Source organism: Myxococcales bacterium, assembly GCA_016703425.1.
Taxonomy (GTDB): domain Bacteria; phylum Myxococcota_A; class Polyangia; order Polyangiales; family Polyangiaceae; genus JADJCA01.
In genome coordinates, this window is the sequence record JADJCA010000027.1 from 113,941 (window position 1) to 164,716 (window position 50,776).

Annotated in this window: 44 protein-coding genes; 32 read left to right on the plus strand and 12 right to left on the minus strand. The window is 67.9% G+C overall.

Annotated features, from left to right (window positions below):
* Positions 1-357: 357 nt before the first annotated feature.
* A complete protein-coding gene (locus tag IPG50_33150) occupies positions 358-1,257 on the plus strand; it encodes an AraC family transcriptional regulator (GenBank protein ID MBK6696996.1) in 900 nt (299 codons plus the stop codon).
* Between the two features lie 34 nt (positions 1,258-1,291).
* Here the strand turns inward: IPG50_33150 and IPG50_33155 are convergent, their stop codons facing one another.
* Genes IPG50_33155 through IPG50_33165 form a run of 3 tightly spaced genes read right to left on the minus strand, consistent with a single transcriptional unit; the run spans position 1,292 to position 4,351 of the window.
* Positions 1,292-2,098, minus strand: coding sequence for a hypothetical protein (locus IPG50_33155; protein ID MBK6696997.1), 807 nt, complete (start codon positions 2,096-2,098; stop codon positions 1,292-1,294).
* Between the two features lie 42 nt (positions 2,099-2,140).
* A complete protein-coding gene (locus tag IPG50_33160; GenBank protein MBK6696998.1) occupies positions 2,141-2,617 on the minus strand; it encodes a hypothetical protein in 477 nt (158 codons plus the stop codon).
* 60 nt (positions 2,618-2,677) lie between these two features.
* Entirely contained in the window at positions 2,678-4,351 is a 1,674-nt protein-coding gene (locus IPG50_33165) for an amidase (protein ID MBK6696999.1), read from the minus strand.
* Positions 4,352-4,482: 131 nt separating this feature from the next.
* Here IPG50_33165 and apaG point away from each other — a divergent pair, with 131 nt between their 5' ends.
* Together apaG and cyaY are read left to right on the plus strand one after the other, a co-directional pair.
* Entirely contained in the window at positions 4,483-4,890 is a 408-nt protein-coding gene (gene apaG / locus IPG50_33170; GenBank protein ID MBK6697000.1) for a Co2+/Mg2+ efflux protein ApaG, read from the plus strand.
* Between the two features lie 17 nt (positions 4,891-4,907).
* Positions 4,908-5,234, plus strand: a complete 327-nt coding sequence (cyaY, locus tag IPG50_33175; protein ID MBK6697001.1) for an iron donor protein CyaY — start codon at positions 4,908-4,910, stop codon at positions 5,232-5,234.
* A 12-nt stretch (positions 5,235-5,246) separates the two neighbouring features.
* Here cyaY and IPG50_33180 read toward each other — a convergent pair whose 3' ends face one another.
* Positions 5,247-5,471 carry a hypothetical protein gene (locus IPG50_33180; protein MBK6697002.1) on the minus strand — a complete coding sequence of 75 codons (225 nt, stop codon included), beginning with the start codon at positions 5,469-5,471 and terminating at the stop codon, positions 5,247-5,249.
* Between the two features lie 506 nt (positions 5,472-5,977).
* Between IPG50_33180 and IPG50_33185 the strand changes: the two genes are divergently transcribed.
* The 7 genes from IPG50_33185 to IPG50_33215 all read left to right on the plus strand — a co-directional run bounded on the left by IPG50_33185 (position 5,978) and on the right by IPG50_33215 (position 11,547).
* The gene (locus IPG50_33185) at positions 5,978-6,430 is read left to right on the plus strand and encodes a MerR family transcriptional regulator (protein ID MBK6697003.1); all 453 of its coding nucleotides are present in this window, start codon (positions 5,978-5,980) and stop codon (positions 6,428-6,430) included.
* Between the two features lie 33 nt (positions 6,431-6,463).
* Positions 6,464-7,681 (plus strand): IscS subfamily cysteine desulfurase, encoded by a 1,218-nt coding sequence (locus tag IPG50_33190; protein ID MBK6697004.1) that lies wholly within the window; start codon positions 6,464-6,466, stop codon positions 7,679-7,681.
* Positions 7,682-7,761: 80 nt separating this feature from the next.
* Complete coding sequence (gene iscU, locus IPG50_33195) at positions 7,762-8,205, plus strand: Fe-S cluster assembly scaffold IscU (protein MBK6697005.1); 444 nt, start codon at positions 7,762-7,764, stop codon at positions 8,203-8,205.
* Complete coding sequence (locus tag IPG50_33200) at positions 8,205-8,657, plus strand: iron-sulfur cluster assembly accessory protein (protein ID MBK6697006.1); 453 nt, start codon at positions 8,205-8,207, stop codon at positions 8,655-8,657. Before iscU ends, IPG50_33200 begins: the two co-directional genes overlap by 1 nt.
* 19 nt (positions 8,658-8,676) lie before the next feature.
* Positions 8,677-9,222: a Fe-S protein assembly co-chaperone HscB gene (gene hscB, locus IPG50_33205; GenBank protein MBK6697007.1), complete on the plus strand. Its 546-nt coding sequence runs from the start codon at positions 8,677-8,679 to the stop codon at positions 9,220-9,222.
* A 4-nt stretch (positions 9,223-9,226) separates the two neighbouring features.
* Positions 9,227-11,137, plus strand: coding sequence for a Fe-S protein assembly chaperone HscA (gene hscA, locus IPG50_33210; protein MBK6697008.1), 1,911 nt, complete (start codon positions 9,227-9,229; stop codon positions 11,135-11,137).
* A gap of 44 nt (positions 11,138-11,181) precedes the next feature.
* Positions 11,182-11,547, plus strand: a complete 366-nt coding sequence (locus tag IPG50_33215; GenBank protein ID MBK6697009.1) for a 2Fe-2S iron-sulfur cluster binding domain-containing protein — start codon at positions 11,182-11,184, stop codon at positions 11,545-11,547.
* A gap of 25 nt (positions 11,548-11,572) precedes the next feature.
* On the opposite strand, the gene IPG50_33220 is transcribed toward IPG50_33215, so the two are convergent.
* Both IPG50_33220 and IPG50_33225 read right to left on the minus strand, forming a co-directional pair.
* A complete protein-coding gene (locus IPG50_33220) occupies positions 11,573-12,475 on the minus strand; it encodes a hypothetical protein (protein MBK6697010.1) in 903 nt (300 codons plus the stop codon).
* Between the two features lie 45 nt (positions 12,476-12,520).
* Positions 12,521-13,780 carry a serine hydroxymethyltransferase gene (locus IPG50_33225; protein MBK6697011.1) on the minus strand — a complete coding sequence of 420 codons (1,260 nt, stop codon included), beginning with the start codon at positions 13,778-13,780 and terminating at the stop codon, positions 12,521-12,523.
* 144 nt (positions 13,781-13,924) lie between these two features.
* Between IPG50_33225 and IPG50_33230 the strand changes: the two genes are divergently transcribed.
* The 6 genes from IPG50_33230 (at position 13,925) to IPG50_33255 (ending at position 22,035) form a co-directional block, all read left to right on the plus strand.
* A complete protein-coding gene (locus IPG50_33230) occupies positions 13,925-14,332 on the plus strand; it encodes a hypothetical protein (GenBank protein ID MBK6697012.1) in 408 nt (135 codons plus the stop codon).
* The gene (locus IPG50_33235; protein MBK6697013.1) at positions 14,329-14,673 is read left to right on the plus strand and encodes a hypothetical protein; all 345 of its coding nucleotides are present in this window, start codon (positions 14,329-14,331) and stop codon (positions 14,671-14,673) included. The genes IPG50_33230 and IPG50_33235 overlap by 4 nt, the downstream gene beginning before the upstream one ends.
* Positions 14,660-16,153 (plus strand): protein kinase, encoded by a 1,494-nt coding sequence (locus IPG50_33240; protein MBK6697014.1) that lies wholly within the window; start codon positions 14,660-14,662, stop codon positions 16,151-16,153. Before IPG50_33235 ends, IPG50_33240 begins: the two co-directional genes overlap by 14 nt.
* 54 nt (positions 16,154-16,207) lie before the next feature.
* Complete coding sequence (locus IPG50_33245; protein ID MBK6697015.1) at positions 16,208-18,847, plus strand: protein kinase; 2,640 nt, start codon at positions 16,208-16,210, stop codon at positions 18,845-18,847.
* A 169-nt stretch (positions 18,848-19,016) separates the two neighbouring features.
* Positions 19,017-20,294, plus strand: a complete 1,278-nt coding sequence (gene hemL / locus IPG50_33250) for a glutamate-1-semialdehyde 2,1-aminomutase (GenBank protein MBK6697016.1) — start codon at positions 19,017-19,019, stop codon at positions 20,292-20,294.
* Positions 20,295-20,310: 16 nt separating this feature from the next.
* A complete protein-coding gene (locus IPG50_33255) occupies positions 20,311-22,035 on the plus strand; it encodes a hypothetical protein (GenBank protein ID MBK6697017.1) in 1,725 nt (574 codons plus the stop codon).
* Between the two features lie 9 nt (positions 22,036-22,044).
* On the opposite strand, the gene IPG50_33260 is transcribed toward IPG50_33255, so the two are convergent.
* Entirely contained in the window at positions 22,045-24,813 is a 2,769-nt protein-coding gene (locus tag IPG50_33260; protein MBK6697018.1) for a pyruvate, phosphate dikinase, read from the minus strand.
* A gap of 179 nt (positions 24,814-24,992) precedes the next feature.
* On the opposite strand from IPG50_33260, the gene ruvB reads away from it, so the two are divergent.
* From ruvB to IPG50_33335, 15 genes are all read left to right on the plus strand, one after another.
* A complete protein-coding gene (gene ruvB / locus IPG50_33265) occupies positions 24,993-26,081 on the plus strand; it encodes a Holliday junction branch migration DNA helicase RuvB (protein ID MBK6697019.1) in 1,089 nt (362 codons plus the stop codon).
* A 99-nt stretch (positions 26,082-26,180) separates the two neighbouring features.
* Positions 26,181-28,193 (plus strand): PAS domain S-box protein, encoded by a 2,013-nt coding sequence (locus IPG50_33270; GenBank protein MBK6697020.1) that lies wholly within the window; start codon positions 26,181-26,183, stop codon positions 28,191-28,193.
* The gene (locus IPG50_33275; GenBank protein MBK6697021.1) at positions 28,193-29,485 is read left to right on the plus strand and encodes a two-component sensor histidine kinase; all 1,293 of its coding nucleotides are present in this window, start codon (positions 28,193-28,195) and stop codon (positions 29,483-29,485) included. Before IPG50_33270 ends, IPG50_33275 begins: the two co-directional genes overlap by 1 nt.
* A gap of 254 nt (positions 29,486-29,739) precedes the next feature.
* Positions 29,740-30,414: a hypothetical protein gene (locus tag IPG50_33280; GenBank protein MBK6697022.1), complete on the plus strand. Its 675-nt coding sequence runs from the start codon at positions 29,740-29,742 to the stop codon at positions 30,412-30,414.
* Positions 30,411-32,270 carry a hypothetical protein gene (locus IPG50_33285; protein ID MBK6697023.1) on the plus strand — a complete coding sequence of 620 codons (1,860 nt, stop codon included), beginning with the start codon at positions 30,411-30,413 and terminating at the stop codon, positions 32,268-32,270. Before IPG50_33280 ends, IPG50_33285 begins: the two co-directional genes overlap by 4 nt.
* Positions 32,271-32,364: 94 nt before the next feature.
* Entirely contained in the window at positions 32,365-33,987 is a 1,623-nt protein-coding gene (locus IPG50_33290; protein MBK6697024.1) for an outer membrane protein transport protein, read from the plus strand.
* Positions 33,988-34,112: 125 nt separating this feature from the next.
* A complete protein-coding gene (trxB, locus tag IPG50_33295) occupies positions 34,113-35,069 on the plus strand; it encodes a thioredoxin-disulfide reductase (GenBank protein MBK6697025.1) in 957 nt (318 codons plus the stop codon).
* A complete protein-coding gene (locus tag IPG50_33300) occupies positions 35,066-35,488 on the plus strand; it encodes a hypothetical protein (GenBank protein ID MBK6697026.1) in 423 nt (140 codons plus the stop codon). The genes trxB and IPG50_33300 overlap by 4 nt, the downstream gene beginning before the upstream one ends.
* A gap of 65 nt (positions 35,489-35,553) precedes the next feature.
* Positions 35,554-36,027, plus strand: a complete 474-nt coding sequence (locus IPG50_33305; protein MBK6697027.1) for a cyclic nucleotide-binding domain-containing protein — start codon at positions 35,554-35,556, stop codon at positions 36,025-36,027.
* A gap of 304 nt (positions 36,028-36,331) precedes the next feature.
* A complete protein-coding gene (gene lexA / locus IPG50_33310; protein MBK6697028.1) occupies positions 36,332-37,000 on the plus strand; it encodes a transcriptional repressor LexA in 669 nt (222 codons plus the stop codon).
* A gap of 102 nt (positions 37,001-37,102) precedes the next feature.
* On the plus strand, positions 37,103-37,402 hold the full coding sequence (locus IPG50_33315) for a DUF4398 domain-containing protein (protein MBK6697029.1): 300 nt from the start codon (positions 37,103-37,105) through the stop codon (positions 37,400-37,402).
* A 38-nt stretch (positions 37,403-37,440) separates the two neighbouring features.
* On the plus strand, positions 37,441-38,532 hold the full coding sequence (locus tag IPG50_33320; GenBank protein MBK6697030.1) for an OmpA family protein: 1,092 nt from the start codon (positions 37,441-37,443) through the stop codon (positions 38,530-38,532).
* Positions 38,533-38,687: 155 nt separating this feature from the next.
* A complete protein-coding gene (locus IPG50_33325; GenBank protein ID MBK6697031.1) occupies positions 38,688-40,376 on the plus strand; it encodes a hypothetical protein in 1,689 nt (562 codons plus the stop codon).
* A 102-nt stretch (positions 40,377-40,478) separates the two neighbouring features.
* Positions 40,479-41,693, plus strand: a complete 1,215-nt coding sequence (locus IPG50_33330) for an NAD(P)/FAD-dependent oxidoreductase (GenBank protein MBK6697032.1) — start codon at positions 40,479-40,481, stop codon at positions 41,691-41,693.
* A 146-nt stretch (positions 41,694-41,839) separates the two neighbouring features.
* The gene (locus tag IPG50_33335; protein MBK6697033.1) at positions 41,840-43,327 is read left to right on the plus strand and encodes a hypothetical protein; all 1,488 of its coding nucleotides are present in this window, start codon (positions 41,840-41,842) and stop codon (positions 43,325-43,327) included.
* An 18-nt stretch (positions 43,328-43,345) separates the two neighbouring features.
* On the opposite strand, the gene IPG50_33340 is transcribed toward IPG50_33335, so the two are convergent.
* The 5 genes from IPG50_33340 to IPG50_33360 all read right to left on the minus strand — a co-directional run bounded on the left by IPG50_33340 (position 43,346) and on the right by IPG50_33360 (position 48,968).
* Complete coding sequence (locus IPG50_33340; GenBank protein ID MBK6697034.1) at positions 43,346-45,712, minus strand: LysM peptidoglycan-binding domain-containing protein; 2,367 nt, start codon at positions 45,710-45,712, stop codon at positions 43,346-43,348.
* On the minus strand, positions 45,631-46,221 hold the full coding sequence (locus tag IPG50_33345; GenBank protein MBK6697035.1) for an RHS repeat protein: 591 nt from the start codon (positions 46,219-46,221) through the stop codon (positions 45,631-45,633). The genes IPG50_33340 and IPG50_33345 overlap by 82 nt, the downstream gene beginning before the upstream one ends.
* Before the next feature lie 51 nt (positions 46,222-46,272).
* Positions 46,273-46,752 (minus strand): hypothetical protein, encoded by a 480-nt coding sequence (locus IPG50_33350; protein ID MBK6697036.1) that lies wholly within the window; start codon positions 46,750-46,752, stop codon positions 46,273-46,275.
* 292 nt (positions 46,753-47,044) lie between these two features.
* Complete coding sequence (locus tag IPG50_33355) at positions 47,045-48,673, minus strand: VCBS repeat-containing protein (GenBank protein ID MBK6697037.1); 1,629 nt, start codon at positions 48,671-48,673, stop codon at positions 47,045-47,047.
* Positions 48,674-48,725: 52 nt separating this feature from the next.
* Positions 48,726-48,968 (minus strand): hypothetical protein, encoded by a 243-nt coding sequence (locus IPG50_33360; GenBank protein ID MBK6697038.1) that lies wholly within the window; start codon positions 48,966-48,968, stop codon positions 48,726-48,728.
* Between the two features lie 356 nt (positions 48,969-49,324).
* Between IPG50_33360 and IPG50_33365 the strand changes: the two genes are divergently transcribed.
* Positions 49,325-49,600, plus strand: coding sequence for a hypothetical protein (locus IPG50_33365; GenBank protein ID MBK6697039.1), 276 nt, complete (start codon positions 49,325-49,327; stop codon positions 49,598-49,600).
* Positions 49,601-50,776: the final 1,176 nt, after the last annotated feature.

The window sequence follows — 50,776 nt, forward strand, 5'->3', positions numbered from 1 at the left end:
CAGCGTGAGTGTAGCGCCGACCGTCGTCGCCGGCTCGCATTGGGATCGGCTTCATCAACCGGTGCAGTATCGCACACTCGGGCCGGCGGACGCCGAGCCGCCACGGCCGCCAGCCACCCCCGCCCGCCACCCCCCCCGCCCGCCACGAGGGCAGCGTTCGGGCGTGGATCGACGCGCGGGGCATTGTTGGCTGGACCCCGCCAGTCGCCCCCTGCGCAACTCGCGCACCGGCGATGCCGGGGCCAATTTTGCCACCTTTTTGGGGGAACGACTTGCGCACCCGCCCTTGGTGCGACCGTTGCTGAGTGTCCGGTGAACCCCGACGGCGGCCAAGGCCAGGCGGGCGAGGAGATTCCCATGCTTCCCTCATCTTCCGAGACACCGTCCGTTCTGCCCCCGAACTTCCCCAAGGGCACCCAGCGCATACGTTGCCGCGCCGTCGCCCCGGGCTTGCTTGGCTACGTGATTCAGTTCGAGCCGGGAGCTCCGTACCGACGTCCGCTCGTCGTGGAAGATCGCTTCGAAGTCGCGGTGCTCCTTCATGGACGCGGCACGTACGAGTCGGAGGCGCGCGGCGCCCACGTGCTCGAGAGCGATCAGCTCTATTCCTACAACCCCGGCGAGCTGCACACCGACTCACGGGTCTCGAGCGACGAGCGCGGCGTGCTCGTCGGCTTTCGCATCACCGACCCGACGGCCTTTGGTTGGAGCGAACACCCCGTCGCCGGGGCGCTCCGCCACAATGATCCGCGCCTGGTCCTCGCGGCCCGATCGTTCGCCGACGCGGCCCTCAGCAGGGCGCCGCTCGATCACGACGCCATCGTGACCGCCGTGATGCAGTTCGTCGAACGCGAGACCTCCCCGATGTGCGTTGACCCGCTCGAGAAGGCGCGCCGCCTCATCGAATCAGAGCACGTGTCGCAGCTTTACGTCGCGCATCTCGCCGAGGCCGCATGCATGTTGCCGGAGACCTTCACGCGGGCGTTCCGCCGCCGATTTCACACAACGCCGATCGACTACCGACTGCGCGTCCGTCTCCGAGCGGGACGACAGCTCCTCCTGGCGCGGCCTGATCTGACGGTCACCGGCGCCGCGCTGCAAGTAGGGTTCGAGAGCACGCGTTTCTTTCGGATGGCGCTCCGAGGCCGTGGGCACATGTCGCCGCAAGAGCTCCGTGCGCTCTACGCAGAGGTCGAAGGGCTGCCGGTGCCCGAGACGGCGCGAAGGGCCGCGAGCGAGCTCCAGTCGGTAGGCTAACGTTGCGCGTTGGCCTGCCGCGTGCGACTCAGCGCTACGGACAGCCGCCGGCGACGTTCACGTTCTGCGCCGACAGCGCCTCGACGGTCGGCACCCATGGGACGCTCGGAGAGGGCTCGAACTGAAGGCGCGCCGCGATGGAAAGCGAACAGGGATACTTGCCGGCCTGGCCGCGATCGGCAGAGAAGGTGACGCGCCCTTGTCCGTTCACGGGGCCAAGGTTTGCGCCCTTTGGGGTCGGCAGGGTGCCCGTGCTCGTCACGCTGCAGTCGGCGGGATCGTTCGTCGCTTCGGCGCCGTCGACGCCCCACTCGCTCGGGACGTCGAGGCCGTAGCGCGAGCCGAGGCGCGCGACGAGCGTGAGTCTCACGCACAGAGAACGCGCCTCGTCCTTCTTGAGCACTGCGACCTTTGCGGGGTCGCCTGGCAAGGCGAAGGCGAGGATCTCTCCGCCGCCGGGCAAGCAGGCGCGCGCCTTGTCAACGTCGGTGCCACCGGCCTGGGCTTCGCACGCGTTGCAGTAGATCTTGCCGTCGCACCCGCACACGGCGGGGCAATCGGTGGCGCAGTTGGGGGGCCGCACTGTGCACGTGCCCCGCTGGCCGTCTTTGCCGCAGGAGCCCACGAGCTCGTAGGCGCACCACTCGTTGCCCGCGCACAGCGCGGCGCCGGCGCCGCAGATGATGCGCGTCCCGCCGCTGTCGGTGCCGGCGTCCACAGTGGCGGGGTTGGTCGTCGTCTCGTCGCTGGTGCAGGCAACACCGAGGCCGACAGCGATAACGACGCCGGCGGACACGAGGGAACGGCGAACGAGCGAGTTGAAGGATGCAAGAGCAGACATCGTCGGTGGTTCTTTTCTCGAAGCGCGAGGTAGAGGTGCGGATCAGTTGCGAGCCATAAACGGACAGACGGACACGAGCGTTTTGAACGGCCGCCGACTGCAGGCGAAGCCCGTCGCTTGCCCGTAAGACTTTTCGTCGCTGCACTCCTGCGACTTCTCGTAGCTGCCCTCGTTGTTCGTTTCGAGGGGGCGCTTGCAGTCGCCGATCTGAAAGATGTCCCACGAGTAGCGGCCGCGCGTGTCCCACTGGTGGACCACGCGCACCGGGACGAAGTCGCCTTCATCGTACTTGGCCATGCAGGCGGCGAAGTCTTTGCCGCCGCGGACCATCTGGAACTGATCGCCGGGGCACGGATCCCACTCAAGCTCGAGGTCGACGAGCGTCGGCGCGCCCTTGTCGTCGGTATCGACCACCGTGCGCTTCACGATCTGGCAGACGGACTCGAACTGCTCATCCTTGCGGCTGCACCCCAAGAGCGAGCCGACCGCGAGCAAGGTGAGGAGGTGGACCAGGCGCAAGACCGAGCGAGGTTACGACGGCGCTCGGTCGTTTGGAAGGGGACGGCGGAACGGGCGGTTCTAACCGAGAATGTCGACGTACACCTGCGGCCGGGTCGCCTCGGCCGCGCCCATCCGCTCGAGGTGCGCGAGGCCCGCGAGGACGGTCCCCTCGTCCCACGCGTCGCCGACGAGCTGAAAGCCAATGGGAAGACCGGCGGCGGTCTTGCCGACGGGGGCCGTGCCCGCCGGCAGGCCCGTCAGGTTCGCGAGAAACGCGTAGCGGCACGCTCGCGCCAGCGCGTGGCCGTCAATGAAGCCGCTGGCCATCTCCTGCGCCGTGACGGCCGGTGCCGCGTCGGCGGTCGTCGGCAGCGCCAAGAGGTCGATGTCTCGGAAGGCGTGGGCGACCTCCGCACGAAGGCCCGTGCGGAGCCGTTGGGCGTCGAGAAATTCGGTGGAAGATACACACGACAGCGCCGCGAATGACACTTGGACGTCGTGCCCCATCAGGTGGCCAAGCCGCTGGTAGTCGCGGGCGTTCAGCGCGAGGGCCTCGGGGCCGATGTTGAGCGCGCCGATGCCAATGGCAAAACGCAACAGCTCGAGGCGCACGGGAACAAGGACCGCGCCTTCGCGCTCGAGGGCGCGAAGGGCCTCTCGTCCGCCGGCGGCCATCTCGGAGGAGGCGTCGGCCCACTCGCGCTCCTCGACGCCGACGCGCAGGCCTCGAACACCGCGACGAAGCGCGGCGCTGAGCGCCCGCTTGTCGATGGCGGGAGCGACGAACGTCTCCGGGTCCTCCGCGTCGCTGTGACCGATGCGCTCGAGGACGCCGGCGAGATCGACCGCGCTCGATGCGAGGGGACCGACGTGGGACATGCTCCCGCTGGCGAAGGTGCCACGCCGACTGACTCTTCCCCAAGTGGGCTTGAGGCCGAAGACGCCGTTCCACGCCGCGGGAATGCGCACCGACCCGCCGCCGTCGACGCCGAGCGCGAAGGGCACGAGACCGGTGGCGACGGCGACGCCGGAGCCCGTGGAGGAGCCGCCGGCCAGGTGTCCCGGCGCGTGCGGATTGCGCGGCATGGTCCGGAGGGCGTTCTGCCCGAGCGGCGACATCCCGTATTCGGTCATGGGCGTCGTGCCGAGAATGATGGCGCCGGCGGCGCGCAGCGCCTCCACGCAGGCCGCGTCCTGGCTCGCCGGCAGGTCGCTCAGGACCCTCGTACCGTTCTGGTGCAGCAGACCGGCGACGGCGCTCTGTTCCTTGATGGCGCAGGGCACTCCGTCGAAGGGCCCGAGCGTCGCCTTCGTTCGCCACCGCTCCGTCGAGGCCGCTGCCGCGCGCGTGGCCACGTCTTCGTCGCGTTGAAGCAAGACCGCGTGGGTCGGCGTGCGTGACTCGAGGTCGCGCGCTTTCTCGAAGCACCGTCGCACGACCTCACTCGGCGTGAGGTCGCCCCGCCCGTAGGCTTCTCCAATCTTCATCACCGTAGGGGCCCAGCCGCCGGCTGGCAGCGGCAGGTCGGCGGGGCCCGAGCGCGGCGGTCGTCCCGCCAGCGGCGTCAAGTTATGCAGCAGGCCTCCGCGCAGCCCCTCCGGGAGAGCCAAGAGCTCGTCTCCGCGGACGTCCTTTCGCAGGGCTCGATAGATGGAGTATGCGCCTCCGCGCGTGCGCGCAGCCCGCGCGAGGGTACGAAGCGGAACACCGGAGATGCGCGGGACAGGCATGACCTCCGATTTCGGCGACATCGCTCTCGGCGTCAATCGCGCGCGGCGCGGCTCGGCTTTGGCCGGGCGTGCCGAACGACCGCCCGCTATTCGGACGGTCGTCCGCCGACGCCCCTTTCGCAACTCGCAAGACGGGCGCTATAACCGTCCCCATGACGAACGTCGTGCCGGCCCACGTGTCGACCGCCATCACCGAAGGTATCCGCGTCACCGTCGAGTCGACGTACGTGGCGGAGCAGTCCTCGCCCCGCGAGCACCGCTACGTCTTCGCGTACACGGTCCGCATCGTCAACGAGGGCACGGGCGACGTGCAACTCCGCAGTCGCCACTGGATCATCACCGATGGCGCGGGCAAGGTCGACGAGGTGCGAGGTCCCGGTGTCGTGGGCAAGCAGCCGCGGCTCCAGCCTGGTGAGCGCTTCGAGTACACGAGCGGCTGCGTCCTTGAGACGCCGCGCGGCCAGATGAAGGGCAGCTACCAAATGGAGGGCGCCGACGGCCGCGGCTTCGACGCGAACATCGCGCCCTTCCTCTTGAGCCTCCCGCTCACCCTGAACTAGCCCGGCACACGAGCGCCATGGACGAGTCAAAGTATCGCGACCTCGCGGAAGTTGCGTTCCGCCGCATCGAGGACGCCCTCAAGGACGTCGACCCGGACGTCGTCGAGTGCGAGCGAACGCAAGGCGACGTCCTCACGCTGACCTTCTCGGGCCGACGCCGTTGCGTCATCAACACGCAGCGCCCCACGCAGCAGATCTGGGTCGCCGCCAACGCGCGCGCCTGGCACTTCTCGTTCGACGAGGCTAGCGGCGCGTGGTGCGAAGCGAAGAGCGGTTCGAGCGAGCTCTTCGCGACGCTCCAAGCGATCGTGAAGGAGAGCGCGTCGCTGGATCTGTCGATCTAGTCGGGCGTCGATCTAGAGCGAGTACTTCGTCGCGCGCTTGTCACCGTGTTTGGTGATCTCGCCGGCGTCGCGGAGCTCCTTGAGCGGCTTTGCGAGCTTGTCGGCGGGCACGGATAGCGCGTCGGCGATGGACTTCGCTGCGATGGGGCGCCCTGCGTCGCGGATCGTCGCAAGGGCCCGCTCTTTCAAATCGCTGCCGCCAGGCGCGCTGGCCCGACGCTGCGGGGGCTTGCCCACGACCGAGGTAGTGGGTCTCCGAGGCTTGGACGGCTCGGCCCCCAAGGCCGCGACCTCCGCAATCGAAACACTCCGAATGATTTCCACGAGTTTTAAGACAAACTGCCGCGTGGCCGCTTCAATCTCTTCCTCCAGGCGCGAGCGTCCCATCGAGTCCGTCTCCTCCCCGTCGTTCGGGCGGTCGTTCGGGGCCATGCTCAGGCCGCGAGCGTGATACCGCAAGAAAACACTGAAAACGGCTTCCGCCAAGCGGCGCTCGCACACTCTCACGCGCACGTGAGCGTTAGTCCTTGACCCCCCGCGAGCATGCCGCTACGGATTCAGAGTCGATCCTGCACGTCAGACTTGCGCGTCTGACTCCTCTGCTTCAGGGCGACCCGCCCCATGACCGTACGACTCCCCCTCGCGCCTCCGTCTGCTCCAGTTCCTTGGAGTCCGCGGACTTGCTTGCGCCCGCGGGGTCGCCGGGCCAGGGCCGGCTCGACAAGGCCGACCGTCTTATGCGGGTGGGCGATCTGGCGACCGCCAGCGGGAAGACGGTACGGGCCATCCACCTGTACGAGGAGCTGGAGCTTCTGACCCCGGCGGCCCGCTCAAAGGGGCGCTACCGCCTCTACAACGACGAAGCGCTCGTGCGCATCCGCTGGATTGGCAAGCTCCAGGAGATGGGCTTCAGCCTCACGGAGATTCAGACCATCGTGAAAGAGTGGGAGCGCTCAAGCTCCGCACCTCGCGCGATGGTGCAAGTTCGCGAACTCTACAAGAAGAAGCTCGACGAGACGCGCGACGCGATGCGCCGCATGCGCGCCCTCGAGCACGACCTCCAAGCGAGCCTGACCTACCTCGACACTTGCGAGGTCTGCGATCCCGACCGCCTGCTCTCCGCCTGCAAGGCCTGTGACCAACACGAATGCGACGCGCGCGTCCCTGATCTCGTGGCGGGCCTTCAAGCCAGCTAGCGCGTGCTTTCGACTTCCGAGGAACTCATGACCATCAAGTTTCCGATCTTCATGGACAACCACTCAACGACGCCGGTCGACCGCCGCGTGGTTGACGAGATGCTCCCCTATTTCACGGAAGTCTTCGGCAACGCCGCGAGCCGCAACCATCCCTTCGGCTGGGCCGCCGAAGAGGCCGTCGACGTCGCCCGCGAGCGTGTCGCAAAGCTCATCGGCGCGCAAAGCGAAAAGGAGATCGTCTTCACCTCCGGCGCCACGGAATCGAACAACCTCGCCATCAAGGGCGTCGCCGAGTTCTACAAGGACAAGGGCAACCACATCATCACCACGGTCATCGAGCACAAGGCCGTGCTCGACACCTGCAAGCGCCTCGAGAAGCAGGGCTTCCAGGTGACCTACCTCCCCGTCGCGAAAGACGGTCGCGTCGATCCCGACGACATCAAGAAGGCCATCACCGACAAGACGATCCTCGTGTCCGTGATGCTCGCGAACAACGAGATCGGCACCGTGGAGCCGCTCGCCGAGATCGGCCGCATCACCCGCGAGCGCGGCGTGCTCCTTCACACCGACGCAGTGCAGGGCGTCGGCAAGGTCGACTTCGACGTGCAAGCGATGAACGTCGATCTCGCGTCCATCACGGCCCACAAGATGTACGGCCCCAAGGGCGTGGGCGCGCTCTACGTCCGCCGCGCGAAGCCGCGCGTCAGGCTCGTCGCCCAAATGGACGGCGGCGGCCATGAGCGAGGCAACCGCTCCGGCACGCTCAACGTTCCCGGCATCGTTGGCTTCGGCAAGGCCGCGGAGATCATGCGCACCGAAGGGCGCGAGGAGTCCGCGAAGATCCTCGCGCTCCGCGAGCGCCTCCGCACGCGGCTTCAGGGCGCCCTCGAAGAGGCCTTCGTCAACGGCTCTATGGACCATCGGCTGCCCGGTAACCTCAACCTCTCCTTCGCCTTCGTCGAGGGTGAGGCGCTCATGATGGCCATCAAGGACGTCGCCGTGAGCTCCGGTTCCGCGTGCACCTCTGCGAGCCTCGAGCCCAGCTACGTCCTGCGGGCGCTCGGCGTCGGAGACGAGCTCGCGCACTCGAGCATTCGCTTCGGCATCGGTCGCTTCAACACGACCGAAGAGGTCGACTACGTCGCCGACCTCGTCATCGCCAAGGTGCAGAAGCTCCGCGACGTCTCGCCGCTCTACGAAATGTTCAAAGAAGGCATCGACCTAAAGAGCGTTGCCTGGGTCGCCCACTGACGGGCGAGCGACGAGATTCCTCCGCTCCACGAAGCCCCCGGCCCGCAAGGCCCCGGGCCAGCAAGAAAGACGAGATTGCCATGGCGTACAGCGAAAAAGTGGTCGAGCACACAGAGAACCCCCGCAACGTGGGCACCCTCGACAAGGCCGACCCGACCGTAGGGACGGGCCTCGTGGGCGCGCCCGCTTGCGGCGACGTGATGCGACTGCAGATCCGCGTCGGCGAAGGCGGCGTCATCGAGGACGCCAAGTTCAAGACCTTCGGTTGCGGTTCGGCCATCGCGTCGTCGTCGCTGGCGACGGAGTGGATCAAAGGCCGCACCATCGACGAGGCGGAGACCATCAAGAACGTAGACATCGTGACGGAGCTGAACCTCCCGCCCGTGAAGATCCACTGCTCGGTGCTCGCGGAGGACGCCATCAAGGCCGCCATCGCTGACTACCGCGCGAAGCAAGCCGCCGCCCGAGCCGCCTCCGCGCCCCGCGGCGAATCGCCCCGCACGGAAGCGAGCGAGACGAGGTGATGACCGTGAGCCAAGTTGCCCAAACGCCTTCCGACGTGCCGCTCTCCGTCCGTGGCGGCGCAGACGTCGTCGTGCCCGCGTCGACGTCGACGCCCACCTCGACGGCGGCGCCGCCGTCGCGCGGCAGCATCACCGTGACGCCCGGCGCGGTCTCCGCGATTCGCAAGCAAATCCAGAAGCGCGGTCGGGCCGAGACGGCGCTTCGCGTCGGCATCCGCGGCGGCGGGTGCTCTGGCTTCTCTTACGTCATCGAATTCCACGACGGGGCACCGCGCCCGAAGGACGTCATCTTCGACTACGACGACGTTCGCGTGCTCGTGGACCCGAAGAGCCTGCTCTACCTCAACGGCTCCACCCTCGATTGGGAGCAGACGCTGATGCGACAGGGCTTCAAATTCGTGAACCCCAACGAGAAGTCGAGCTGCGGCTGCGGCCATTCTTTTACCGTCTGAGCGCTCGGAGCGCGTTGTCATGGACCCTTTTGCTCTCCTCGGCATCGAGCGTCGCTTCGACGTGGACCTCCGGGCCGTGGAGCGGGCGCACCGGCACCTCTCGTGCGTCGTGCATCCGGACCGGCAAGGGAGCGAGCCGCCGGGCGCGCGCGCCGAAGCGCTCGGACGGACGGCATCGCTCAACGAGGCCATGCGCATCGTGCGAGACCCCTTGCGACGGGCCGAGACGCTCCTCTCGCTGGCTGGCGCCGCGCGCGACGGCGAAGGGCCCATGGAGCAGTCCTTTCTAGCGAGCATGCTGGAGCTGCGCGAAGCGCTCGAAGACGCCAAAGACGCGCGGAACCTGTCCCGCGTGCGCGCCCTCGCCGAGACGGTTCTTGCGCGCGCCGAAGCCACGAAGGCGGAGCTCACGCAAGCGTTCCGCGGAGCCGATGAGAAGCCGGCCATGCTCGACGTCGCGCGCGCGCGGCTCGCCGAGCTGCGCTTCTTCATGCGGTTTGCCGAGGAGGCGAGCCTCGCCGAAGACGTGTTGTCGGAAGGTGGCGGCGCGCCGCTGGAAGGATGAGGCCATGACCCTCCTCGAAATCTTCGACCCGCTCGCGGCCCCGCGAGCCATTGGCATCGATCTTGGCACGACCAACTCGGTCGTCGCGTGTGTGAAGAACGAGCGGCCCGAGCCCGTCGCCGACTGCAACCTCGAGGTGCTTGTGCCGAGCGTCGTCTCTTACCGCGAGGGCGGCGAGATCATCGTTGGGGCGCGTGCGCTGGCGGAGGCGTCGGCCTTCCCGTCGAGCACCATCGCCAGCGTGAAGCGCTTCATGGGCCGCGGCGCCGACGACGCGCAGACGAAGCAGGCGGGCCCCTACGAGCTCCTCGCGCCGGATGCTGGCGAAGCCAACATCGTCCGGTTCCGCGTGGCGGGCGACCGCGCCATCACGCCGGTCGAGGTAAGCGCTGACCTTCTCCGAGCGCTTCGCCGTCGTGCGGAAGACGAACTCGGCGCCGTCGGTGGCGTCGTCATCACCGTGCCGGCCTACTTCGACGACGCACAACGGCAGGCGACCAAAGACGCGGGGCGCCTCGCGGGCCTCGAGGTCCTGCGCCTCTTGAACGAGCCCACGGCGGCGGCCCTGGCCTACGGCCTCGACAAGAAGCAGAATGGGCACTTCGTCGTCTTCGATCTCGGGGGCGGGACGTTCGACGTGACGGTGTTGCTCCTGGAAGACGGCGTCTTTCAGGTTAAGTCTACCGGCGGCGACAGCGCCCTCGGCGGTGACGACATGGACCACGCCATCGCCGAGGACATCTTCCGCACGCTCGGCTGGAGCGGAGCGCCGACGTCTCCCGCGACGATTCCTGCGGCCGTTGTCCGGCTCGTCCTCGACGAGGCGCGCAAGCTGAAGCACGCCCTGACGACCCGCGAGAGTGCCGGCGAGCTCATGCTCGACGCCCAGGGCGGCGCTTCGATGTACGAGCTCACGCGCACCCGCTTTGAGGCGTTCGTGGCGCCCCTCTTGGAGCGCGCTGGAGCCGCGTGTCGTCGCGCGCTCAAGGACTCGGGCCTCAAAGCCAGCGAGCTCGACGGCATCATCCTCGTGGGCGGCGCGACGCGCGTCCCCGCGGTGCGCGCGTTCGTGGAGCGTCTCTTCGGTCGGGCGCCGCTGACCGACATCGACCCCGATCAGGTCGTCGCCCTCGGCGCCGCCATTCAAGCCGACATCCTTGCGAGCCATGAGAAGCGCGACGACGTGCTCCTCCTCTACGTCATCCCGCTGTCGTTGGGCATCGAGGTGGGCGGCGGCGTCGTCGACAAAATCCTCCCGCGCAACACGACCGTACCCACGGCCGCCCGCGCGACGTACACGACGCAGGAAGACAAGCAGACGGGCTTCGTCATTCACGTCGTGCAAGGCGAGCGAGAGCTCGCCGTCGATTGCCGCAGCCTCGCGACCTTCACGCTGAAGGGGATTCCCCCTTTGGCCGCCGGCTTGGCCAAGCTCGAGGTGACGTTTCGTGTCGACGAGAACGGCATCCTCGCGGTCCACGCAAAGGAGCTGACCACCGGTGTTGAGCAGGTCGTGGAGGTTAAGCCGTCCTACGGTCTCGACGACGAAGCCGTCGAGGCGATGCTCATGGCGGCCCTCGACCACGGCGAGGAGGATCTGCTGCTCCGCAAGCTCGCCGAGAATCGCGTCGAAGCCCACCGCATCGCGGCGGCTACCGAGAAGGCCGTGACGGACGACGCAGCGCTCCTCGTTGGCGCCGAAGGGGAACGCATCGGCGCGGCGCTCGCCGCCCTCCGCGCAGCCGCCGAGGGCAACGACGCGACGGCCATCCACGCCGCCATCGACGCGCTCGACAAGGAGACGCGAGCCTTCGCCGGAAGGCGCATGGATCGAGCGGTCGCCTTGGCGGCCGTCGGCAAGAACGTGGCCGAAGTCGAGGGCTCGCTCGCCACGCACGACACGACGTCCCACTGACCGATTCTCACCGCAGTCGAAGAGCGCGATCGATCGAGGAGCAAATGGCGAAGGTTCGCTTCAAGGGATACGGTGAGGTCGAGGTGCCCGTGGGCACGACCATCCTCAAGGCGGCGCAGGGGATCGACGCGCCCGAGGGCTACGCGTGCGGCGGCGTCTGCGCCTGTTCGACGTGCCACGTGTACGTGACGTCGGGCCAGGGGCTCTTGTCGGAGCAAGAGGACGAGGAGGCCGACATGCTCGACAAGGCCTTCGACGTCCGCGCAAACTCGCGGCTCGGCTGTCAGTCAACGATCGAACGCGAAGGCGAGATCGAGGTCGAGATCACGCGCGAGAGCCTTGAGGCCTTCGAGAACGAACACCCCGAGCACCGCGGGAAATACACGACCTGGCGGAAGAGCGCCTCGTAGCCTTTCGCCCCGCGACGTCACCGCGTCACCGCGTCGCCGCGGGCCTCGCCCAGCGCGGCACCAGGTGTTCGCGCAGGACCCCCTCGAGGAGGCGGAGGTGTGCCACGTGCGCGCCCTTATCGTCGCCGCCGTAGCCGCGCACGTGGAAGTCGCCGCGGTCCGCTTGGCTTGCGAGTTCCAGGCCGCCAGGCGCCGGCAATGGCGTCGCGAGCGTCTCGCGCGACGCGCCAGCGAGCGCGAGCAAGGCGGTGGTGGTCTCGGTCGTGTTGGCGTAGCCGACCGTTTGGATCGCCGAGTGGGTGACGACCATCAGCTTCTCTCCGCGCGCGGCCGCCTCGGCGAAGCGCACGAGTGACGACACGCTGCGCATGTCGGGCTTCTTGGCCGACGGGTTGCCCAGGTAAGGCGAATGGATGCCGTCCAGGAGAACGACCGCGTCGATGCGCGGGTCGTCTTGTGCGGCGAGGATCTTTCGGATGGCGCCGTAGCCAGCGCTCCACGCGATCAGCGCGATTCGGCCAATGCGGAGCGAGGCGTTGCCGGACTCCTCCTTGAGGAGCGACAGAACCTCGCCTTCGATCTCGGGAAAGCGCGCCTTGTCCTCGTAGGCTTGCGAATAGGACGAGGCGAAGAGGCCGTGGCTCGCGGCCGCCACGACGGCTCGTACGCCGCTCGCGCGGTACTCGGGCTCGGCGGACTTTCCGACGTGGAAGTGAAAGATCACGTCGACGCTGTCGCCCTCGATCGGCGAGGGCACCATGACGTGTCCGAAGCTCGCCGGTCGCCATTCGCTCAAGGTCGGCGCGGGCGCCGCCGTCGCCGTGGCCTTGGGGGCCGGCGCTCTGGTCGGCACCGGCCCTGGCGGAGTCGGCGCGGCGCCGCACGCGAGCGCGGTGACCGCGAGTGCGAGGTGGATGCGATGGCGCACGGCGCTGCGTGGTCCCCCGGCGGCGCCTTCCCCCCGTGTCATCGTTTACAGGCGAAGCCCGGGCGCGGGGAACGCGTCGCACGCTTCGCGGACCTCGGCGGCGATCTTGTCGTGGAGCGCGCCGTCGTCGGGCGCGGCGACCACGCGATCCATCCACGCGGCAAGCTTGAGCATCATGTCCTTGCCCATGCCGCGCGACGTGACGGCCGGGGTGCCGAGGCGAATCCCCGACGGATCGAAGGGCTTGCGCGGGTCGAAGGGGACCGAGTTGTAGTTGAGGACGATGCCCGCTCGATCGAGCGCCTTCGCGGCGATCTTGCCCGCCACGTTCTTGCTTGTGAGATCGATGAGCAAGAGGTGGTTGTCGGTGCCGCCGGTGACGAGTGAAAAGCCACGAGCGGAGAGCGCCTCAGCCAGGGCCTTCGCGTTCTCGACGACGGCGGCGGCGTAGGCCTTGAAGGCCGGCGTCATCGCCTCGCGCGCGGCGACGGCGATGCCCGCCGTCGTGTGGTTGTGCGGCCCGCCCTGCAGACCGGGGAACACCGCGCGGTCGATGGCCGACGCGTGCTCTTTCTTGCACATGATCATGCCGCCGCGGGGACCGCGGAAGGTCTTGTGGGTCGTCGAGGTCACCACGTCGGCGATCCCGATAGGGGAGGGGTGCACGCCGGCGCAAACGAGCCCCGAGATGTGCGCGATGTCTGCCGCCAAGATCGCGCCGACCTCGTCGGCGATGGACCGAAACGCGGCCCAGTCGAGCGTCCGGGGGTACGCCGTCGTTCCGGCCCAAAGAAGCTTGGGACGGTGCTCCTTGGCCAGCGCGCGCACGTTGTCCATGTCGATGCGGCAGTCGTCCTTCTTGACGCCGTAGGGCACGCTCTTGAAATACTTGCCGGTGATCGAGACGGTGTGGCCGTGCGTCAGGTGGCCGCCGAAGGGGAGGCCGAGGCCCATGATGGTGTCACCCGCTTGGCAGAAGGCCAGGTAGACGGCGAGGTTGGCGGGGCTGCCGGAGTACGGTTGCACGTTCGCGTGCTCCGCACCGAAGAGCGCCTTCACGCGGGAAACGGCGAGCTCCTCGACGGCGTCGATGACCGCTTGACCCTCGTAGTAGCGCTTGCCGGCGTAGCCCTCCGAGTACTTGTTGGTGAGGCACGAGCCGGTCGCCTCCATGACGGCGCGGGAGGCGTAGTTTTCGCTCGCGATGAGGCGGAGCGACTCGTGCTCGCGCACGTTCTCCTGAGCGATGAGCTTGGCGATTTCGGCGTCGGCTTCGAGGAGGCCCGGTTCCTTCACGGTCGTCATTCCCTCCGTATATCCGGTTCTCGAGGCGTCACCTATTGCCCTGACACACTGAAATCGACAGGTTCGAGCTCGCCCCGCGACGAGCGAGGGGCCGGGTTTTGGGCCCGTTCCCCATCCCGTCGCCAGCTGTGCTAAGCGACGAGCATGTCGGTGGCGAGATCGCTCGTGACAGCCGCGTTTTTCTGCGCCTCCTTGCCCAACGTGGCTCGTGCGCAGGAGGCGCCGACCGCGTCCAGCGCCGAGCCGGCGGTGGCGCCGGCCCCTTTTGCGCCGCCCGCACCGCCCGCACCGCCCGCGCGCGACGAAAAAGCGCGGGTCGATACGCCCGTTGACCCGATGGACCGACCTGGTGAGCATCGGAGCGGCGTGGTCTTCGGCGTCGCGCTGGGCATCGGGACCCTTGATGTCTCCGGCTACCCGAACTCGGCGTCGGCGCTCGGCGATCCGCGCAAGTACCACTCGTCGGGCGCGATCCTCGGCGGCGGCCAACGCATCTTCCTCATGGGCGCCCTCGCCGACACCTTCAATTTTGGCGTTTGGGTCGGGGGTTGACCGGCGAAAACGCGACGACCAAGGTCGCGACGACCACCGGCGGGTTTCGCGTTGAAGCGTTTCCGCTCTACCACGTGTCGCCGAAGCTTCGTGACTTGGGGCTCGTCGCCCAGCTCGGTGTGGGCCACGCCGTGGCCGACAAGAAGGACGGCTCGCTGTCCGTCGATGGCACCGAGTCGATGCTCGGCGCCGGCGTCCTCTACGAGCTGGCGCGTCCGCGCTTCATCGGGCTCCGCGCCACGCCGGGCCTCTTCGCCGAGTACCAATACGTGAGCAGTGCATCCATCGACAGCCACGGCGTGATCGTCGGCGCTCGGATCGCGTTCTATGGTGGACCTTGACACCCGATACCTTCGCGGTCGCTCTCCCGACGGGGGGCCGGCGCGCGACCCCTTTGGTCTCATAGGCCAGGTCTTAGACGAACAGTTCCGCGTCGAGTCGGTGCTCGGCGAGGGTGGCTTCAGCGTGGTCTACCGGGGGACGCACCTGGGCCTGTCGGAGCCCATCGCGATCAAGTGCCTCAAGCTCCCCGTGGCCCTCGGCTCGGCGGCCGTCGAGTCCTTCGTGCAGCGCTTTCGCGATGAGGGACGCATCCTCTACAAGCTCTCGCAGGGCAACCTCCACATCGTTCGCAGCATCGCCAGCGGCATGACCATGGGGCCGCTCACCGGCGCGCTCATCCCGTACACGGTCCTCGAGTGGCTCGACGGCTATTCGCTCGCCTCGGAGCTTGAGGCTCGACGGCAGGCCGGGCTCCAGGGCCGCACCCTCGCCGAAGCGATCCCGTTGCTCGACTCGGCGGTGCTTGCGGTCGTCTACGCCCACACGCAAGGTGTCGTTCACCGCGATCTGAACCCCGGAAACATCTTCTTTGCGAAGACCCGCGAAGGCGTCCGCGCCAAGGTCCTCGACTTCGGTCTCGCGAAGGTCGTCAGCGATCACGCCATCGAGCTCGGGCCCCGCGCCGAGACGCTCTCGCACATCCAGATCTTTGCCCCCGCGTACGCGGCCCCCGAGCAAATGGACAAGCGCCTTGGGCCCGTTGGGGCGTGGACCGACGTCTACACGCTCGCGCTGGTGCTCCTCGAGGTGATGGCTGATCGGTCCATCATCACCGGCGAGCACCTCGGTGAGATCATGGCGAAGACGCTCGGGCTCCATCGGCCCACGCCTCGCAACGTTGGCCTCACGGTGTCCGACGAGGTGGAGGCGCTCTTCGCCAGCGCCTTGGAGCTCGATCCAACGAAGCGGCCTCTGGACGCCGGTGTCTTCTGGGGTGCGCTCAAGAACTGCGTCAGCAAGGAGAACCCGCCGCGCGCCGCGGTGAAGCCGCTCGCGGTGAGCCCCATGGACGCGTTTCTCAGCTTGCCGCTGCCGGGAGCTGCCGGCGGCCCGACGAGCACCGCCGGTGGCGCCGCCGGCACCCCGTCTGGGGCCGCGGCTGGCGCGCTGTCGGGCAAGGGCGCGCTCAATCAGACGATGCCCATGAGCAGCGCTCGGCCCTCGGGCCAGCCCTCGAGCGGGCCCTCAAGCGCGCAGGGCGCCTTTCCGCGAATGGCGAGCACGATGCCCCTGGGCGACGCGATCGCCGAGGCGAAGCGCCGGGCCTTCGGGCCGAAGGAAGCTTCCATTGGTGGCGTCGCGCTCCCGCCCAACGACACGCCCGCCTTGTCGAGGGGCCCGAGCGACCGGCCGACCGTCGAAATCCCCGCTCCCGCAAGCCAAACGAGCCGCAACGGGCGCCTCTTGGTCCTGGGCATCGCAGCGCTCATCGCCATCCTGGGGGCTGCCTTCGTGCTGAAGGGGTTCTTGTCGCGCTGAGGAGGGCCGGGGTTTTTCAGGCTGCGCGCGCCCATCTGATAGACTCGCTCCGCGATGGCAGCGGACGCGTTCGGCCTCATCGGCAAGGTCTTGGGAGGCCAGTTCCGCGTCGACGACTGCGTCGGAGAGGGCGGCTTCAGCGTCGTCTATAAGGGCTTCCATATGGGCTTGAAGGAGCCCGTCGCCATCAAGTGCCTCCGCCTTCCGCAGCTCGAGAAGAAGGAGCTCGCGGACCAATTCGCCCATCGCTTCCGCGACGAGAGCCGCATCGCGTATCGGCTCTCGCAGGGCAACCTGAACATCGTTCGCAGCATCACCAGCGGCTCGGCACAGGACGCAAAGGGCGGCCTCGTCCCGTACATGGTGCTCGAGTGGCTCGCCGGCGAGACCCTCGGAGCGCTCCTCCGGCGACGGCGCAGTCAGCTTTCCGAGAATGAGCGTGGGCGCAGCGTGGCGGAGACCGTTTTACTCTTCGCCCCCGCCGCCGAGGCGCTGGGCTACGCGCACTCGCACGGCGTCATTCACCGGGACATCAAGCCGCAGAACCTGTTCCTCGCGGAGACGAAGGATTCGCGACGGCTCAAGGTGCTCGACTTCGGTATGGCGAAGATCCTGAGCGACGGCACGCTGGGCGTTGCGCCGTTGGCTCAAAGCATCAGCACCACCGCTCCCGTCTTCTCGCCGCCCTATGCGGCGCCCGAGCAGTTCGACTGGAAGGTCGGCCTCATCGGCACGTGGACCGACGTCTACTCCTTCGCCATGGTCTTCCTGGAGGCCCTCAGCGATCGCCGCGTGCGGCAAGGTGAGAGCCTCGCCGAGTGCATGGTGGAGGCCTGCGACGCGAGGCGCACGGTCAAGGTTTCAGAGCATTGTAGCCACCTCGGGCCAGCCCTCCTGCAGGTCCTGACGCGCGCGTTGTCGCTCAAGCCCAAGGAGCGCCCCGTCGACATGACGGAGTTCTGGGCGCAAGTCGTCGAAGCCGACAGGCAAGATGGTCCCCGTGGGCCCGCGCCTGCCGTCGGGGATTCGGAAGACGACGCCGCGACCGCCGTGAGTGACACGCGAGGCCTCTTCACGAACGCCGATCTCGGCGCGACGGTACCCGGCGTGCAGCCCGCGGCGGCGCGGCAGCTAGAGGTGAAGACGGCACCGAAGCCCTTCGTTCCTCCGGGCGTTGACGCTGAGGTGACCGAGACGCGGACCTTCAGCGATGTTCGCGCCGCGGCCATGGAACGGCCGCCGCCGGTGAGCGTCTCCCCGCTCAGCCAGCTCGACAAGACCATCGTGACGGCGCCGCCCGTTCATCAGGCGTCGCCCATGACGCGCACGCTGATGGGAACGGGGCCCCTCGTCGCGCCGCCTTCGGCGCAGGCACCTCCCGACAAGCAGGGTGGCCTCAACAAGACCCTCGCGCTCGGCGCCGCGTACCCAGCGCCTGCGTCGCGAGGCCTCGCGCCGGCCGCAACGCCCGCCCCGGTCGCGGCACCGATCGAAGAAATGACCCGCGCGCGCACCGAGCCTGCTCCGCCGCTGTCGATGACCGCGGCCGATGCGGCGCCGCCCGTCGAGCGAGGCCCGCATCCGTACGAATCGACGGCCATCGTCAACACGGGCACGCACTACCCCGACATCATGGCCGGTCATCACGCCACGGCGCCGCAAGGCGCGGCCGCCCTCGGGACGCCCGCGTTCGGCGCGCCGGCGTACCGACCGGAGGCCACGGCGACGCACACGGCCACCGCACCCGTGGCCGCTTCGGCGTACGGCCCCATGGGGGCCGAACCGCAACCGCCGTCGCATCGGCACGGCGCGCCGGGCGCGACACCGCTGGCTTCGCCAGAGCCGCAAACGATCGGCTATTCGCCCGTCGCGCCCGCGCCTGCCTACGGTCCACCGCCGACGGGGTACGGGGCCGAGGGCTACGTGAACGTGACGGCCCCGGCGTCGCCAAAACGCGTCCCGCCGCTGCTCATCGCGGCCATCGGTGTCGTGGTGCTCTTCGTCCTCGTGGGCATCGGCGTCGCGGCGTACTTCATCGCCAAGCCGCGCTACGCGGCGGTTCCCCCGACGGTGATCGCGCCGGCCGCACCGGCGGCGCCGACCTCGGCAGGTTCGGGTGCGGCCGAGTCGCCGCCGGCGGTGTCGAACGCGGCGACCGTCGAACCGCCTCCTCTGCCAGTTCCCGCGGAGCCGGCGCCAACGCCGCCGCCCGCGCTCGCCACGGCGGAACCGCCTGCCGCCCCGACCGAGCCACCGGTCGCGACCCAACCTAACGAGCCGGCGCCGCGCCCCGTCGAGCCCCCACGGCCTCTGGTCCCCGAGCCCAAGAGGCCGGCGGCGCCCTCGCCACCGCGTCCTGCCGCGCCCGTCGCGCAGAGGCCCGCAGCGCCGACTCCCGTAGCGGCCACGCCCGTTGCGCCCAACGCCTTCAACCCGGACGCGGCGCGCTCGGCGCTTCGTTCCATGGAGGGAATACTTGCAAGCTGCAAGAAGGCCGACGGGCCGACGGGACCGGGCAAGGTTCGCGTGACCTTCGCCAACTCCGGCGCCGTGCAGTCGGCGGCGATGTTGGGCGCGCCCTACGAGGGCACGCCGACAGGTGAGTGCGCCGCGTCGCGCTTCCGAATGGCGCGCGTTACCGCCTTCGAAGGGGCGCCGGGGAGCCTGGACTACGCGTTTCGCATCAACAAGTAGTGGCCGAATCCTCTAGAGCGCACTTCACAACGTGAATGCGCTCGAAACCAGGACCGCTGCGGATGACCGGACACGTGCGATCCCGCCGCAATCGGGCTTGCTTGCCGACCTTGGCAGGCCCGATTTCGGCGTGCCACGGCTGCGCAATACGCTCTAGTCTCCTGGTCCCATGACTGACAAAAAGAGTCTTGAGCTCTTCGAGCGCGCCTCCCGCCTCATGCCCGGTGGCGTCAACAGCCCCGTCCGCGCGTTCCGCGCCGTTGGTGGTCATCCGATCTTTGTCGAGCGAGCCGAAGGCGCCACGCTCGTGGGCGCCGACGGCACGCGCTACATCGACTGCGTGGGCTCTTGGGGCCCGATGATCCTAGGCCACGCGAACGCCAAGGTCGTCGCGGCGATTCAAGAGGCCGCCACGCGAGGCACCAGCTACGGCGCACCGACAGAGCTTGAGGTGCGCTTCGCCGAGAAGGTCGTCGAGCTCTACCCGAGCATCCAGATGCTCCGCGCTGTCTCCAGTGGAACCGAGGCGACGATGGCGGCGCTTCGCGTGGCTCGCGGCTTTACCGGCCGCGAGCTCATCGTGAAATTTGAGGGCTGCTACCACGGTCACGCGGACTTCCTCTTGGTCAAGGCCGGGTCTGGCGCCGCCACGCTCGGCGTGCCCGACTCGGCCGGCGTCCCTGCGGGGTCGGCGGGCACGACCTTGACGCTCCCCTACAACGACGTCGGCGCGTTGACGCGCCTCATGTCCGCCGAAGGTAGCCGCATCGCGGCCGTCATCGTCGAACCCGTCGTGGGCAACATGGGATGCGTCGCGCCGGAGCCGGGCTTCCTCGAGGCCATCTTGTCGTTGTGCGACCAGCACGGCGCCGTCTCGATCTTCGATGAAGTCATGACCGGATGCCGCGTCGCACGCGGCGGCATGCAGGAGCGCGCGAAGCTCAAGCCCGCGATGACCTGCCTCGGCAAGATCGTTGGCGGCGGCCTGCCGCTGGCTGTCTACGGCGGGCGCCGCGACATCATGGAGAAGGTGGCGCCGCTCGGGCCCGTCTACCAGGCGGGCACCTTGAGTGGCAATCCGGTCGCCGTGAGCGCAGCCCTCGCGACGATGGCGCAGCTCGACGCGGCCCTTTACGCGAAGCTCGAGCGACTCGGCGCACGGCTGGAGGACGGCTTTCGCAAGTCCATCTCGGCGCACGGCTCGGCTGCCTGCGTGCAGCGTGTTGGCTCGATGCTCACGCTGTTCTTTACCAAAGGCCCCGTTCGCTCGTGGACCGATGCGGCGACTTGCGATCGCGAGCGCTTCGCGGCGTTCCACGGCGCGCTCTTGGCCGGTGGCGTCTACTGGCCGCCGTCGCAGTTCGAAGCGGCCTTCCTGAGCGGAGCGCACACGGAGGCGGACATCGATCGGATCGTCGCCGTGGCCGATCGCGCCCTCGCGGAGTGAGGTTCCCGGTCGCGCCTTGAAACCGCTTCCCTTCGCGGCGCTCTTCGGCTCGCTGCACCTGCTGCTCGCGCTCGTCGTGCAAGGCAGCGGCTATCCTCACGAGGACGCGTACATCCTCTTCAAATACGCCCGCCACGTGGCCGCCGGACTCGGGTCGGTGTATTTCCCTGGCGGGCCCCGTGTCGAAGGCGCCACCGACTTTTTGTGGATGCTCGGCTTGGCCGCGCTCAATCGCGCCGGCCTCGAAGTCGCCCTCGCCGCCGCCGTCCTAAGCGCCATCGGCTTCGCGCTCGTGTCACGTCGCATCTTCATCGCCGTGACCGAAGAGCACGCAAACGCGACGGAGGCGCTCCTTTTGTCTCTGTTCTTCGCCGCCTTGTGGCTCGTGCATCCAGCGTCCGTCGCCGGCGCCTTAGGCTTCAGCGCGACGCTCTTTGCGGCCCTGTCCCTCGAGCTCTACGTGGCGCTCACCAAGAGTCGGCCCATGGCTGTGCTCGGCTTCGCCACGGTCCTGGCGCTATTGCGTCCCGACGGCGTTGTGCTCGGCGCCGCGAGCGTCGCCGTCGCTGCGCTTTACGCTTGGCGGAACGGCCCACGCCGCCGCTTCTTCCTCTCGCTCGTCGGCGCACTCGCGCTCGGCGCCGCGTACTTCGGGGCGCGGGCACGGTATTTCGACACCCTCTTGCCGCTTCCGCTCATCGTGAAGTCCCATCATGGGCCGATGCCGCCGGGGCTATGGGAGGCCGCCGACTGGGCGTCATCGACGCTGCTCCCGATGACCATCGGCGGCGTTCTCTTGGCGGCGGTGACCCGACGATACGCCGCGCCTTCGTCGGCCATGGCTCTGGCGCCGTTTGTCGTCCACGTGCTGGCCTTCATCCCCTCCTTTCCCAGTCAAAACATCGCCAATCGCTTTCAAGCGCCCTTCGCCGTCGTGCTCTTCTTCCTCGTTTGCAAGATGGCGGCCTATGCCGTGGAGCGGCACCGCAGGGCGACGCCGGTGGCGCGCGCCGCGCGCGCCTTCGCCGTGCTCGGGCTAGCGGTCGTGGTGCTCGCACCGCAAGGGCTCGTCGCCTTTCGTGCGTTGCGGGAGCCGTTCCTTCCCGACTACGTAAACCCGTTCTCGGTCCATCTTGCGAAGCTCTCCGAGCAGCGAACGCGCGGCGGAGCTCCGCCGCTAAAGGTCGCGTCGACGGAGGCGGGACGCATCCTGTACTTCACCCAGGGACCCGTGCTGGATCTCGTTGGCCTCAACTCCCGCGAGACGGCGGAGCGTGCGCCTTCGCGAGCGCTGCTGGAGGCGTTCGACGCTGACGTGATCATGTTCCACCACGCCTCGGGCATGAACGAGGACCAGATGGAGGCGACCGGCGTTGACGTCTTCGGCAAGGGACCGGCCACCACCACAACGCCCGTCGTTCGCCTCACCGAGCCGCTGTGGCGCTACGTACACCCTTGGAACGCGCTCTACCTCGACGCGGCGCTCAAGCCCTATCGAGAACTCTTCGCCGACAACGTTCGCGTCGCTCCCATTGCCACCGCCGGCTGGCTCGACGAAGTCGGCGATCGCTACGAGCACTACGCGGTGCGCTTCGAGGCGCGCTTCGCGCGCCGGCATGTCTACGCGATTCGCCGCGGTCTTCGCGAGCGCGAAGCCATCCTCATGGAGCTCTTTCGCTGCCACGAGCCCTTGCTTCACGGTTCGCACTGGGCGGCGGTGAAGCTCCTCCGTCGCGAGTGACCCATCTCGTCAGGCGGTCGACGTCGCGTCGGTCGTCGACTTCGCCGCGAGCGCCGCCTGCGCCGCGGCGAGGCGAGCGATGGGCACTCGGAAGGGCGAGCAGCTGACGTAGTCGAGGCCCGCGCGGTGGAAGAACGCGACGCTTGACGGGTCGCCGCCGTGTTCGCCGCAGATGCCGATCTTGATCGTCGGTCGCGTCTTCTTGCCGCGCGCGGCGGCCATCTCCACGAGCTCTCCGACGCCGCTCTGGTCGAGCGCCACGAAGGGATCTTTGGGCAGGATTCCCTGGTCCACGTAGGCGGGCAAGAAGCTGCCGGCGTCGTCGCGCGAGAGGCCCATGGTGCACTGGGTGAGATCGTTGGTGCCGAAGGAGAAGAACTCCGCCGTCTCCGCCAGGGAGCCGGCGCGGAGCGCGGCGCGTGGCAGCTCGATCATGGTCCCGAAGGTGAAGGGCACCGCCGAGCCGTCTCCGAAGACCTCGCGCGCGACCGTGTCGACGACGGCGCGCATCAGGTCGGGCTCCGTCTTCGTCATGGCGAGGGGAATCATGATCTCGGGGTGAACGTCGATGCCGCTCGCGCGAGCGCTCTTCGCGGCCTCGAGGATGGCGCGCACCTGCATCGCGTAGATCTCAGGGAAGGTGATGGCGAGGCGGACGCCGCGATGACCCAGCATCGGGTTCATCTCGTGCAGCTCCTTCACGCGGGCGGCGAGGTGCGCCGCCGAGACGCCCATGGTCTTGGCCAAGGCGTCGAGCTGATGGGGCTCGGTGGGGAGGAACTCGTGAAGCGGCGGATCGAGCAAACGGATGGTGACCGGGAGCCCGTCCATTTCACGGAAGATGCCGACGAAGTCCTCCCGCTGGTACGGGATGAGCTTGGCGAGGGCCTTTTCGCGGCCGGCGAGGTCGTCGGCGAGGATCATCTCGCGCATCGCGGCGATGCGGTCTTCGTCGAAGAACATGTGTTCGGTGCGGCAGAGGCCGATGCCCTCTGCTCCGAAGGAGCGCGCCGTCTTGGCGTCGAGCGGTGTGTCGGCGTTGGCGCGAACTCGAAGGCGCCGCGCGGCGTCGGCCCAACGCATGACCTCGGCGAATTCACCGGTCAGCGCTGCGGGGATCGTCGCCACGGCGCCCTGGTAGATCTTGCCCGTGCCGCCGTCGATGGTGATGAGATCACCCTTCTTCACGACGACCGTGCCGGCGTTCTTGCCGTCGTCGTCGTAGAGCGAGACGGTGGCGATCTGCTTTTGGTAGTCGATGGCCACCGCCGAGCAGCCGGCGATGCAGGGTTTGCCCATGCCGCGCGCGACAACGGCCGCGTGGCTCGTCATGCCGCCCCGCGCCGTGATGATCCCGCGCGCGGCCTTCATGCCGTGAATGTCTTCGGGAGAGGTCTCGATGCGGACCAGCATCACGGGCTTGCCTTGCGCGGCCTTCTCCTCGGCCTCGTCGGCGGAGAAGACCACGTGGCCGGCGGCGGCGCCGGGGCTCGCGGCGAGGCCGCGCGCGATCGGCTTGGTCAGCGCTTTGGGATCGAGCGTCGGGTGAAGTAGCTGGTCGAGCGACGCCGGATCGACGCGCCGCACCGCCTCGTCTTGTGTGATGAGGCCCTCTTTGACCATCTCGGCGGCAACGCGAATGGCCGCCTTTCCGGTGCGCTTTCCCGAGCGACACTGGAGCATGTAGAGCTTGTTGTCCTGGATCGTGAACTCGAGGTCCTGCATGTCCCGGAAGTGACCCTCGAGCTTGGCGCAAATCTCGAGGAGCGTCCCGTACGACGCGGGCATCTTCGCCTCGAGCGAATCGCCGCCGTCGGCGATGGGGTGGGGCGTGCGGATGCCGGCCACGACGTCTTCGCCCTGCGCGTTGGGCAGCCACTCGCCGAAGACCTTCTTCTCGCCCGTCGAGGGGTTCCGCGTAAAGGCAACGCCGGTGGCGCTCGTGTCGCCAAGGTTGCCGAAGACCATCGCCTGGATGTTGCACGCAGTGCCCCAGGCGTCGGGGATGTCGTGCATGCGTCGATAGACGAGGGCACGATGGTTCTTCCAAGAGCCGAAGACCGCGGCGACGGCGAGCGTCAGTTGAATGCGCGGGTCCGACGGGAAGTCTTGCCCGGTCTGCGCCTTGACGATCGCCTTGTAGCGCGCGACGAGATCGCGAAGCTCGCTCGCGGGGAGCTCCGAGTCGGGGAGCTTGCGCTTGAGCTCTTCCGTGTTGGTTCGCGACGTGTCGATGCCGCGGGCGGCGGCCGTGCGAGCGCGAGCTTCTTCGAGATCGTGCTCGAAGAGGTCCTTCTTCACGCCCAACGCCACGTCGGAGAACATCACGAGGAAGCGCCGGTAGGCGTCGAAGACGAAGCGTTCGTTCTTCGTTCGTTCCACCAGGCCCGCCGCGACGGCGTCGTTCAGGCCGAGGTTCAGGATCGTGTCCATCATGCCCGGCATCGAGGCGCGCGCGCCGGAACGCACGCTCACGAGGAGCGGGTTTTTGGCGTCGCCGAAGCGCATCCCGACGCTCAGTTCAACGCGCGCGAGCGCCGCCGCCATCTCCTCGGCCACCTCGCTTGGGAGCGCCGCCATGGCTTCCGACGGCGTCGTCCCCTTGAGCCGCGACAGGAACTCGTGGCAGACGCTCGTGGCGATGGTGAACCCCGCCGGGACCGGCAGCCCGAGGCTCGTCATTTCGCACAGGCCGGCGCCCTTGCCGCCGAGCAAATCACGTCGCTTGGGATCACCCTCGGCAACGCCGTCGCCGAAGTAAAATACGCTCTTTGCCATCGGCCCGTCTCCTTCGATCCCGTCCCGTCGATCCGTTCCCTGACCCGTCTAGCGCGTCCGTCTTCCGGACCTGGCTCCCGTGACGACTCCCGTGAGTCTCGGGGACGCTACTTTCGGCGCGCGCCCCCCGCAAGCCCGCCTGGCATAGCCCCGTTCCGAGGTACGCTGCCCCGCGTCCCATGGCGAAGACCAAAGCGAAAGGCGAGGGGCCCGTCGATCCGGCGGGGCCCCGCCCCATTGACGGGCAGCCGCAAGGCGACGACGCCCGCTACGATCGGACCCTCAGGCCCCAGACCTTCGACGATTACGTCGGTCAGACGAAACACAAGGAGAACCTCCGCGTCTTCGTCGAGGCGGCGCGCCGTCGCGGAGAGCCGCTCGATCACCTCCTCTTGTGCGGCCCGCCGGGCCTCGGCAAGACGACCCTCGCTCAGATCCTCGCCCACGAGATGGGCACCACGCTGCACATGACCAATGGGCCCGTCGTCGAGCACAAGGGCGCGCTGGCGGGCTTGCTCACGAAGCTCGCGCCCAACGACATCCTCTTTATCGACGAGATCCACCGGCTCAATCCCGTCGTCGAGGAGAGCCTCTACCCGGCGATGGAAGACTTTCGCATCGACGTGATGACGGGGGAGGGGGCCTTTGCCTCGTCGATTCAGATCGGCATCAACCCGTTCACGCTGATCGGCGCGACCACGCGCACGGGGCTCTTGACGGCCCCGCTCTTCTCTCGCTTCGGGCACGTGCTCCGCCTCGATTTTTATCCCGTCGAAGAGCTCACGCAGATCGTGATGCGTAGCGCACGCCTTCTTGGCGTCGCCGCCGAGGAGAAGGCCGCCTTCGAGATCGCGGGGCGCGCGCGCGGCACGCCGCGCATCGCCAATCGGCTGCTCCGCCGCGTGCGGGACTTCGCGGAGGTGTTGGGCACCGGCGCCGTCGATCTCGCCGTGGTGCAGACCGCGTGTCGCCGCCTGGAGATCGATGCCGCGGGTTTTGATCAGATGGATCGGCGCCTCTTGGCGGTCATCATCGACGACTACGAAGGCGGGCCCGTGGGCGTCGAAACGCTCGCCGCCGCCCTCGGCGAGCCGCGGGACACCATCGAGGACGTCATCGAGCCCTTCCTCTTGCAGCAGGGATTTCTGGGGAGAACACCGCGCGGCCGCGTCGCGACGCGCAAGGCTTACGAGCACCTTGGCCTCTCCGACCGGCTGGGCGATCGAGCGGAAAAATCCGGAGTTCCGCAGAAGAAGCTCTTCGACTGACAAGGCGCCCCTTGTGGGCCCTTGTGCGTGCAATTGCAGCAAGTTCCGGCGTCGCCACCTCTCTGCGGATATACTTTCCGGGCTTTGCACAAAGCTCCCATCCTCGTCGTCGACGACGACACGGTGAGCCGTCACGTCCTTTGTCAGGCGCTCGCGCAAGCGGAGCTGCCTTACGAGGCCGTCGGCTCTGGCACCGAAGCGCTTGAGCTTGCGGTTCGCATCAAGCCGTCGGTCGTGGTGCTCGACCTCGTGATGCCGCCGCCCGATGGCTACCAAGTGCTCCGCATCCTGCGCGCGCGCGCCGAAACCAGAGATCTGCCCGTCGTGGTGCTGACGGCGCTCGACGCGGAGGGCGAAATCGCGCGCGCCTTCGAGGCCGGCGCCGACGACTTCGTTCGCAAGCCTTTCAAGGCCGTGGAGCTCGTCGCGCGCGTGCGAGGGCAGCTGCGCTTGCACCGCGCCGTCGCCGAGCTCGCGCGCAAGGAGAAGGACGCGCAGGTCGTCCTCGAGCTCACGCAGACGCTGGCCTCGAGCCTCGACTTCCGCGACATCCTCTACACCGTCGTGCGGCGCATCGCCGACGTCGCGAAGGTCGACCGCGCGAGCATCGTCCTCGTCCGTGAGCACAGTCAGATCGGCTACGTCGTCGCTGCGTCGGACGACGATAAGCTGCGCGACCTGCCCATCGACTTGGCGCAATACCCAGAGATTCGCCAAGTCATCACGACCAGCGAGCCGCTCGTCATTCCCGACACCACGGGCCACCCGCTCGGCATCGATCAGCACGGTGGCAAGTTCTCGAGCCTCGCGATCTTGCCCATCGTCTACGAAGACAAGCCCATGGGCGTCCTCTTCTTGCGTGCGCGCCAGACCTTCGCCTTCGCGGATCGCGAGCTCGCTTTGTGCAGCACCATCGCCAACGCCATGGCCATCGCGCTCCGCAACGCCCGCGTCCTTCAGAGCCTTCGCGATCAGACGCAGCAGGTCACGGTTGCGCGCTTCGAGGCGGAGCGAAAGCTCCGGTCGCTGCAGCGCTACGCCGACTTCTTCGAGAGCTCCGCCGACGGCATCGTCGTCATCGACAGCGACGGGCGTCTCCTCTTCTCGAACCCGAAGGCGAGGGAGATCACCGGCTACCAGGAGGAGGAGCTCCGCGGTCGCGCCCTCGGCGAGTTCTTCGCGTCGGAAGACGCGGGCCTCGCTCACGACCTCCGCGCCGCCTTTGCTCAAGGGCACTTCCCCCGCGGCGTCGACATCCGCTTGAAGCGCAAGGAGGGGATGGCCATCACCCTCAGCATCAACTTCTCGTCGGTGCTCCGCGAGGAGGGCGTCGTTCTCTGCAACTTCCGCGACGTGACGGCCGAGCGAACCGTCGAGGCTGAGCTCGTCAAAACGCGGAATTTCCTTCGGCGCGTCATCGACAGCTCCGCCGACGCCATCGTCAGCGCCGACATGCGGGGACGGGTCCTCGTCTTCAACCGCGCCGCCGAGCGCATCTACGGCCGCACCGACGGTGAGGTCCTCGGCACCAACGTGAAGAACCTGTACCCGAGCGGCGTCGCCGAAGGCGTCATGAAGGCCATTCGAACGGGCGGCGGCCGCGTCGACGGCATGCGCACCGACGTCGTCGCCGCCGACGGCGAGCGCGTCCCGGTGGCGCTCTCGGCCGCGCTCCTCTACGAGGGCGACACGCCCGTCGGCTCGGTCGGTATCTTCACCGACCTTCGCGAGCGCGTCCGCATGGAGCAACAGCTCGCCGAGGCGCAAGAGCAGCTCTTGTCGCAGGAGCGGCAGGCCATCGTGGCCGAGCTCGCCGGCGCCGCGGCCCACGAGCTCAACCAGCCGCTCACGAGCGTCATGGGCTACGCCGAGCTTTTGCGCAGGAAGCTCGACCGCGAGTCGCCAGGCTTCGCCGCCGCCGAGGTCATCTTCAAAGAGGCCGAGCGCATGGCCGAGATCGTTCGAAAGATCGGCAAGATCACCAAGTACGAAACCAAGTCGTACGTCGGACAGGCGCGCATCCTGGACCTCGACAAGGCGAGCGGTGAGCGGCAGAGCGAGCCCAAGCTGGGCGCCGTCCAAAAGGCCTCCTCGCGCCCAGGAGATGGCTGATGCGTCGCCCCAAGGACGGCCACGACCCGATCTCCGCGGTCCCGATGTCGGGACCGCAGCAGCGCTCCAGCGACGTCGTGTTCCCTCGCGGCGAGCAGCCGTCTTCGTCGCGCTCGCGTTCCGATTCCACGTTGCCGCCGGCCTGGGGCGAACGCCTCCTCAGAATCGTCTGGGAGACGCCGCAGAACGCCAACGACGAAGAGGTCATGCGCGAGGTCGTGTCGGCCTTGTGTGAGCTCTTGCCCGGCGTGGCCGTCGGCGCCGCTTCGTCGCGCGTCGCCGACGCCGCGCAGACCGCCGTGGTCCACCTCGTTCGGTCCTCGCCGCACGAAGAGATCCGCGTAGACGTCGTCTCGACGGTGGAAGGGCCGCTATTTCCCGCGCAAGCGCACGAGGCCGTCGTGTCAGTGCCCACCGACGACGGCCAGGTCGCGCTCCACGTCGCCGCCGACGATCCCGACACCGTGTCGGAGGCGAGCCTCGCGCTCGCCGCGTTGCGCCGCGCCATTCTGCTCTTGGCGCGCAACCTCGAGAACGCGCGCCTCACGACCGTGGGCGCCGCCGACGGCGAGGCGAAGCGCGTGCTCGCGGCCCAAATGGTTCAAGCCGACAAGCTCGCGTCGTTAGGGCAAATCGCCGCCGGCATGGTCCACGAGCTGAACAATCCCCTCACATCCATCGTGGCGTATTCGGAGTACCTCGTGAAAAGGTGGCTCGCCCGCACCGATCAAGTCGACCCGCATGAGCTCGAGCGCCTCGAGCGCATCAGCACGTCGGCCAACCGGCTCCTGCGATTCACGCGCGATCTCGTGACCTACGCGCGCCCCGCGACCGAGACGCTGGCGCCCATTGCGATTCAGACCATCGTCGATCAAGCGGTCATCTTCTGCGAGCACCTCTTGAGCGAGCACAAGACGACCGTCGTTCGCTCCTACGCCGAGGGCTCGCTGGCCATTCGAGGGTCGGGCGAGCAATTGACGCAGGTCTTCGTGAACCTGTTCACGAACGCGTGCCACGCCATGGCCACCGGCGGCACCATCACCGTGATGACCGATCTCGATGCCAACGGGCAATCGGTCCGGGTCGTCGTGGAGGACGCGGGGCATGGCATCGATGCGGCGAACCTCGGCCGCGTGTTCGCCCCGTTCTTCACGACCAAGGCCGCTGGCACCGGCACCGGGCTCGGGCTCTCCATCGTGAAGAGCATCGTCGACGCGCACCAAGGTCGCATTTGGGCGGAGAGCGAGCCCCAGAAGGGCGCCCGTTTCGTCATCGTCCTCCCGCGGGCCTGACGCTCTAGAGGCTCCGTCGCGCCGCCAGGACGACGCGCGGGTGAGGGGGGCGTGATGTGCCCGAGTGTAGGTTTCCGCGGGGCTCGGGCCCTTTGCCTCGCGAACCCGTTTACAGGTCTCTTCCCGGTCGGTTACCGTGCCTCGGGCTCGCGAGTCCCACGAAGTTCGAGGGGATCGGGCGCCTTGCGAGGCTCATGCACTTCAAACCGTCGACCCGACGTCGCCTGGCTCTGTCTTTTGCGTCTTTCGCTCACGTGGCGCTTGCCGCCACGTGTTTGAGCGGTTCGGCGCTTGCGGCTGGGACGCTGCGTGGCCGCATCACCGGGTTCGAGAAGCTCATCCCCGATGTCTACGCCGAGGCCGCCAAGCCTGAGGCGCACCGCTACACGTGGCGCGAGCCGTCGCCCACCGTGCGGCCCGAGTTCCGCGTCCTCGCGGCCATGCCCTCGCGTGACATCTGTTTGGCGGCGATGGCCTCGGCGGCGCCTCCGCCCATGCCGCCGGTTCTGGTGCGCATCACCGGCGGTCGGTCCATGCAGACGACGCTCGTGGTTTCGCCCGGCACCAAGCTCGTGTTCGAGAACCGCGATCCGTTCCCGCATCGGCTCACGCAGAAAGACCTGAAGGTCGAGCTCAACGCCGGCGCCAAGAACGAATGGACCGCGCCCGGGCCCGGGCGCTACGAGTTTCGCGATGAGCTGGTGCCGAGCCTGCGCCTCTTCGTCGTCGTCGAGGCGCAAGTGGCCGCCACGGTTTTCCCCGGCCGCGACGGCGTCTACGCGCTGCCCAACCTGCCGCCAGGCGAATACATGCTCAAGGCGTTCTTTCAGGGGAAGCAGGTCGGCAAGCAGGTCAGCATCCTGGTTCGCGACAAGGTCCCGACCGACATCAAGGAGCCCCTCAACGTGGGTGAGGGCGAAGCCAAATGATGCTCCTGTCCCGCTTCTGGTACGGGCTCCTGAGCCTCCTGGTGGGCGTCGCGCTCTACGTCGCCTACGTTGGCGTGGGCCAGTACAACCGGCGCGCCCAGATTACGATGGCCGAGGGCCTCGCGTCGGACAGCCAAGTCGTGCGTTGGGCGCTTCAGATCGATGCGCGCCGCCGCCTCGACGCGCTGCTCCTCGGCGCCGTCGACAAAGGTGTTCAGGACTCGCTCGTCGCCGCCGCCAAGGACAAGGTCCCGCCCAAGGCCAAGGAAGACGGCAAGAAGGCGCTCGACGCGGTGATGCAGAAGCTGCCGCCTGAGGTTCGCCCTTCGGCGCTCTTCGCCGTCGACCGTGACGGTCGCGTGGTGGCGCAGGTGGGCTACGACCAGGCCAACGCCTTCGAGGACTTCGAGCTCGGCGGCTACCCGGCGGTCTACGACGCGCTCCACGGCTTCCTCCGCGATGACACGTGGATCCTCGGCGGACGGATGTACCGCGTCGTCGCGAGGCCCGTCGAAGAGGAAGCCTCCAAGCCCCCCGTCGGCGCCATCGTCGCGTTCAAGATCGTCGATGACTCCTTCGCCAAGGACATCGCGCGGCTCACGCGGGCGAATGTGATGTTTTTTGGTGGCGGCGTCCGGCTCGCGCAGGCTGTCGACTCGGCCGACGTGCCCGATCGGCTCGTGCCAGAGTTCTTGACGGAGCTGCCTAAGGTCGAGGCCGACAAGGCCTTCAAGGACACCGGCCGCTCGGGTCTGCGGCTCATGCCCGGCGAGCGCGTCGGCGCCATTTTCGCGCGCCTCGACGGTGACGCCTGGGAGCTTCGAGGCGCCTACGCGGTCGCCCGCGGTCGCGAGTTCGTGCCCAGCCCCATCGGCTTCTTGTCCACCGCCGACGACAAGGACAAGGCCAATGTGCCTTGGGTCGTCCTTGGGGGCATCGTCGGCGCAGGCCTCCTCATGGGCCTTCTGTTCTCGGTCCTCGAGCACACGATGCCGCTCCGTGAACTCGCGCGCCAGGGCGCGAAATTGAGGAAGGGCGAGCTTGACCTGCTTCAACTGCCGCGCCTCCGCGGTGGCTATCGCGGCATCGGTCAGGATCTCAACGCGGGCATCCAACGGGTCGCTGAAAAGGGCGGCGGTGCCATTCGGAAAGAGGCCGACCTCGAGTCGATCTTGGGCCCCACGCCGGCTCAGCCGGCGATGAGCGCGTTTTCGTTTCCGATGCCTGGAGATGCGCCTCCGCCGTCGACGGCCGCGCCGCGCGCGCCGTTCGCAGCGCCTTCCTCGGCCCGCGCCGTGGGGCCCGCACCGCTTTCCTCTGGAAACGTCAGCGGCAACGGCGGAGCCACCGCGGGCGGGCCGGCTTCGGCAGCGACGGTCGTCCAGCCGGTGGCACCTGCCGGTGGTCCTCCGAAGGCGCCCCCGGCCAAGCCCCCGAAGCCGCCGCCGCCCCGCGGCGGCGCGCCCGCTGCCGCGTCGGCAGAGGCGCCTCCGGTACCGGTGCCTCCGACGACGGAGCGCTCCGTCGCCGACGACGAAGAGCGCACGACCATTGGCGCGCCGGCAAAGGAGCTCCTAGCTCAAGCGTCGCCCTCGTCCGGTCTGATGAAGGCCGCGGAGCAAGCGGCCGCCGCCGGCGACGAGGGCGCCGAATGGCTCGCCGTCTACGAGGAGTTCTTGCGGACAAAGAAGGAGTGCGGCGAGAACGTCGACGGCCTGACCTACGACAAGTTCCGCCAGACCCTCCGGAAGAATCGCGACGCGCTGATCCAGCGTCACGGCTGCAAGCGCGTGAAGTTCTCGGTCTATGTCAAAGAAGGGCGAGCCTCCCTCAAGGCCACGCCCGTCAAAGAGTGATCCTCCACGAAGAGTGAAGTGCCCCCTGCAGCGTGCCGTGGTAAGGCCCGCCATCAGCCTTGCCCTTAGGCAGGCGTTTGAAAAGGCCCTGGAGATGCGACACCCTCACGCTCGCCTCGATACCGCTCGATTGTTGGTCGCCTTCGGCGCCGCGCTCCTGGCCTCGGCGCCGGTGGCTGCCCACGCCACCAACGTCACCGAGTTCCCTGACAACGGCTCCGAGCAGATGGCGCGCGGTGGCGCCTGGGTCGCGCGGGCAAGCGATCCGCTCGCCACGGCGTTCAACCCCGCCGGCCTCGCCGGCCAGCGAACCGCGTTTACGATTCAGGCGAACCTGACGCTCCACGACGCATGTTTCACGCGGCTCAAGGCCGCCAACGACACGACCGACGACTCGGTGGCGCCGGGGCAGCACTATCCGAACGTCTGCGCCGAATCGAAGATCTTTCCGAACCCGCAGCTCGGCTTCAACTACCGCGCCACGGACCGCATCGGCATCGGCTTCGCGGTCCTCGGCCCGAGCGGCGTGGGCGGCCACAAGTGGCCCGAGTTCGTCAACACCGCCAACGGGCCCGCGGCGGCGCCGAACCGGTACCTCCTCGTGGAGGGCAAGAGCACGTTCCTTACGCCGACCCTTGGCGCCGGCTTCGAGGTCATCGACGGCCTAAGGCTCGGTGCGGCCTTCTCGTGGGGCATCATCAAAGCGAAATTCAACAACGCCTCGCCGGCCCTCAACGGCAACAACCTGAACCCGCGTGGCAACGACATCGACGCGACGCTCATCGTGGCCGACTACTTCGTGCCGCAGCTCCGCTTCGGTGCGCTCTACAGCCCCACGGAGTTTTTTGACGTCGGCCTGTCGTACAAGTGGAGCGACGCGGTCAAGGCCCGCGGCGACGCCTACACGCGAGCGAACTACTACACGCCAGCGGTGGCCAACGGAAACAAGAGCGGCGTCGTCGACGGTGACACGTCGGTCAACGATTGCAACCGTGGCCCGGCCGCGGCCGGCGTCTGCGGCGACGGCAACAACGCCACGCTGAAGCTCGCCGTGCCCATGGAGGCTCGCATCGGGTTCCGCTACCACCAGCCGCGCGGCGCCGCGAAGCCGCACTCGCGCGATCCGATCGCCGACGATGTCTTTGACGCCGAGGTCGACTTCACCTGGGCCAACAACAGCGCCTTCGAGAACCTGGAGATTCGCTTCCCCGGCACGGCGCAGGGCGAAGGCATCATTCCGGCGAACGGGACCCCAGGCGTCATTCCGCCGAGCGCCGATGTGCCCCACTTCTACAAGGACGTGCTGGGGGTTCGCGTCGGCGGGGATATCAACGTTCTCCCCAACCAGCTCGCCCTCCGTCTCGGCGGCTACTACGAGACCAAGGCGCAAGACGACCGCTACCAAAATACGGATTTCGTCGGCGGCTCGCGCGTCGGCCTCGCGGCCGGCGGCACCTACCGCCTGCCGGTCGGCGCCACGGGCAGCGTCGATCTCATGCTCGGCTTCATGCACGTCTTCGTCTCCGATCAGAAGAACGAAGACGCCAACGGCGAAGGCGTCTCGGCCCTCGCCGGATCGCCCTGCAACCCGACCCAGCCGAGCGGTCAGCCCTGTGAGGGCGGCAAGACGCGCTACCGCACCGTTTGGCCGATCAACCTCGGGACCATCACGAACGCCTTCAACGTCCTCAACGTGGGCGCGGCGTACAAGTTCTGAGCGCGTAGGCGCCGCGACACGGCGACACGGCGATCCGGGCGCGCGGCGTCGTCGAGGGCGCTTCGCGCGTCACGTCCGCCGTGACGCTCTCGAAAGTCGAGGGGGCTTCGGCTAGACTCGGCGCCATGACTGAACCGCACAAGGTGATCATCATTGGCTCTGGCCCTGCCGGCCACGCGGCCGGGATTTACGCGGCCCGGGCGAACTTGAAGCCCGTCATGTTCGAGGGGCTCGTGCGCGGCGGCATTCCCGGCGGCCAGCTCATGATCACCAACGACGTCGAGAACTATCCGGGCTTTCCCACGAAGGTCACCGGGCCCGACTTGATGAAGGCGTTCCGCGAACAGTCGCTGCATCAAGGCGTCGACATCCGCAGCGAGGACGTCAACAAGATCGACCTTTCGCAGCGGCCGTATCGCATCTGGGCCGGCGACGACGACGTGATGCACTCGGCGCACGCGCTCATTCTCGCGACGGGCGCTCGCGCCAACTGGCTCAACCTCGAGAGCGAGCAAGCGCTCCAAGGCCGCGGCGTCTCGGCCTGCGCCGTGTGTGACGGTGCGTTCTTCAAAAACCAAGACGTCATGGTCGTCGGCGGCGGCGACACGGCCATGGAAGAGTCGATGTACCTCTCGGGCATCTGCAAGTCGGTGACGCTGGTCCATCGCCGCGGCGAGTTTCGCGCCTCGAAGACGATGCAAGAGCGCGTCTTCAAGAATCCGAAGATCAAGGTCATGTACGACACCGTCGTCGACCAGGTCCTCGACGTGCAAAAGGGTGAGGTCACCGGCGCGCGCGTCAAGAACATCAAGACTGGCGCGATGGCCGACGTTCCCGTCACGGGCTTCTTCGTCGCCATCGGGCACACGCCCAACTCGGAGCTCGTGAAGGGCCAGCTCGAGCTTCACGAGAACGAGTACATCAAGACCAAGCCGGGCACGGCGCAGACGAGCGTCCCCGGCGTCTTCGCCTGCGGCGACGTGCAGGACTTCGTGTATCGCCAGGCGGTCACGGCGGCGGGCTCAGGCTGCATGGCCGCGCTCGACGCCGAGCGCTGGCTCGCGGCGAACGTCGCGCATTGAGGGGCCTTCGCAACGAGCCGCTCGCGACAACCTTTCTCGGCATAGTCCTCGCGGTCCTCCCGCTCGCCTGCGACGGAGGACCTCTCGAAAACACGCCCGGCACGGCGCCGTTCTCGTGGCACGACGCGGGTGATGCTGGCCCGTGTCGGCTTGAGGACGGTGGGTGCGCCGCGGATTGCACGGGAGGCGACGCCTTTCGCTTGGCGCCCGATGCGTCTTGCGCCCGCTACGAAAAGTCCGTCGCGTGTTATCGCCGGGAGGGCGGCCACGGTGGCGGCCAGTGCGTGCGCGATGAGGCGGGCCTGACGAAGCACCTCGAAGTCGCCCCCAACGAATTCGTCGGGGGCCTCCCGCCGTGCACGGCGGAGGAACGCGAGGCCATGGACCGAGCGCTCAACTGCCCGCAAACGGCACTGTGAGCGGTACGCCCTTCCGCATCGAACGCCTTGGCGGATGAGGCGGGCCAGCGTACTCTGCCCGCGCGATGGCTGAGCCCGAGACACACGTCGACATGCTCGCCAAGGTTCCGCTCTTTGACGGCCTCTCACGCGACGCGCTCGCCGTCGTCGCGTCGGCGACGAAAGAGGAGGGGTTCGAGCGCGGCACGCGGATCTTCCAGTACGGCGAGCTGGGTGAGAAGCTCTACGTCATCATCGAAGGCAAGGTGCGCATCTCGCGCGAGGTCGCCGGCATGGGCGAAGAAGCGCTCGCCGTTCTGGGCGTCGGCGAGGTCTTCGGCGACATGGCGCTCCTAGACGAGATCCCTCGCTCCGCCGACGCGACCGCGCATGAGCGCGTGCGCCTCCTGGCCATCGGCAAGCGCGACTTCGACGAGCTGCTCTTCTTGCACAAGGACATCGCCTACGAGGTCCTGTGGAGCTGCGTGCGAATGCTCTCGGGGCGGCTCCGCGAGACCAACGACAAGCTCACGTTCCTCTCCACGAGCGGCAAGTTCTAACGCCCGCACCGCGAGCGCGCGCGAAGACCGCCCGCACACGAACGGGGGCACGCGACGGGGTCGCGCGAAGAGGGGAGCGTGCGATGAGCAGAACGCCCATTCCCGCTGGGCGCCGGCGCAGCGCTGCACGCGCGGTCGCTCCCAACGCCGTTCAGTGCTTCGCCTGGCGCGACCTGCGCCAGCGGGCACGATTCGGCGCGATCAGCGACCCACGCCCTGTTTTTCCTAGGTTCTCCAGAGGTTTTCCACAGTTTTTGGAGCGGAACTTGACGGCGTAACGGGCGTTCAGTAGGCTACCGGGACTATGCAAGGGCTGACGCAGCGCCAGCAGATGGTCCTCGACTTCATCCGCCAGTCGATTCACGACCGCGGGTATCCCCCAACGCTCCGCGAGATCGGTGCCCGCATGGGCATCCGCTCCACCAACGGCGTCAACGACCACCTCCGCGCCCTTGAGCGCAAGGGGTACTTGAAGCGGGAAGACATGAAGTCTCGTGCGCTCCGGCCCACGGACTTGGGCAACCTGGAGCTGCCTGGCCTCAAGCAAGGCGATCTCAGCCCCGCCAACATCGACGACCTCAACCTCGTCGAGATCAAGGTCCTCGGTCGCGTGGCCGCTGGCCTTCCGCTGCTCGCCGAAGAGCACGTCATCGACACGGTCAAGATCGACCGCGGCCTCTTGAAGGGCGGTCGCGAGCTGTTCGGGCTGAAGGTCCACGGAGACTCGATGATCGACGCCGGCATCCTCAGCGGCGACTACATCTTTGTCCGCAAGCAGCTCACGGCCAACCGTGGCGACATCGTGGTGGCGCTCATCGGAGACGAAGCCACGGTCAAGTACTACTACCCGGAGAAGGACTACGTCCGTTTCCAGCCGGCCAACAAGGAAATGGCGCCCATCCTGGTCCGCGCCGCTGACTTCCGCCCCACGATGCTCCTCGGGGTCGTCGTCGGCGTCTTCCGCAAGCTCTGAGCGTTCTACCCCCGCGAAGCGCTTGACCCCGATCAAGCGGACGCATAGTTTCGCGGCGGGACGCCTGAAAGATGCGCGTCTCCTTGGAGGCCTGATCACGCGATGCGCACGAGTGCCGCTCTTGTCGCGATTTCCCTGCTCTTCGGCGCGGGATGTGGTGGCGTGCACTACGCCGTCGTCGTGACCGGCGCATCGGGGCGCCTTGCCGAGGCCCGCGAGATGGGTGCCGAGCAACAGGCTCCATTTGAGTATTACTACGCGAAGGCGCACCTCGAGCAGGCGCAGGTCGAAGCGGCGTCGGCAGCCTACTCCGACGCGGCTCGCTACGCGGCGACGGCCGACGAGTACGCCCTCAAGGCCATCGAAGCCACCAAGACCAAGCAGCGCGAGGGGACCGAGTGAGCCCGAAGACGCAGTCGCGCAGCGTGCGCACGCGGCGGATGTTGACGGCGGTTCGGCGGGTCATGCCCGCGCTCGTCGCGGTCTCGTCCTTGTCGCTCCTCTCGTGCACCCAAGCGGCGGTGGTCCGTGGTCGGGTGCAGGGGCTCGGCACGGTCGTCGACAACGCCGAACGCAGCGGCGCCATCCAGTGCGCACCGCGCGAGCTCGCCCTCGCCAAGGCGCACTTGCGCTTCGCCGAGGTCGACCTCGAGCAGGGAGAGCTCTCGCAGGCCGAAGCGCACCTCGCCGTGGCCGACCCGAACGCCAACGCGGCGCTCGCCATGAGCCCGCCCGACAAGTGCAGCGGCCGCGTCGAAGGCGACAAAGACGGCGACGGCTACATCGACGCGCAAGACAAGTGCCCCGAAGTCCCCGAGACGTGGAACGGCTTCGAAGACGAAGACGGCTGCGCGGACGATCCCGACAGCGACGGCGACGGGGTCACCGACTCCAAAGACATGTGCCTCATGGAGCCGGAAGACATCGACGGCTACCTCGACGAGGACGGCTGCCCCGAGCCCGACAACGATCTCGACGGCATCCCGGACAACGCCGACAAGTGTCCGAAGGCTCCGGAAGACCCCGACGGTTTCGAAGACACCGACGGCTGCCCCGAGCCGGACAACGACAACGATACCGTCCTCGACGTCGACGATCAGTGCCCGAATCAAGCGGGCCCGCCCGGCGGCGACAAGCCCGGGTGCCCAAAGAAGTCGAGCCTCGTGGTCGTGACGGCGAAGGAGATCCGCATCACGCAGCAGATCTTCTTCGAGTTCAACAAGGCCATCATCAAGCCCCAGAGCTTCCCGATCCTCGACGCCGTGCGCGACGTGCTCGTCGACAACAACCAGATCACGCTCGAGATTCAGGGCCACACCGACAACGTGGGCCAGGCCGCCTACAACCTGAAGCTCTCGCAGTCGCGCGCCGACTCGGTCCGGCAATACCTCGTTGGCAAGGGCACGCCGCCGGCGCGCCTCACGGCGAAGGGCTACGGCATGACCCAGCCGATCGTCCCCAACAACAACGACGCGAACCGCGCCCTCAACCGCCGCGTCCAGTTCATCCGAACCGAGTCGGGCAAGCCCTAGACCGGACCTGATCGGCCAAGGCTGATCGGCGAAGGAAGCGGCGCCGTTCGGGTGTGGCCTCCTCGGGTTCGGAGTCGGCCCGTCACAATCGGAGGGGACCGGGGATTTTGCATCCATCTGCGGCGGATTCGTTGTATGGCGAACGCGTGCGACCTATGAGGCTGCTCCCGCCGGTTTTTGCTCTCGCCGCCTTCGTCGTGAGCCTGCTTTTGACGGCTCCCGCTTTCGCTCAGGCCAGCAAGGTCGAGAAGGAAGCGCGGGCCCTTCAAAAGAAGGCCATGGAGGAGGACTACCTCGGCACCGAGTTTGCGGCTGCGGCCCAGAAGCTCGACAAAGCCATTGCCGCGTGCGGCACCGACAACAAGTGTTCGGCGCAAGCCCGAGCGCAGTTGCGGCGCGATCTCGGCGTCGTCCTCATCGGCGGCCAGATCGACAAGGACAAGGGGCAGGCGGCGTTCATCGAGGCCTTCAAGCTCGACGCGTCCATCACGCTCGACCCCGACCTCAAGACGAAGGACCTCGAAGCGGCCTTCGACGCCGCGCGCAAGAAGGCGGCGGCCGGTGGCGGCACCACGTCAGCCGGGGGCGCCACGGCGGCCGCTGGCGGCTCGGTCGCCGGCGACTTCACGCACACGCCCGTGACGGAAGGCCTCGTCCGAACCGCGGTTCCCATCTTCGTCGAGTACTCCGGCGGCGAAGGCATCGTGAAGGTGCTGGCCCGCTACAAGGGCTTCGGCATGGGCGAGTTCAAGCCGCTGCAGCTCCAGAAGGTGGGCACGGGCTGGGGCGCGATGATCCCGTGTGCCGACGTCCAGCAGGGCAACCTCCAGTATTACATCCAGGGTTTCAACGATCAGAACGACCCGGTCGCCACCGCGGGCGATCGCAACAACACGTACAAGGTCGCGATCAAGACGAAGATCGCCGGGCCGCCCGCTTCGCTCCCCGGTCAGCCCCCGCCGTCGCAGTGCGCCGACACGGGCGACTGCCCGCCGGGATTTCCTTGTCCCGGCCGCGACGGCATCAAGCCGGCCGGCGGTGGCGATGGCGGCATCAAGCCCGAAGGCGCCGAGTGCGAAGAGAGCAGCGAGTGCAAGTCGAACGAGTGCAAGAACAGCCGCTGCACCGCGCCCGCCGAAGAGCCGGGCAAGCACAAGAAGATCTGGCTCGGTGGCGCCGTCAACTTCGGCTTCGTGCTCCTGCAGGCCGGTAGCGACGTCTGCAAGCTCGACCCCGCCAAGGGCACGCCGCTCAACGAGCCGGCGTATTACTGCTACGTCAACGGCCAGGACTACCCGTCGCGCGTGCCGGGCAGCGATGAGAACGCCAAGCTCGAGCAGGGCAAGGCTGGCTCCATCGACGGCGGCTTCACGCCGAGCAGCGCGCGCGTGCTCTTCTCCTTCGACTACGCGCCGAAGCAGAACCTGATGATCGGTGCGCGCCTCGGCGTGGTCGCGTCGGGTGTTTACCCGGGCCAAGAGGCGCAGGTCGATGCCAAGTCCAACAACGTGCTCAAGCGCCTCCACGCGGAAGCGCGCTTCACGTACCTCTTCGGCAAAGAGCCGCTCATGCACACGACGGGCTACGTCTTCGCCGCCGGTGGCGTCTCTGAGTTCCACGGCAAGGTCGAGGTCCCGGTGGCGGAGGCGCAGGCCGGCCAAAACAAGCGCGTCGATGCGTACCTGATCGGTGGTCCGGCCTTCGTGGGCGTCGGCGGCGGTGCGCGCATCAAGCTGAGTCCGACGGTGGGCATGCTGCTCGGGCCCCGCGTTGACTTCGCGATCGGCTACGTCGGCCTCCTTCCCGTCATCGGGCTCGAGGGCGGCATTCAGTTCGGTCTCTAGGGCGACGCTCGCACCACGAGAAGCGCACCTTCGCGGGCGTGTGACGCCGTCCCAGGCTGACCGGGACTGGCTGGCGCGCGCGTTCGCCTCTAGGGTCCGGCCATGGGGGAAACGAAGTCAGGCAGGCCGCGCGTCGTCGTCATTGGCGCAGGTTTCGGTGGGCTCGCGGTGGTCCAAGCGCTGCGTGGCAAGCCCGTCGATGTCACGGTCGTCGACCGCACGAACCATCACCTGTTTCAACCGCTTCTGTATCAGGTCGCCATGGCGGGCCTCTCGCCGGCGGACATCGCTTCACCGATTCGGGGTGTGCTCTCGGAGCAAGAGAACGTGCAGGTCCTGCTCGCCGAGGTCCAGGGCATCCACCTAGCGGCGAAGAAGCTCACGACGACCGCCGGGGAGGTTCCCTTCGACACCCTCATCGTCGCGGCCGGTGCGCGAAACGAATACTTCGGGCACGCCGACTGGGCGGAGCGTGCCAAGGGCCTAAAGACGCTCGACGATGCGCTCGACATTCGTCGGCGGGTCCTCTTGGCCTTCGAGAAGACGGAGGAGCGCCACATCACGGGCACACCGGAAGAGCGCGCGCGGCCGCCGGGCGCCGACCTCACGTTCGTGGTCATCGGCGGCGGTCCCACCGGCGTCGAGCTCGCGGGGGCCATCGCCGAGCTCGCTCGCTTCGCGCTGGCCCGCGACTTTCGCGCCATTGATCCAAAAGCTGCCCGCGTCGTGCTCATCGAGGGAGGCACGCGGGTGCTGGCGTCGTTCCCGCAGCGACTGTCCGATCGGGGCGCGGCGCAACTTGGTGAGCTTGGGGTGGAGCTTCGGACCGGGTGGCGCGTGCAACACATCGACGAGCGCGGCGTCGAGCTGACGCGCGAGTCGGTCACGGAGCGCATCGACGCGGCCATCGTGCTTTGGGGCGCTGACGTCAGCGCTTCGCCGCTCGGCGCCGACGTCTTCGTCATCGGCGACATGGCGCTGTTCCTTCAAGACGGCGTGCCGCTCCCCGGTCTCAGTCCCGTGGCGCTCCAACAAGGTCGGTTCGTCGCTCGCACCATCGGTCGGAGGATGAAGGGCCTCGCGCCGGAGACGTTTCGGTATGTCGACAAGGGCACCATGGCGACCATCGGGCGATCACGCGCCGTGGCGTGGAGCGGCCCCTTGCAGGTCAGCGGATTTCTCGCGTGGCTCATGTGGCTCTTCGTGCACCTGTGGTTCTTGATCACGTTTCGAAATCGCGTGGCGGTCCTGCTGACTTGGTTTTGGTCCTACGTGACCTACAAGCGCGGCGCGCGGCTCATCACCGAACGGTCTTAGGGCTTCGAGACGGTGACGTCGGCAGGTTCGAGTAGGCCCGGGACGAGCGAGGGGCCCGCTCGAACGGCGGAACCGTGGCTCGCGCACGGCGAAATCGCGATATCGTGAGACCTCGCCCGCGGGCGGGCGACATTCGAGGTTCTACGATGAGCGAGATCGAGACGACGTTCGACCACGGTGCCGGCTTTGAGGCCGGTGAGACGTCAGGAAATTTGCGCCTTGGCAAGCTCGAAGCCCTCTACGAGGAGCTCTTCGCGGACGTCATCGAAGACGGTGTGATCACCGTCGACGAGCGCGCGCAGCTCGACAAGATGGCCGACAAATTCGGCCTCGACAGGATGCGGCTCCGCAAGCTCGAAGACGCCCTTCAGGCGGCCTACGAAGCGAAACACAAGGTTCAGATCAAGGACCTCGCCGACGAGGCACCGCCGGCCGCCTCGCTGCAGCCTCTCGAACCGGCGACGGATCATCGTTCGCTCGCGCTTCAACGCCGCATCGCCTACCTCGAGGAGCGCGTAAAGGACCTCGAGCGAGAGCTGGAGACGGCGCGCGCGCAGGTCGCCGTCGACGTTGACCTCTCGGATCTCGGCGCCGTGGCTCAGGGCCGCGTGCCCGATGACGATCCCATCGAGCTTCAGCGCATCCTTCGGCACGACCCTCGCGACGCGCAGGCGCTTCACGCGCTCTACCGCGCCTGGGAGAAGCGCGGCGAGAGCGATCGTCGACTTTGCGTCGCCCAGGTGCTCGTGCACTTGGGCGCTGCCGAGGCCCCGGAGAAGGCGTTCGCCGAAGCGCATAAGACGGAGGGGCTTATCCGCCCCTCGCTCTCGATGGGGCCCGACGCCTGGAAGCTCTTGGCGCACCCGGAGCAGGAGCCGCTCGTGGGCGAGGTCTTTGCGACGGTAGCCTCGGCGGTGCTCTTGGGGCGCATGTCCGCGTTGCGACGTGACGGCCAACTCAAGCGCTTGGACCCGCAGAAGAAGGTCGACCCGGTGCAGTCGACGGTTCAGGCGGTGCGCTGCTTCTCTTGGGCCGCGGCGATCCTGGGCATGCAGTCGCCGCCCATTTTCGTCGACCCCGACTACGTGGGCACCGCCGAGTTCGTCCCCGCGGCTCCGCCGGCGCTGCGCTTGGGCCAAAAGCTCTTGTCGGGCCGCAAGGCGAGCGAGCTCGCGTTCCTCGCCGGCGAGCATCTCGCCGTTCACCGCATCGAACACGTCGTGAGGCTCCTGGTGCCGGGCGTGCCCGAGCTCGAGGAGATCTTCCTCGCGGCGCTCAGCATCGGCAACCCAGGTTTGCCCCTCGCGCCCAAGGTCAAGGAGCTGGTGGTGCCCGTCGCGAAAGCCATCGAGCCCATCCTTGAGCCTCAGGCGATTGACCGGCTACGAGGGCACTTTCTCCGGTTCGTCGAGGAAGGGGGACGCACGAACCTCCATCGATGGGCCGGTGCGGTTCAGAAGACATCACGACGAGCCGGGTTCCTGTTGAGCGGCGACTTGGGGGCGGCCAGTGCCGTCTGCACGCTCGAGGACGATCCGGCGAAGGTGCGAGAAGACCTGGACGACCTCCTCGCCTTCGCGACGAGCGACCGCTACACGCGCCTCCGCAAGCAAATTGGCATCGCGCTGCCGTAGGAATTCGCCTCGCGAACCTCACGAAGGCGCCGGGTAACGGGAGATCGGCACCACGTACCCTCCCAGCGGTGCCGTGTAGTCCTTCGGCGGCCAGAAGGATTCCCTGAAGAAGTGGGGCACGACGGGCGGCCTGGAATAATTCCGGAGTCTATCGAGGGCGTTGAGGCATCCGAGGTCGTCGTTGCAGCCGCCCGCGACTGGGGGCACAACGAGAATCTGGCCGATTCGCAGGCGGTTGGGATCGGCGATGGGGTCACCATCTTCGTTCCTGATCGCACCGTAGTGTCGTGCCGATCCGTAGTACCGGCGTGAAATGCCGGAGAGCGTTTCGCCCCGCTTCACCTCATGAAGGATTCCCCTTCCGTTGGGGTCCAGCGTTCCCGTTCTCGTGGTCTGCCTGCCACCGGCGCCCGTCTTCATGAAGCCCCACGCGGGTTCGTCGTCGTCGAAGTCGTCCTCATCGAAGTCGGCCGGCTCGGGGTTCTTGTCGGCGGCGGGATCACGCCCCGTGTTCTCGTTCGACAGCGACGGGGGGGCGTCGAAGCTGCTGGCGACCATCTCGCTGAAGAACTTCTGGCCGAGCATCATGGCGATGCCGGCGGTGCCGCTGCTCTTGTAGGTGTAGTAGACGCTCGCGAGCGGGAAGACCCCGGTGACGAAGCCCTGCTTCATGTCACCGCCCTGCAATGCGGCACGACTCGTCCCTTCGAGCGCGCCGGCGAACGTGTTCCCATCGGCGGCGGCTCCCAAGCCCGCGCATACTCCTGCGATGAGCGCGGCTTTTGCGGCGACGCGTAAGCTGCCGCTGACTATCGCTGTAAACACGAAGGTCGTGACGGCGGCCTGCACGGCGGCGGTCGCGACCGCGGCCGTGATGAAGCCACCGGTAAGGCCCGAGATCGCGGCGCCTGCGACGCCGAGCGCGGCTCCAGCAGTCATGACGATGGCCACGACGGCGACGATGGCGACGACGACGCGGAAGATGGTCCCCCACTTCTTGTGGCCGCTGGGGTCGACGAAGGAGAGGGGATTCTGCCCGACGTAGGAGTAGCGGTTCCAGCCTTGCGTGGAGCCGGCAAACTGCGTGACCGAGTCGGGCGAGAGGAAGACGCCGAAGAGCGGATCGTAGAGCCTGGCGTTCATGTGGACGAGGCCGAGGTCGTCGAGCATCTCGTGGCCGGTGAAGCCGCGCTGGGTGAGATCGCTCTTGAGGATGCCGCTTACGTCGTCGCCGCCGCTGGCGAAGCGACGCTTGCCGAAGGCGTCGAAGCCGAGGCGCTGCACGACGTCGCCGGCTTCGTTGGTGACGACGGTGACGGAGCCCAGGTGGTCGGTGCCGAAGTACACGGCGCGCTCGTTCGCGGCGGCTTGCCCGACGAGGGTTACCTCCGCGACAAGACCGTGTCCCGCGCTGATGCGGTGGACCTGATCGAGGTCTGCGCCCTTCTGGACCTCTTCGTAGGCGGCGGAGACGTGCGTCGTCACCTTGCCGTTCGATTGCTCGTGGCGGAGTCGCTCGTGACTGGGGCCGTAGGACCACTGGCTGAAGGTGCCTTTGGTCGCCGACTCGACGCGGACGGGCTTGTTGAAGCTTGTCCATGAGAGCGTGCGGCCGTGGCCGGTCCGCATGTTGCCGCTCGCGTCGTAGGTGAAGGTCGCGTTGACGTCCCCGACGACGCGCGTCACGGCGTGCGGCTGCGCCCCGTCGTAGAAAAACTGCCCGAGGTCGGAGCGGAAGGCGAGGCGACCGACGGTGTCGTAGTGGTACGAGACGATCTTGCCCTGGTTGGCCTTCTCGAGGGCGGAGCCGTTGGCCGCGAGCGTCGCGGCCCTCATGCGGTTGAGCTCGTCGTAGGTGAAGGTCTCGTCGAGGCCCGTGACCAAGTCGCGGCGCGCGGTGACGTTGCCGACGAGATCGTAGCCCGTGAAGTAGCTCTGGACCGTGGGGCTGTTGCATCCGCTGGGGGCGCGTTCGGAGCGACCGTTATCCTTGTTGAAGGTGCAGCCGGTGGCGTCTTTCTGCGTCGAGGTGTCGTACGACGCCATGTCCATGGTGCACGCCGCCGGCACGCACGAGGTGCTGCCCTCCTTGTTCGGGGTCGTGATGCCGAGCACGCGGCCCGTCTTCGGATCGATGTGCCTCGTCGTCACGAGGCCGTTGCCCGCGCGCTCAACCTTCACTTGCCCATCGGCGGTGACGTCCAAGGCGGTCCAATAAAGGGCGCCCGTCTTGGCGTTCTTGATGGAGGTCTGCACGCCGCGCGCGTCGTAGCCGTACGCGAGCACGAGCCCGCTCGGCGACGTCACCGTCTCGGGCCTCGAGAGCGCGTCGTAGGTGCTCGTGGTCGTAAACGACTTCGCAGGCGTGACGAGCGTCGTCGCCACGGGCCGGCTCTTGTCGTCGAAGGTCGTCGTGCGCGAGCTCGCGAGGGCGCCCGCCCCGGTGGCGATGAGCTGTTCGAGACAAGTAGGCCCTTGGCGCCCACACCGACGTCGTACGTGTAGAGCGTCGTGCCCTCGGGCTCGATGCGCTTCTTCACGTGCCCCAATTCGTCGTACTCGAAGTGCGTCGCCGCGCCGGTCGCGTCCATGACCTGTTTGACGAGCTCGCCGAAGGCGTTGTGCGTGAGCGTCACGGCGCCCAAGTCGGGGCTCGTCTCTTTGATGCGCCGACCGCGCATGTCGAAAGTCGTCGTGTGCTTGACGTCCCGCGGATCGGTGACGACCACCGCGTGGCCCTCGGCGTCGTACGTAAACGTGATGGCGCTGCCGACCGCGTCGACGTTGCGCGCAACCCAACCGGCGGCGTTCTTGACCGGAGCGCGCGGTGCGACCAAGCGCGTCGGTGGAGACCGTGAGCAGACCGTCGTATCGAGCGCTCCAGACACCGCCATCGGCTGCCGTCGCGCGAATCACGCGCCCCAGCGCGTCGTATTCGGTCTCGCTCAATAGACCGGCTCGCCAATGTACGCCGGCGTCGATTGCGCCCGCACGCGGCCCGCCGCGTCGTAGCGCTTCTCGAGCGCACCCACTTGCCGTCCCACCCCCTCGACTTCGGTCGTGACCTCGCGGCCGAGGTTGTCCATGTACGCGCGCTGCGTCGCGCCGCCGGTGGTCTTCGATTCGCCCCACACGACCGCGAAGGGCGGGCACGACGCGTCGCCGAAGCGAAGCTCCGTCGTGGTCTCGACGCCGCTCGGGAGCTTGCCCCGGCGCTTTCGGCCAAAGGCGTCGTATTCGTCTTCGCTGACGAGGCCGTTGACGTCGACGGCGCGCGTCACCTTGCCAAAACGACCGTCGTACGCCCCGCCGGTCGCGTGACCGAGCTGGTTCACGCTCGCCGTCATGAAGCGCGGATCGGCGTACTGCGTGCTTACCGTGCGCGGCGGCGTGCCGTCGGCGGCCGAGACGGTCTTTCGGACCACGTGGCCGAGCGCGTCGTAGTCGTAGTGCGTCGTGACCTCGAAGGCCGCGTTGCCGGGCTCGACGGTGTCGTTTTCGACGAGGCCGTTGGGCGAAGTACGTCGTCGCCGCCGTGTGCACGATGGGCAGAGCGCCGGTCCACTCGCTGGTGGTGGTGCTCCTGACGATGGAGTTCAAAACCCACGTCGCCTCGTTGCTCTGGAAGGTGACCGACGTGGTCTTGCGGAGCGCCTCGGCGCCGAGCGCCGTCGTCCAACACCATCGTGCTCGGGCTACCGTTTTGGTGCCCCGAGCTCACCGTCGTGATGCTCGGCAACGTGCCGCCCGAGAGGTCAAGCTCTCCTCCACCGCGCCCGTCTGCACGACCGCGTCGACGAAGCCTCCGATGCCCGGCTTCGGGTAGCCGGGATGAAACGCGACGTCGTTTCGGCTTCGCCCAATGAGAATGACGCGGCCATCGGGCGCGCTCCAGCGTCGCTCCGAGTGCTCGACGCGCCCCTCAAAGGGCAGGTCCACGCGGAATTGCTGCATCAGCTCGATGCGGTTGACCTCGTCGCGCATCGTGACGCGGCGAAAGCCCAAGCCGCGGCCATCGAGCCGCGCGCGCGCCCCTCGTATCGGTAGGTGCTCCGCGCGCCGTCCGAGCCGCGCACCTCGCGCACCAGGTACAGCGCGCCGTTCGCCGCCACCGTCGGGTACGTGAGCGCCTCGTCGAGCGGTGCGTACACACCAGGCGATGCGGGAAGCGACGCGTAGTCGATCTCCGTGCGAGCTCCGAGGCCGCTCGTGATGGCGCGCACCACGTCGAAGTGAGGCTGCACGCGGTTCTTGGCAAACAGCAACGTCCCGCCATCGCCGCGCTGCAAAAGATCCGTCGCTCCGTCGCCATCGAGATCCGCCAGCTGGATGCTGAAGCGGTCGATGGCCTGCTGCTCCGACGTGTCCGCCGTTTGGCAATCGACCGAATCGATGACGTCGCCGGCCGGATCGAAGTGCCGCGCCGACGCGTCCCAATACCCCGTATCCCGCGACGCCACGGTCTCCCACTCGGCGCCCGGTGGCCCGCCATACGGATCGGAGGGACCTGGATCGCTGGGCCCGCCAGCACCATCGCCGTCCAAGGGACGCAGCGATGCGCCACCGGTGCCGCCCGGATCCGACCAGACGACGCAGCGGCTGCTCTCGCTGCAATCCACGGCGCCGCTCGTGTACACGCGGCACCAAGGCTGATTGCTGTCGCAGTAGCTCAAGAGCTGTTGCTTGTGCGTCGCCGCCGCCGTCATCGAGCCGAGCCCCGCGCAAAACTGCGCCGCCCGCCCGTCGTGTGCACCGGATAGCCCCACGGGTTTTGCGTGCGCGGATACACGCGCGTCGTCGCGTACCGCGTCGGCGCCTTGCTCCGGTCCGTGAGCTTGACGAAAGCGTCGAAGCCGCTCCTGCCGTTCGAGAGCGAGACGTCGAGCCGCGTCCCCGTCGCGTCGTATTGAAAGTCGCGCGTGGTCGCCCCGGCATCGGCTCGCCATCGAAGCGATCGAGCACGTCCACGGACACCTCGTTGAAGGCGCGGTGCACCCAAAACTGACCGCCCTTCACGTGCAGCAAGTCCGCGCGCCCGTCGCCATCCAGATCGCCTAGGCGCAGGTTGTCGAGCACCAGCCCGTAGGGGCCGAGAAACGGGCCGCGCGTCGTCCCGCCTTCGGAGAGGTGGAAATACGCTTGGCCGCTCGGTGTCAGGCGGAAGAGATCGCTCCGGCCGTCGCCGTTGAAGTCCGCCACGCGAAGCCGCTTGGTGTCGCTGATGCCTCCCGCGAAGAGCGACGTCGTGAAGCCCGCGCCGCTCGAGGTCCACGCGTACGCCGACCCGTCGCTGCGCACATCGAGCAAGTCGGTCTTGCCGTCGCCGTTCCAATCGCCGCCAAGCATCTCCCCGAAGAAGCCCGCGCCCCCACGACGTCCACCGAGAAATCGCCGCCCATCAGGCCAGACCAAGGTTGAGCGAGACCGTGCCCCCTTGGAGCTGCGCCAAGTCGCTGAGGCCGTCGCCGTTGAAGTCGCCGCTGATGGCCGTGCTCAAGAGGCCCGTGACGTTCGGCGCCGTCTCGAGCGGCATCGCCCACAGCGAGTGCTGCTCCGTCCACTCGAAGCGCGTCGGCGGCAAGCACGTCGTCTGACCTGCGTTCGGGCCGCTTCGCTCCGCTGCGCACTCTTGTACCGACACACGAGGCGCGCGCGGCCGCGTTGGCCCGTCGCGCCGTATTCGAAGTTGACGCTATGAAACTCTGTGCCCCCCTCAAACGACGCGATCGATTGAAGAAGCTGCGTCGTCGTCACCGTCGCGCCAGCCACGTACGCGGCCGTGGCGTCTTCTCGCGGTCGGTAGCGAAACTCCACCTTCGACGTCGGCGCGATGCCCGCCGCGAGGTTCTCCGTGTACTCGATCGTCGTCGGCCGGTAGTCGCCGTTGGCCAAGTCTTGCGCGTAGCTGTGCACGATCGCGTTGCCGAAGCGATCGGCTCGAGCGCGAGAGTGCCCAGCCGCGCATCTTCAACGGTCCCGCTGACGCCTACGACCGCGATGCGCGCGTCCGACGTCGTGCCGTACTCGAGCCTGCCCGCTCATCGTCTCGACGATGAAGCTCTCGCCGACCTGCCGAATGCGCGAGAACGACTCGCGCGCCGTGCGGTATTCGGCGCCGTCCACGTTGTACCGGCCGCCGACGCCTACGAGCCGCTGCCCGTCGAGGCACAACCGATCGCTGCTCGTAATGGTGACGTCGGCGCTCCGCTGTCCTCCGCCCCGTGCGCGGGCACGGCGCGAGTGACCGATAGGCCCGACAGCGAGAAGCCCTGACCGAGAATCCCGTTGGCGCCGTGGCTCGAGTACTGAATCGACAGCGACGGCAACTGGCCCCGGAGATCCCAGGCGCCAGCGCGACGGGCATCGCGTACGAGACCGAGCCCGCGGGCGTGACCTCGAGCTGGCCGGTGGTCGTCCCCGGAACGAGCACTGTCGAGCTGAGCGCGGCTTCGTTGGCGCGTTGGTCGTCGCCGTCGCAACCCACCGCGAGCGGCAAGCAAGAGACGATGAGCGCGAGCAGGCCGAGACGGTGCGGGAGGAAGAGGCGGGAGCCGTCCACGGCCCGGGCACGTCCACGTTTACGGGGAGGGGGAGAGGTTGACTCTCGTGCTTGAACCTTCTCCACCAACGATCCACTCACGCGTGTGCGGCCGAGGGCCCCACGCTGCAGAAGCGGTGCCCATGGTGCGCCACCAGCGCACTCGCGTGTCGTCGCGAACCGTCCACGACAGCGATCGCCGCGCGAAGACGACCCCGAGGTGCCGTAGACCGCCTCGGCGTGGACTATGTCGCGCGCGCGCGTGGCCTCACGCGCCGCGTCTTCCGACTGCGTGATGCCGCGATGGCAGGGCGAACCCTGCCGATGGATCAGTGCTGCGTCGGAAGCATTCCGTCGCCGATAAACGCACGGCAACCGGGCGTGGAGGTCTCTCAGTGCTGCCCGGCGCGGAGCTCGCCCGGAGCGGCCGCCTTGTCGTGCCCAGCGGGGAGCGCCCGTCTGGCCGTGACCCGCCGCGCCGGCGGCGCGCCGTGGTCCTTCTTCTTCTCCGGACGCGGCGGCATCCCGCCCGGCGCCGGTGTCCCATCGCCGGCAGGATCTTCGGGTGCCCCTGCGTGTCGCTGTATTGCTAGTCCGCCACTCGGTGTCGGTGAACGTGAACGCGAAGAAGATCCCAATAAAGCCTAGCGTGCTGACGAGGATCAGCTGGGTTGAACTCCACCGTCCCAGCGCAAGTGCATGAAAGAGAACGACCAGGGTCGCCTTGACCGAGGCGATCGCAATGGCGACGGCCAGGTTGGCGGGGCCAAGGTGGACGTACGAAACGGCCACCGTGACGACGGTGAAGAAGACGAGCCAGGAAGATCCCCGCGTAAACGCCGTCGATGAAACGTGACTGAAGAACGGCGCCGTCGTCTGCGTGCTCGTGGTCGTGATGGCTCATGGGACTC

Bases quoted from the DNA above. Each gene is read 5' to 3' on its own strand.
- IPG50_33260 (MBK6697018.1), bottom strand. From the start codon at position 24,813: ATGGCAAAGAGCGTATTTTACTTCGGCGACGGCGTTGCCGAGGGTGAT.
- IPG50_33285 (MBK6697023.1), top strand. From the start codon at position 30,411: ATGATGCTCCTGTCCCGCTTCTGGTACGGGCTCCTGAGCCTCCTGGTG.
- IPG50_33200 (MBK6697006.1), top strand. From the start codon at position 8,205: ATGACCGTGAGCCAAGTTGCCCAAACGCCTTCCGACGTGCCGCTCTCC.
- ruvB (MBK6697019.1), top strand. From the start codon at position 24,993: ATGGCGAAGACCAAAGCGAAAGGCGAGGGGCCCGTCGATCCGGCGGGG.
- IPG50_33230 (MBK6697012.1), top strand. From the start codon at position 13,925: ATGTCGGTGGCGAGATCGCTCGTGACAGCCGCGTTTTTCTGCGCCTCC.
- IPG50_33240 (MBK6697014.1), top strand. From the start codon at position 14,660: ATGGTGGACCTTGACACCCGATACCTTCGCGGTCGCTCTCCCGACGGG.
- IPG50_33155 (MBK6696997.1), bottom strand. From the start codon at position 2,098: ATGTCTGCTCTTGCATCCTTCAACTCGCTCGTTCGCCGTTCCCTCGTG.
- IPG50_33275 (MBK6697021.1), top strand. From the start codon at position 28,193: ATGCGTCGCCCCAAGGACGGCCACGACCCGATCTCCGCGGTCCCGATG.
- hemL (MBK6697016.1), top strand. From the start codon at position 19,017: ATGACTGACAAAAAGAGTCTTGAGCTCTTCGAGCGCGCCTCCCGCCTC.
- IPG50_33150 (MBK6696996.1), top strand. From the start codon at position 358: ATGCTTCCCTCATCTTCCGAGACACCGTCCGTTCTGCCCCCGAACTTC.
- IPG50_33290 (MBK6697024.1), top strand. From the start codon at position 32,365: ATGCGACACCCTCACGCTCGCCTCGATACCGCTCGATTGTTGGTCGCC.
- IPG50_33330 (MBK6697032.1), top strand. From the start codon at position 40,479: ATGGGGGAAACGAAGTCAGGCAGGCCGCGCGTCGTCGTCATTGGCGCA.
- IPG50_33225 (MBK6697011.1), bottom strand. From the start codon at position 13,780: ATGACGACCGTGAAGGAACCGGGCCTCCTCGAAGCCGACGCCGAAATC.
- hscB (MBK6697007.1), top strand. From the start codon at position 8,677: ATGGACCCTTTTGCTCTCCTCGGCATCGAGCGTCGCTTCGACGTGGAC.
- apaG (MBK6697000.1), top strand. From the start codon at position 4,483: ATGACGAACGTCGTGCCGGCCCACGTGTCGACCGCCATCACCGAAGGT.
- iscU (MBK6697005.1), top strand. From the start codon at position 7,762: ATGGCGTACAGCGAAAAAGTGGTCGAGCACACAGAGAACCCCCGCAAC.
- IPG50_33335 (MBK6697033.1), top strand. From the start codon at position 41,840: ATGAGCGAGATCGAGACGACGTTCGACCACGGTGCCGGCTTTGAGGCC.
- IPG50_33345 (MBK6697035.1), bottom strand. From the start codon at position 46,221: ATGGCGGTGTCTGGAGCGCTCGATACGACGGTCTGCTCACGGTCTCCA.
- hscA (MBK6697008.1), top strand. From the start codon at position 9,227: ATGACCCTCCTCGAAATCTTCGACCCGCTCGCGGCCCCGCGAGCCATT.
- IPG50_33355 (MBK6697037.1), bottom strand. From the start codon at position 48,673: ATGCTTGGCGGCGATTGGAACGGCGACGGCAAGACCGACTTGCTCGAT.
- IPG50_33165 (MBK6696999.1), bottom strand. From the start codon at position 4,351: ATGTCGCCGAAATCGGAGGTCATGCCTGTCCCGCGCATCTCCGGTGTT.
- IPG50_33315 (MBK6697029.1), top strand. From the start codon at position 37,103: ATGCGCACGAGTGCCGCTCTTGTCGCGATTTCCCTGCTCTTCGGCGCG.
- cyaY (MBK6697001.1), top strand. From the start codon at position 4,908: ATGGACGAGTCAAAGTATCGCGACCTCGCGGAAGTTGCGTTCCGCCGC.
- IPG50_33325 (MBK6697031.1), top strand. From the start codon at position 38,688: ATGAGGCTGCTCCCGCCGGTTTTTGCTCTCGCCGCCTTCGTCGTGAGC.
- trxB (MBK6697025.1), top strand. From the start codon at position 34,113: ATGACTGAACCGCACAAGGTGATCATCATTGGCTCTGGCCCTGCCGGC.
- IPG50_33320 (MBK6697030.1), top strand. From the start codon at position 37,441: ATGTTGACGGCGGTTCGGCGGGTCATGCCCGCGCTCGTCGCGGTCTCG.
- IPG50_33365 (MBK6697039.1), top strand. From the start codon at position 49,325: ATGCGCGCGTCCGACGTCGTGCCGTACTCGAGCCTGCCCGCTCATCGT.
- IPG50_33215 (MBK6697009.1), top strand. From the start codon at position 11,182: ATGGCGAAGGTTCGCTTCAAGGGATACGGTGAGGTCGAGGTGCCCGTG.
- lexA (MBK6697028.1), top strand. From the start codon at position 36,332: ATGCAAGGGCTGACGCAGCGCCAGCAGATGGTCCTCGACTTCATCCGC.
- IPG50_33305 (MBK6697027.1), top strand. From the start codon at position 35,554: ATGGCTGAGCCCGAGACACACGTCGACATGCTCGCCAAGGTTCCGCTC.
- IPG50_33245 (MBK6697015.1), top strand. From the start codon at position 16,208: ATGGCAGCGGACGCGTTCGGCCTCATCGGCAAGGTCTTGGGAGGCCAG.